The sequence below is a fragment of the Cohnella faecalis genome (genome assembly GCF_003570905.1).
Lineage (GTDB): Bacteria > Bacillota > Bacilli > Paenibacillales > Paenibacillaceae > Cohnella > Cohnella faecalis.
Window position 1 is genome coordinate 57,672 of record NZ_QXJM01000049.1, and the last position, 55,061, is coordinate 112,732.

At 53.5% G+C, this 55,061-nt stretch carries 33 protein-coding genes and 4 pseudogenes; 32 read left to right on the plus strand and 5 right to left on the minus strand.

Annotated features, from left to right (window positions below):
• Nucleotides 1-33: 33 nt before the first annotated feature.
• The 3 genes from D3H35_RS27265 (at nucleotide 34) to D3H35_RS27275 (ending at nucleotide 5,093) form a co-directional block, all read left to right on the plus strand.
• Nucleotides 34-1,836, plus strand: coding sequence for an ATP-binding protein (locus tag D3H35_RS27265; protein WP_199728625.1), 1,803 nt, complete (start codon nucleotides 34-36; stop codon nucleotides 1,834-1,836).
• Nucleotides 1,809-2,174, plus strand: a complete 366-nt coding sequence (locus tag D3H35_RS27270; protein ID WP_119152274.1) for an ATP-binding protein — start codon at nucleotides 1,809-1,811, stop codon at nucleotides 2,172-2,174. The genes D3H35_RS27265 and D3H35_RS27270 overlap by 28 nt, the downstream gene beginning before the upstream one ends.
• Before the next feature lie 165 nt (nucleotides 2,175-2,339).
• Nucleotides 2,340-5,093, plus strand: a complete 2,754-nt coding sequence (locus tag D3H35_RS27275; RefSeq protein WP_119152275.1) for an AAA domain-containing protein — start codon at nucleotides 2,340-2,342, stop codon at nucleotides 5,091-5,093.
• A 17-nt stretch (nucleotides 5,094-5,110) separates the two neighbouring features.
• Here D3H35_RS27275 and D3H35_RS27280 read toward each other — a convergent pair whose 3' ends face one another.
• Together D3H35_RS27280 and D3H35_RS27285 are read right to left on the minus strand one after the other, a co-directional pair.
• The gene (locus tag D3H35_RS27280) at nucleotides 5,111-6,367 is read right to left on the minus strand and encodes an MFS transporter (protein ID WP_119152276.1); all 1,257 of its coding nucleotides are present in this window, start codon (nucleotides 6,365-6,367) and stop codon (nucleotides 5,111-5,113) included.
• A gap of 49 nt (nucleotides 6,368-6,416) precedes the next feature.
• On the minus strand, nucleotides 6,417-6,803 hold the full coding sequence (locus D3H35_RS27285) for a MarR family winged helix-turn-helix transcriptional regulator (RefSeq protein ID WP_199728626.1): 387 nt from the start codon (nucleotides 6,801-6,803) through the stop codon (nucleotides 6,417-6,419).
• A 366-nt stretch (nucleotides 6,804-7,169) separates the two neighbouring features.
• Between D3H35_RS27285 and D3H35_RS33075 the strand changes: the two genes are divergently transcribed.
• From D3H35_RS33075 to D3H35_RS27350, 13 genes and pseudogenes are all read left to right on the plus strand, one after another.
• On the plus strand, nucleotides 7,170-10,577 hold the full coding sequence (locus D3H35_RS33075; protein WP_119152278.1) for a PD40 domain-containing protein: 3,408 nt from the start codon (nucleotides 7,170-7,172) through the stop codon (nucleotides 10,575-10,577).
• Nucleotides 10,578-10,609: 32 nt separating this feature from the next.
• Nucleotides 10,610-10,708 (plus strand): annotated as a pseudogene (locus D3H35_RS35155) (hypothetical protein); the annotation flags it as partial.
• A 114-nt stretch (nucleotides 10,709-10,822) separates the two neighbouring features.
• Nucleotides 10,823-12,619: a carboxypeptidase-like regulatory domain-containing protein gene (locus tag D3H35_RS27300; protein WP_119152279.1), complete on the plus strand. Its 1,797-nt coding sequence runs from the start codon at nucleotides 10,823-10,825 to the stop codon at nucleotides 12,617-12,619.
• A gap of 2 nt (nucleotides 12,620-12,621) precedes the next feature.
• Nucleotides 12,622-16,824, plus strand: coding sequence for an S-layer homology domain-containing protein (locus D3H35_RS27305; protein ID WP_233568193.1), 4,203 nt, complete (start codon nucleotides 12,622-12,624; stop codon nucleotides 16,822-16,824).
• A 347-nt stretch (nucleotides 16,825-17,171) separates the two neighbouring features.
• Entirely contained in the window at nucleotides 17,172-17,687 is a 516-nt protein-coding gene (locus D3H35_RS27310) for a GNAT family N-acetyltransferase (protein ID WP_119152281.1), read from the plus strand.
• Between the two features lie 53 nt (nucleotides 17,688-17,740).
• The gene (locus D3H35_RS27315; protein ID WP_119152282.1) at nucleotides 17,741-18,244 is read left to right on the plus strand and encodes a phage tail protein; all 504 of its coding nucleotides are present in this window, start codon (nucleotides 17,741-17,743) and stop codon (nucleotides 18,242-18,244) included.
• A gap of 13 nt (nucleotides 18,245-18,257) precedes the next feature.
• Nucleotides 18,258-18,767, plus strand: coding sequence for a phage tail protein (locus tag D3H35_RS27320; RefSeq protein WP_119152283.1), 510 nt, complete (start codon nucleotides 18,258-18,260; stop codon nucleotides 18,765-18,767).
• 22 nt (nucleotides 18,768-18,789) lie between these two features.
• The gene (locus tag D3H35_RS27325) at nucleotides 18,790-19,314 is read left to right on the plus strand and encodes a phage tail protein (protein ID WP_119152284.1); all 525 of its coding nucleotides are present in this window, start codon (nucleotides 18,790-18,792) and stop codon (nucleotides 19,312-19,314) included.
• Between the two features lie 151 nt (nucleotides 19,315-19,465).
• Complete coding sequence (locus D3H35_RS27330; RefSeq protein ID WP_119152285.1) at nucleotides 19,466-20,437, plus strand: hypothetical protein; 972 nt, start codon at nucleotides 19,466-19,468, stop codon at nucleotides 20,435-20,437.
• A complete protein-coding gene (locus D3H35_RS33080) occupies nucleotides 20,377-26,505 on the plus strand; it encodes an S-layer homology domain-containing protein (protein ID WP_233568190.1) in 6,129 nt (2,042 codons plus the stop codon). Before D3H35_RS27330 ends, D3H35_RS33080 begins: the two co-directional genes overlap by 61 nt.
• Before the next feature lie 180 nt (nucleotides 26,506-26,685).
• Nucleotides 26,686-27,342, plus strand: coding sequence for a TetR/AcrR family transcriptional regulator (locus D3H35_RS27340; RefSeq protein ID WP_119152286.1), 657 nt, complete (start codon nucleotides 26,686-26,688; stop codon nucleotides 27,340-27,342).
• A 25-nt stretch (nucleotides 27,343-27,367) separates the two neighbouring features.
• Nucleotides 27,368-27,736: a DUF4180 domain-containing protein gene (locus D3H35_RS27345; RefSeq protein ID WP_119152287.1), complete on the plus strand. Its 369-nt coding sequence runs from the start codon at nucleotides 27,368-27,370 to the stop codon at nucleotides 27,734-27,736.
• 59 nt (nucleotides 27,737-27,795) lie between these two features.
• The gene (locus tag D3H35_RS27350) at nucleotides 27,796-28,440 is read left to right on the plus strand and encodes a formylglycine-generating enzyme family protein (protein WP_119152305.1); all 645 of its coding nucleotides are present in this window, start codon (nucleotides 27,796-27,798) and stop codon (nucleotides 28,438-28,440) included.
• A gap of 144 nt (nucleotides 28,441-28,584) precedes the next feature.
• Here the strand turns inward: D3H35_RS27350 and D3H35_RS27355 are convergent, their stop codons facing one another.
• From D3H35_RS27355 to D3H35_RS33090, 3 genes and pseudogenes are all read right to left on the minus strand, one after another.
• Nucleotides 28,585-29,316, minus strand: a complete 732-nt coding sequence (locus D3H35_RS27355; protein WP_119152288.1) for a hypothetical protein — start codon at nucleotides 29,314-29,316, stop codon at nucleotides 28,585-28,587.
• Nucleotides 29,317-29,425: 109 nt separating this feature from the next.
• A complete protein-coding gene (locus tag D3H35_RS33085; protein WP_325050172.1) occupies nucleotides 29,426-30,844 on the minus strand; it encodes a HAMP domain-containing sensor histidine kinase in 1,419 nt (472 codons plus the stop codon).
• A 9-nt stretch (nucleotides 30,845-30,853) separates the two neighbouring features.
• Nucleotides 30,854-31,513 (minus strand): annotated as a pseudogene (locus D3H35_RS33090) (response regulator transcription factor); the annotation flags it as partial.
• A gap of 203 nt (nucleotides 31,514-31,716) precedes the next feature.
• On the opposite strand from D3H35_RS33090, the gene D3H35_RS27365 reads away from it, so the two are divergent.
• From D3H35_RS27365 to D3H35_RS33790, 16 genes and pseudogenes are all read left to right on the plus strand, one after another.
• Nucleotides 31,717-34,596, plus strand: a complete 2,880-nt coding sequence (locus tag D3H35_RS27365) for an ATP-binding protein (protein WP_119152290.1) — start codon at nucleotides 31,717-31,719, stop codon at nucleotides 34,594-34,596.
• Nucleotides 34,593-34,838, plus strand: a complete 246-nt coding sequence (locus tag D3H35_RS27370) for a sensor histidine kinase (protein WP_233568195.1) — start codon at nucleotides 34,593-34,595, stop codon at nucleotides 34,836-34,838. Before D3H35_RS27365 ends, D3H35_RS27370 begins: the two co-directional genes overlap by 4 nt.
• 3 nt (nucleotides 34,839-34,841) lie before the next feature.
• On the plus strand, nucleotides 34,842-35,948 hold the full coding sequence (locus D3H35_RS27375; RefSeq protein WP_119152292.1) for a response regulator: 1,107 nt from the start codon (nucleotides 34,842-34,844) through the stop codon (nucleotides 35,946-35,948).
• 131 nt (nucleotides 35,949-36,079) lie between these two features.
• The gene (gene rarD, locus D3H35_RS27380; protein ID WP_119152293.1) at nucleotides 36,080-36,970 is read left to right on the plus strand and encodes an EamA family transporter RarD; all 891 of its coding nucleotides are present in this window, start codon (nucleotides 36,080-36,082) and stop codon (nucleotides 36,968-36,970) included.
• Nucleotides 36,971-37,455: 485 nt separating this feature from the next.
• Nucleotides 37,456-39,141, plus strand: a complete 1,686-nt coding sequence (locus D3H35_RS27385) for a sensor histidine kinase (RefSeq protein WP_233568191.1) — start codon at nucleotides 37,456-37,458, stop codon at nucleotides 39,139-39,141.
• On the plus strand, nucleotides 39,134-40,666 hold the full coding sequence (locus D3H35_RS27390; RefSeq protein ID WP_119152294.1) for a response regulator transcription factor: 1,533 nt from the start codon (nucleotides 39,134-39,136) through the stop codon (nucleotides 40,664-40,666). The genes D3H35_RS27385 and D3H35_RS27390 overlap by 8 nt, the downstream gene beginning before the upstream one ends.
• A 236-nt stretch (nucleotides 40,667-40,902) precedes the next feature.
• Nucleotides 40,903-46,065: an endo-beta-N-acetylglucosaminidase gene (locus D3H35_RS27395; RefSeq protein WP_119152295.1), complete on the plus strand. Its 5,163-nt coding sequence runs from the start codon at nucleotides 40,903-40,905 to the stop codon at nucleotides 46,063-46,065.
• 117 nt (nucleotides 46,066-46,182) lie between these two features.
• On the plus strand, nucleotides 46,183-46,767 hold the full coding sequence (locus D3H35_RS27400) for an S-layer homology domain-containing protein (protein ID WP_119152296.1): 585 nt from the start codon (nucleotides 46,183-46,185) through the stop codon (nucleotides 46,765-46,767).
• 363 nt (nucleotides 46,768-47,130) lie between these two features.
• Nucleotides 47,131-47,559: a hypothetical protein gene (locus D3H35_RS33095; RefSeq protein ID WP_233568192.1), complete on the plus strand. Its 429-nt coding sequence runs from the start codon at nucleotides 47,131-47,133 to the stop codon at nucleotides 47,557-47,559.
• A pseudogene (locus D3H35_RS33100) lies at nucleotides 47,469-48,232 on the plus strand (endo-beta-N-acetylglucosaminidase). Before D3H35_RS33095 ends, D3H35_RS33100 begins: the two are co-directional and overlap by 91 nt.
• Nucleotides 48,156-50,561, plus strand: coding sequence for an endo-beta-N-acetylglucosaminidase (locus tag D3H35_RS33785; protein ID WP_267901461.1), 2,406 nt, complete (start codon nucleotides 48,156-48,158; stop codon nucleotides 50,559-50,561). The pseudogene D3H35_RS33100 and the gene D3H35_RS33785 overlap by 77 nt, the downstream one beginning before the upstream one ends.
• A 40-nt stretch (nucleotides 50,562-50,601) precedes the next feature.
• Nucleotides 50,602-51,201, plus strand: coding sequence for an InlB B-repeat-containing protein (locus D3H35_RS27410; protein WP_119152297.1), 600 nt, complete (start codon nucleotides 50,602-50,604; stop codon nucleotides 51,199-51,201).
• Entirely contained in the window at nucleotides 51,155-51,913 is a 759-nt protein-coding gene (locus tag D3H35_RS27415; RefSeq protein WP_147355960.1) for an S-layer homology domain-containing protein, read from the plus strand. Before D3H35_RS27410 ends, D3H35_RS27415 begins: the two co-directional genes overlap by 47 nt.
• A gap of 409 nt (nucleotides 51,914-52,322) precedes the next feature.
• A pseudogene (locus tag D3H35_RS27425) lies at nucleotides 52,323-53,773 on the plus strand (ABC transporter substrate-binding protein).
• 76 nt (nucleotides 53,774-53,849) lie between these two features.
• Nucleotides 53,850-54,524: an ABC transporter permease subunit gene (locus D3H35_RS27430; protein ID WP_267901462.1), complete on the plus strand. Its 675-nt coding sequence runs from the start codon at nucleotides 53,850-53,852 to the stop codon at nucleotides 54,522-54,524.
• Nucleotides 54,521-54,769: a hypothetical protein gene (locus tag D3H35_RS33790; RefSeq protein WP_267901463.1), complete on the plus strand. Its 249-nt coding sequence runs from the start codon at nucleotides 54,521-54,523 to the stop codon at nucleotides 54,767-54,769. The genes D3H35_RS27430 and D3H35_RS33790 overlap by 4 nt, the downstream gene beginning before the upstream one ends.
• The last annotated feature ends 292 nt before the right edge of the window (nucleotides 54,770-55,061 follow it).

Sequence of the window (55,061 nt, forward strand, 5' to 3'; positions counted from 1 at the left end):
TCGTATATGGGCCGATAGAGGGAGGGGAGAGGTATGGAACAAGTCATACCGAAGCGGAACCTGGCGTCGGCGAACGCCGAAGCTCCTTATGCCGACGGGATCGAATACGTGCAGGGCTGGCTTCAGTGGCTGGATGCCGGCATCGAATGGCGGATGAGCCCGGACGGCGACGCTAGGGCCCGGCTGGCCGAACGGCTGGAAAGCGCGTTTCGGAGGTCGGAGCTGCGAACGCGCTTAAGCGAAGAGGCGAACGTGTTTTTGCCGCTTCCTTATTTGGCGCGCATATTCGGACTGACGAAGCTGGAAGAAAGAATGATCTTCATCTGTCTTGCCATCGAAATCGACCGTAAATACGAAGGAGCTTTCGAACTGCTGCAAGAGGAGCGGGGAGCGGCCTACCCTCGCCGGGATTTGGTCGCTTCTCTGGCAGGAAGGGACGAGGAGGAGCGCTTTCAGGCGGTTCGAGCGCTGAGAGACGACGGCTTGCTTCGCCGTTTTTTTCTGCGCGAGCCTGCAGGCGTTCGCAAATACGAAACGACGATTAACCGGTATTGCCGCCTGGATGAAAGAATCGTCCGATTCATTCTGGATTCCGCCAGCTTGCCCCCTTCGATGGAACGATATATGAGCCTGCTTTCTCCTGGCGACCAGCCTCCGGCCCTTCTTGGCCATGAAGATATTCAGGCTAAGCTGCGCAAGTGGATCACACGGCGCGCTTCCGGTTCGGAGGTTTCGAATTCGGCCTTGATTATTTCGTTGTGGGGAACGGAAGGAGCAGGCAAAAAAACGCAGCTCGCTCATCTGGGGCATTACTTCAACGAGCCGATGTTGTTCGTGGATATGACGAAGGTTCCGGAGGAAGAGCGTGAAGGGCCGGATGCGCTCGACAACGTATTTCGCGAAGCGGCCATTCAACAAGCGCTGCCGGTTCTTTGCGGATTTCTTCTGCAGGAAGACTCGGAGGCGATGCGGAATCGGAAGCGGGAGCTGCTTGATCGGCTAAAGACGATGTCCGGCATTGTTTTTGTTCTCTCGGAACAGCCTTGCCAACCGATCGACCTGCGCAGCCGAATCGATCTGGAGCTGGAAATTCCTCCGCTGGAGGGCGAGAAACGGTCGGATGCCTGGAGGACGCTTGCCGCAGCTTACGAAGTCGACGAATCGGTGGACTGGGGTATTTTGGCTTCCCGCTTTGTTTTTAGCCCGGGGCAAATGTCGAATGCGATGCGGACGGCCCGCACGTTATCCGAATGGAGGCAGGAGGAAGGCAAGTCCGGCCCGATTCGTTGGAGCGATATGGTTGAAGCGTGTTATAAGCAGTTGAACCACCATCTAGACGCCAAGGCGAAGAGGCTGACGCCCAAAAAACGGTGGGAAGACCTCGTCCTCCCCGAAGCCCAAACGAAGAAGCTCCGACACGCCTGCAATCATATTCAGTACAAGCATACCGTATATGGGTTGTGGGGGTTCGACAAGAAGCTTTCTTACGGCACCGGCGTCAGTCTGCTGTTCTCCGGCCCTCCCGGCACGGGCAAGACGATGGCGGCCGAAGTTGTCGCAAAAGAGCTGGACATGGAAATCTATAAAATTGATCTGTCGCAGATTATAAGCAAATATATCGGCGAAACCGAGAAAAATTTGCGCGAAATATTCGACGAAGCGGAAAAGAGCTGCGCCATTCTGTTCTTCGACGAAGCCGACGCTTTGTTCGGCAAACGTTCGGAGGTCAAAGATTCGCACGACAAGAACGCCAATACGGAAGTCGCCTTTTTGCTGCAGAAGATTGAGGAGTACGGGGAATATCGATTATGGCGACGAACTATTTGCAAAACATAGACGAAGCCTTTTTGCGGAGAATCAACTATGTGATCCGCTTCTCCATACCCGACGAAGAGCAGCGAAAAGCGATCTGGCAAGGGATTTTCCCGGCGGAGACGCCGCTTGACCGGGAGCTCGACTACGATTTTCTCGCCCGCAAGCTGCCCGTGGCCGGAGGCAATATAAAAAATATGGCGATAACCGCCGCTTTCCTGGCAAGCGACAGCTCGGAAGCCGTCGGGATGAAGCATATTTTGAAGGCTTATCAATATGAATTGGACAAGACGAATCGCGCGATGACCAAAGACGAGCTGGCTGAGTACGCTTTTTACTTCGATGAAATTCATCTTTTGTAGCCGATTATTTTGTTATTTGGACCGCTAATGGCTCCAGTTCCGGGCTATTAGCGGTTTTGTGCTTCTATTCAAGGAAATAGTTGGTTGTTTTAGAGGGAAATCGACAAAAAATGGAGAATTACTCATGAAGCAGTCTATTAACTCTATTACCGAGGAACTAAGGATATGGATGAACGCACTGTTTTAATCGTTACAGATAAAGGCGATCAAACTAAGGATATTGCTAAGTACACCGTTTTGGAAAACGGAGTGGAAATTCAATTTAAGAGCAGGCTGGAACCATACACGTATTCCACATCTAAAGTTAGTATTAAACGTAATCCCATACCAATAGATATTCGCGATCATAGGGTGCTGTATAGGGGAATGCCTCTTCGAAATGTGCAGGAGATGGTTGATTTTGAAGGAGTTATTAAAGTTTTTTTCGGAGATAAACATACACAAATTTATGATTCTGCTTTAATTCGGCTGGAGCACGCAGACGGCGATAACAATAAAATAGGGGAGCTCATGGAGTACTGGGCGGAAATTGCGCAACATGTTAAGACCGATGACGAACCGGAAACGTTCTTAAAGAAACAATATTCCAAACTAAATGCTATTCATCCCGAAAGCGTATTGGCAGCTTATATGAACCAAACCCTTTCTACGCAATCTAACCGAAGCTCTATTCCCGCCATTTTTCCGTTTCGATTTAATTTGAGTCAAATGCAGGCGCTGGAACAAGCGCTTCTCAGCAAGATTTCAATAATTGAAGGTCCTCCTGGTACAGGCAAAACACAAACCATTTTAAATATTTTAGCGAATGCCGCGATTATGCAAAATAAATCGGTAGCCGTCGTTTCCGGCAATAATGCCGCCGTGCAAAATGTAAAAGATAAGCTGCAGAAGTACGGATACGACTTCATCGCGGCATCGCTCGGCAAAAAAGAAAATAAACAAGCGTTTTTTAGGAATTTGCCCGAATATCGCGTAACAGAATGGAAAAGCGAAATTCAAGTTGAACAACTGACAGAGACCGTTCGCGACTTGTCCGAACGGCTTAAGCGACTGTTGGGACTAGCTAATCGCAAGGCCAAACTTGATCAGGACATCGCAGCCTATCGTCTGGAGCAAAAGCACTTCCATATACATAATCGTTCGCAGGATTTGGATGGAATAAAGCGGCTGTTTCTTCGGCGCCAAACTCCCGATACTATAATCGCTTTTCTAGCGGACGAGTATTTTACGGGAAATCGTTCGTTGCGGTTTTTTCATAAAGCCAACTTGCTTTTCAAGTATGGATTTTTTGATTTTAAAAAGCTGAAAGAAAGCCGTCTTGAATGGATTACAAAACTGCAAATGAAGTATTACGAGTCAAAATTGGCCGAATTGGAGCAGGAGAGCAGCGATATACAGATGGAGCTGGATCGATACTCCTTTTCTGACTTGTTGGATCGGCATGAATCGTATTCCTCAGCTCTGTTTAAGCACAAGCTGCACCACAAATATGAAGGCAAAACGACTTATCAAGGAAGTATGGGAAGCTATATTAGAGACTTCGACGAGTTTATCGAAAGCTTTCCAATAATGCTTAGTACGACGCATTCCTTGCGTTCTTGCATTCCTGAAGACTTTCTTTTTGATTATGTAATTATCGATGAAGCTTCTCAAGTAGATCTTCTGACGGGTGTACTTGCCTTATCTTGCTGCAAGCAGGTCATCGTAGTAGGAGACACTAAGCAATTGCCGCAAATTGTAGATGAAAAGATCCAAAGTAAGCTAGTAAATAGGCCTTCCAATGAAACGTACAATTATTTTAAGCATAGCTTGCTCTCTTCCATGCTTGCGATCTATGGTGAGAATGTTCCCCGTGTGATGTTAAAGGAGCATTACAGATGTCATCCTACCATCATTGGGTTTTGCAACAGTCAGTATTACAAGGGAGATTTAATTCCGTTTACGCCTGAAAAGGAGGCGGATATCCCGATCAGATTGCATTACACAGCTATTGGCAACCATATGAGAAGAGTGACCGTGAAGGGCAAAGAAGGAAAGTTTAATCATAGAGAGATTGATGCGATTAAAGAAGAAATTCTGGAAGAGCTTAGACTGGTCGATGTCCCGATGGAACATATTGGCTTCACAACTCCTTATCGTTTGCAGGTGGAAGAGGCTTCCTTGATTTTAGACCATAAAATTGAAATCGATACCGTTCATAGATATCAAGGGCGTGAGAAACCTATCATGATTCTTTCTACTGTTCTGGACCGAACGAGAAATGGCCAGATCGGGAAAAAATTTGTTGAAAACTCATGTCTGGTCAATGTCGCCGTCTCTAGAGCCCAGAACCAATTTATTCTAGTAACTGACCATGCTCTGTTTCGAAATTCCCGCAAAGATATTGGCAATTTAATACGATATATTGAATACAACAGCCTGCATGAGCATATCACCAGCAGCGAATTAATTTCCGTGTTTGACTTGTTATATTCAGAATACTCGGCAAAGCTTAATCAGTTGCAAAGTCGATTAGTTTCAAAATCGAGATATAAGTCTGAAAATATTATGTGGCGCGTACTAACAGACTTGCTAAGCGAAGAAAAGTACAAGTCCGTCTTTTTTGGCACACAAGTGTATCTAAAAGATTTGTTTAACAATGAAATTCGTTTCCGCGAGTCTCTCAATGAACAAGAGGAATCGTATATACGAAATAGAGCGTCATTTGATTTCGTTATATATGATGCCATTAATAAGCAGCCTCTGCTTGCGATTGAGGTGGATGGCTTTGCTTCTCATAGGAATAACCCGGATCAACCTAAACGGGATTTAATGAAAGACAGCATTTGTACAAAATATCATTTACCCTTATTAAGACTTCCCACAACCGGTTCAGATGAAATTACAAAAATTAGGAATGCGCTGGAACAAGTTCTGTAAATCAGTGTCGATTAGGTTTACCCCGGTACGATCATAACTCCGAGTCCTAGCGCCGCGCCTAGAGCCATGCCCGCATTCCTGGTCAGCGCGATCATTCCTCCAATTGAGCCTGCGTGCTCTATCGGAGCCTTTTGCATCATGTAGCTGTTGTTCGGTGCGGCGATGAGACCCATTCCCATGCCGATTATTGCTAGAATACCGATAATGATCACGATAGGTAACGAATCGGGGAAAAAGGAAAAGACCGAGAGCCCTGCTCCCATGCATACGAACCCCGCAAACATAAAGGCTCTCGAACCGTAACGATCGGATAGGTGTCCGGCAAACGGTCCCGATAATGCTAAAGCCGCCGGATAAGCGATCATAATCTTTCCTGCGGTTATCGGAGAGATATCGGCAACGCCGGACAAATAAAAGGGCATGGCGACCAGCACGGCATTGGCAACGGCAAAAGAGGCGCAACTAATAATTAAGCCAAAGGACACTGCCGGAATACGGAACACCTTGAGCGGCAAGAAGGGGGCGGCCTGACGCGACTCTCGCAACAGAAGCAAGCGGAAAGCTGTGAAAGCTGCGACGAATAGAACGATCATTTCGACGGACAGCCATCCCCATGCCGCTGCGTTCGATAGGCCGAATAGGACAGAGCCGATTACAGCCGCAAACAATACCATTCCTGCAGCATCAAGGGGCACCGATTTTCTCTGTTGCCCGTGAGCCGGAACATAGCGCCATGCCAACCCTGTTGCCAAGAAGGCGATGGGAACATGAATCCAGAACAGCCAGTGCCAACTAAGCCGCTCCGCGATAAAGCCGCCTGCGACCGGCCCGGTCATTCCCCCGAGGGCGACCGCGGTGCTGACGATGCCGAGTGCCCGGCCTCGGTTTTCCTTCGGCATATGAAGGGCGATCAGCGCAATATTGGTAGCTTGGAACATGGCAGCGCCAACGGCCTGAACCATCCTGAAAATAAGCAGGACGAGCATATTGGGAGAGAATGCGATCAGCACGGAGCTGACGGCGAACAACGCGAATCCGGCATTGTGAACCGAACGATGACCATAGCGATCGCCCAATTTACCCATCACCGGAAGCAGGGAAACGATAACGAGCAAGTAGCCGGTAGTTAGCCATTGCATCGATTCCAGACTCGTTTCAAAAACCTTTGTCATATGAGGAAGCGAAACGTTAACGATGCCCGCTGTAAAATGGGATATAAAAGCGCCTAAGCAAATGGCAGTCATCATTAGAAAAGAATGCTTCTGCACGTTCATCACCAACTGACTTTCATATAGTATAGTTTCTAAACTAATGGACAAAAAATTATTTTTGCAAAAACTCGTTTAATTTTTCAATGCATGTCTCGAAAATCTCGATTTCCTGGCGGCTTAGCCGGGAACGAAGCTGGTCGTAAAACTGAAGATGAACTTCTTCGTGAGCCGTATAAGCCTCCTTCCCTTTTTCGGTAAGTGAAATCAATACTGCCCTCGAATCATGGGGGTATGAGGAACGAGTTACCAGCTGTTTGGTTTCCAGACGGACGACAAGCTGCGAGACCGCGCCTTTCGTCACTTCTAGGCGGGCGGCGAGCTCGCTCATAAGAATCTTTTCCTCGTAGCCGATTGCCACAATCGTATGAATCTCGCTTGGCGTTAACGATCCGGCTGCTCCGAACGTTTGAGGATGACGTTCGAGCCTCCGGAGCTGCATAATTAATCGGCCAAGGTTTCGGCTCCCCTTACTTGCAGGGGGAGAATGTGAAGGGGGTGTTGTATCCATGACATTAGTTTAGATTCTAAACATATTAGTTGTCAAGAAGCGGTAACGACCGTCCTGCGAATTAATGACCGAAATGACAAAAATGATGACAGAACCTCACTGGCAGGGGCTCGCTTTCTTCCTTACGCTAAAGGAAGCGAAGACAAAAGGAGTCTGTTCCGGCATGCCCGTGGCTTCATTCCGGCCTGTCGCCCGCCGCACGCGTTGGGTAACAGGCTGCTTTGTCGCTTAAGGCGCGGAAAACGGGCCGCTGTGATAATGCCCCCTATTGTAGGCGGGTAAAGGAGGTTTGCGTTGATGTTGAAAAGCAAGTTTGGATTCGGTACAAACAGCAAGCAAAGAATAGGAGCGGCGAGGAAGCCGAGGCGCGTCTGGAAGAGCGGGTTGGCCTCGCTTCTCGCGGCGGTAATTGTAACCGGAGGGCTGGAGCAGTTAGCCTATGCGGAACCTGTTCAGGCTAGAGGCGTTGACCCGTCGCTGCTCGAATTGTTGGATAAGCTTGGGATGGGAGAAGATCAACCGTCTGTCGGCGACGATGTGTATGGCGAAGAGAAGGGACGACTATCCTTCACCAATGCCGTCTACGGGCTGCCGACAAAGATAAGTTCGGCTCCGGAAGGAGCGCCTGGCACGGGAGACAGCAAGTCGGCGTCTATAAGCGGTGACGGGCGCTATGTCGCGTATGCATCGGTCTCTTCCAATCTGGTCGCCGGCGACACCAATGGCAAGCAAGATATATTCCTGCTCGACCGCACGAGCGGAACGACCAAACGGATTAGCCTCGCGGCCGGAGGCGTTCAGGCGGACGGCGACAGCTACGCGCCGTTCGTCAGCCTTGACGGCTCTATGGTCCTGTTCACGTCGAAGGCGACGAATTTGACAAGCGGAGATACAAACCGGAACGAGGACTTGTTCCTCTATGACGACAAGCTTGGCGCCGTTCAGCGGCTTGCCGAGTATGTCCCGGGGTCTGAGTTCGCCGGAGCGGGCAGCTCGTACCAGATCAGTGCAGACGGGCGATACGTCGCTTATGCGGGCAAGACCAGCAGCCAAGGCACGTGCGATATATGGCTTTTGGACCGCAGGCCGAATACGCTGACCGGCAAGCCGGACGCTGCGAAGCTGATCGTCAGGCAAAAATACATTTACGAGAATTTCCGGTCCAGACTGTCGATTAGCGCGGACGGCCGTTTCGTCGCTTTCGACTCCTTGTCCCCGGATGTTACGCCGGACGACATTGTGCCGAACAACTCGCCCAAGTACCGCGACGTGTACTTGTACGATGCGGCGAAAGACGAGATGACGAAGGTCAGCCGAGGACCGGACGGCAAAGGCGGCAACAACAACAGCTACTATCCGGCCATTAGCGCGGACGGGCAATATGTCGCTTACTTATCCAAGGCGAGCAACATTGTTGCGGCGGATACGAAGAGCTCTCAGGATCTCTATGTTTACAATCGTCTGAACCGTACGACGGAGCTGGCGAGCGTGGACAGCGGCGGTGTCCAGCCGGGCGTCGACGTATACGATCCGTCGATCAGCGCGGACGGGAGCTACGTCTCCTTCCACACGGACGGCGCTTTCGATCCGGCCGATGCCGGGCGGACCGACGTTTATATCCGCGACCGAAAGGCGGGCGAGACGCGCTGGATCAGCAAGACAGCCGGCGGCGCGAACGCCGATCAACCGGCAGACAGGGCGACGCTGAGCGCCGATGCAGGTACGATTGTGTTCGAGACGAAAGCGACGAATATGGGGTCTTCGTCCGATCCGGATTCTTTCATCGATATTTATGCCGCAGCGTTGCCGTCAGGCGCGTCTGCGCCGATTTGGCCTGAGGAGGCCGTCGTGACGGCAGCATCTGGTGCCGCCTATGTGTCGTTAAGCTGGCCCGAAGTCGACGGAGCCGCGTACTACAAGGTGATGCAGGACGATCGGGTCGTAGGCATCGTGACAGGCGCATCGTTCGCGGCGGAAGGACTGAAGCCGGGGACGGAGCACCGTTATCGAATCGCTGCGGGCAGCTCCGGATACGCTTGGTCGGGATGGTCGGCAGAAGCGACCGCAACGACATTGGCGGCGCCCGAGACGACGGCACCGGGGCGGACGACGGCGAATGCCGCGGGTGTTCTCGGAGGCGCCCAAGTTTCGTGGGTCTACCCGTCCGATCCGGATGTCGTCGGAGCGAAGGTGTTTTGGCGGAAGACGTTCGGAGCGGCTCAATTCGGGCCGACGCGCGAATCCGTTCTGTACCCGAAAAGCGTCGCAAGCGCACTGGTCCCGAATTTGGAAAACGGCCAATTTTATGAGTTCGCCGTTGCGATCGTGGACGGCGACGGCAACCGCAGCGTCAGCGAGTGGGTTAGGATCAAGCTGCCCGCCGGCCCGGCGATCGTGCGTTTGGACGTTCGCGCTTCGGACGGCAGGCCGGCCGGAAGCGATACTCCCCGTATCGCGGACATTAGCGGCGACGGGCGGTATACGTTGTTTCTGACGGAAGCTCAAGGGATTGTTCCAGGCGACGACAGCGTCAATCCCGGCGATTCGTACACTCCCACGACGGATCTGTACCTATTCGATGCCGAGCTTGGCGCAACGCAGCTAATCAGCCGGACTCCGGGGGGCAAATCTGCCAATAGCAATTCAAACGGCGGATCGATCAGCGATGACGGGAGATGGATCGTATTCGGGTCCCGCGCTTCGAATCTGACGGAGACGGCGGATACGAACGGGAAGTGGGACGTTTTCCTCTATAATCGGGACGTGAACGGCAACGGCGTCTACGACGAGGAAGACGATACTTCCTTGACGAAGATAAGCACTCCTCTGGCAAACAACGGCCAAGCGAACGGAGACAGCTCGGGGCCTGTTATTAGCGCCGACGGCAGCACTATCATTTTCAGCACGAATGCCGTCAATTTGGTGAATGAGCCGCCGGCGGGCAACGACTATTACAATATAATCCTCGGCACGGAGTCCAGAGAGCTGAAGCCTTTGCTGTTGCCGGACGGCAGATCGCCCGGAGCGAGCAGCGACTCCATCGACTTGAGCGCCGACGGAAAGACGATCGCATTCAACAGCCACAAGTCGTTCGTGCCCGAGGACACGGGGAGTTCCGACTTCGACGTCTATTGGTACGATTGGCACGATCCGAATGCGACGAAGCTCGTCTGGTTATCGGGCCTCATCGAAAATCGCAAATACTCCGGAACAGTGAAGGTTGACAGCTCCGGACGTTATGCCGTCTTTAATATTACTTTGCAAAACAATTCCTATATGTCCTACGTTTTCGACAGCGCCGCACCGGCCGGAACGGTGCCCGAGCCGCTCATGACCGTGCCTGCCAGCAGTCCGATGACGCTGGACTATATAACCTCGCACAGCATAAGCGGCGACGGCCGGTATGTTCTATTTTCCTCTCAAGGGAAAAACATCGTGCCGGGCGATACGGACAATGTGACGAACCTGTTCGTGCGGGATCGGTTGGAGCAAAAGACGGCGATGGTCAGCTTGCCCTACGATCCGTCGATAAAAATAATGGTTTATTCGTCGGACGGCATGCTCAGCCGCGACGGCACGCGCTTCGCCTTCAGATCGTCGATGATGAATATGGTCAGCGGCAGCGAGCGGTCCAAAATGGGGCTGTATGTCCAGCGGATCGCCGTGACCGAGCCTTCCGCAAGCTGGCGGCGGGCAGCTCGCTGACCGCCTCCGATATCGGCAAAACCAGCGTCAAGCTGACATGGACTCCGGCCGAACGCGCCGCTGGAGGCTACAAAATTTTCGGCGGACCTGCCGTCATCGATGTTCCGGCGGGCGCAACGGAGGCTGTCGTAACCGGACTTGCGTCGGACACCGCCTACACGTTCACCGTACAGGCGGCATCCGCAAGCGGCGTCTGGACGACGGACGGACCCGGCGCCCCTGTTCATACGCAAGCGGGCGAAGGTTTGGCCGATCTGACGTTGACTGTTCAGGGCTCGCAGGTGAAGCTCGTCTGGGGCGATCCGCCAGCCGGATCGGGCACGGTCTCGGCGTTGCGTATTTTGCGAAAGCTGGGGACGGGGGACTGGCAGACGCTCGCGACTGTTGCGGACGCTGCGGCGCGCAGCTACACCGATCTGTCCGCAGCGCCGGGCAAAACGTATTCATATGTCATTCGAGGAGTGGACGGCAACGGGCAGCCATTTCCGTATTCCGTCGAGAAGACGGTCGATATCGGCGGCTTTGCCATCTCTTCCTTCAACTACACGATGCCGTTCTATTTCCGGCAGCATGCCGGTCAGGGCGACAAGGTGAAGCTGACGCTGCTGGCTTCCGCCGGGGCTGCGGCCAAGGCCGAACTCGCCTATCTGGATGTCAACGGCGTTAACCGGACGCTGCAGTCGGCTCTTGTCGAAGCTGCGGAGACCGGGGTATACAAAGGCGAGCTCGCTGTGCCCGAGGCTGCGGCCAAGCTGCTGTCGCTTAAGGGGTATATCGAAGAGGATGGACAGACGGCAGAGGCCGAAGCTTTGCGCGAGCCTATCCTTGTCGGCGGAACGGTCGACGTCGAGCTGACGGGCGCGCTGGATCTACCGAACGACAGCTTGCTGACTATTTATAGCAAATCTGTTCATGCGTATCAGAGCGCGACGCTAAAGGGAATGCGAAGCGTTACCCTGAAAGGGTTGCCCGCAGCGGACGATTATACGCTGACGCTTAGCGGAGCGGGCGGCATCGATCTGTTCGATGATGTGCCGGTTCCCCCGGTGCGGATCGTCGCAGGCGGCCATCAGCTCGTCAGCGCCGAGCCGCTGCTTCCGGCACGCGTAAACGTGGCGATCTATAATCCGTCGGGAACCGCGCCCGATGTGCATGTCATCGTCACCGATGAGGAAGGGCATCCGCTCGCATCGGGGATCACTGCCTTGAACGGCAATCTCAGTTTTCCGGCGTTCAAAAAGATGGTAGGCAAAAAGGCGATTATCCGTGCTGCGCCGAAGGATCCGAAATTTGCTTCGCTGGAGCAGACCGTAACGCTGGCCAGCGGGCTGAACCGGTTGGACCTTAGGCTGACGCTAAAGACGGACGCTACGCTGACCGGGACGGTTACGGATAAAGACGGCAAGCCGGTGAAGGACGCGACGGTTCAGGTTTGGTACCAAGGGAATTATTATAAGGCGCAGTCGGATACGACCGGTCGATACACGTTGGGCGTTCCGGCAGGGAACGTATACGCGCAAGCGATAGTAGCCGGCGCATTCGCTTCGTCGGCTATAACGGTCGCGACGGTCAGCGGCCAGACAAAGACGGTCGACATCCGCTATACCCGGCAAATACCTTCCATTTTCGAGGTTAAGCTTTATACCGAGACGGAAAACGGAAGCTGGATCGGACCGTACGAGCTGGATTGGCGCGAGATGGTGCACTTTCATATTACAAGCTCGGCCAGTTTGCTGGGCAGTTCGAATCCGCTGCTCGTTGACGCGGCGGCCGGACAATCGGTTAAAATTTGCGCGAACGGCATAGAAGGCGGTTACGGAAAAGCATGCACGGAAGTGACAATCGGAGACAAGCTCAAGTATGAAGCGGTGCTCCGGCTTTCGTATTTGAATACGAAAGCGGTCGGTCAATTGGCGGAGACGCCGGCAAGCGTATATTTGTATCGGCTGGACAATGGCGCGAACAAAACGTACGTAGAGAGCCGGACGGCTTATACCGGCAGCCTGGTGCTCAAGTTGCCGGGGCGGGAACGTATGAATTGAAGGTGAACGCGCCGGGCGGTAAAACGCTGACTCGTACATTTATCGCGCAAGAAGGCGAAACGGTCAATTTGGGCGGGCTGTCCGCCGGCGAGTCGGGCGCGTTTGCCGGCCGGCCGGGCAACAGCGTGCTGCTTGGCACGAGCAACCCGGCTCCCGGCACCATGCTTCGGGTAAGCGCATCCTATTCGAACTATCTCTCAACATCTCTGAGCGGCGGGGTTTTGGTTCTCGATGTTCCGGCCGATGCCGAGCTTGTGCCGGGCAGCGTAGTCTGGAACGGCCAGCCGGTTACGCCGGCGCTTGCGGACGGCCGTTATATCGTTTCGCTGGGGACAATCGGAAGCAGAGCAATCGGCTCACTGCAATATTTGGTTCGCGTGGCGGATGAACCGATCTCGGAGTCGCTTGATATATCCCCGCGCATCCGGTATCAATCGAGCGGCAAGCCGGTTGAGGAAGAGATCGGATTCGCGCGGGCGGCCGTTGCACGGTTGACGATGACGGCGCCGCGGCGAACGGCATACCGCAGGTTCCACGTGACGGGCACCGCGCCCGCGGGCAGCAAGGCAGCGGTATATGCCGGCGATCGGGTCGTCGGAACGGCAGAGACGGCTCCGAACGGCCGCTGGTCGACGTCCGTCGAGATCGATGGCGAAGGCCATACGGCTGTATGGCAGCTTCGCGCCGAGGCGAGTCTCGGGGAGCAGCGCTGGAGCAGCGCATGGTCCTCCGTCCAATATGACGAGAATACGGCAGAGCCGATCGAGTTCACGTTGAGGCAGCCGGATGGACGGACGATACGGCTGGATCCGAGAGAAGGCGAAATCCGGTTTCCGTATGTGTTCGCTCCCGGCTTGCCTTTTATCGCGACGTTGAAGTTTAACCGTCCGGAGCTGGCCCGCGATGTCGCCTTTTATATCGGAGAGACTCGCGTCCCGGCCAGTCTCAAGGACGGCGTCTTTCAAGCGGTGATTAACGCGGTGTCGCCGGGAGCGATCGGCATCGACTACAGTACCCGGGAATCCGGGGAGAGCATCGGAGGGACGCCGCCGCCAGCGGCGGAAATAAGGGAGCAGTTGCCTCCCGCATTCAGGGATGCGCGCCAGGAGGATCTCTACATCTCCCCTAGGGAAGGAGGGGATCGCAAGCAGTCGATGGCTTACACCGGATTGTTGACTGGCGCGAAGAGCGATGCCAGAGTCCGTGTCAGCGCTGCGCTTGAACGGACGACGTATGCCCCGAACGCCAACGATTTGGCATTGGAGAAGGAGACGGGCGTGCCGCTGTACGGATTCCGAATGAATCAATCGTTCTCGGACGGTGTGCTTCGTATCGAGCTGACGGGATATTTGCCGGCCGATCAGTTCTCTGCGGGATTGGATGCGCAGAAGGCGCTGGCGCTAATGTCAGCAGGAGCGCAGACGCATTCGTATGCGGAGCTGCTGTCCGGCGTGTCCGGAGCCGCGAAAAAGCCTGCGCCGGTCAAGGCGTTGAACGCAGCGATCGGCGTCGTAGCCGCCCGTGTCGGTTTGGCCTTCGAGTCCGCCGCCGGACAGAATACGTGGAAAGCGATCGACGCCGCCTACAGCATCTATGACGGCAGGGGAAGCGGCGATACGCTCACGGATTTGGAATACCTGATGGACAAAGTGTCGAGATATTGCGATCCTTATCTGGTTCCGGCTTACCTTGATCATATTAACTTTTTGAAAAACCATCTTATTGCTGTTGAATTAACGAAGGCCGGCATTATGGTGGCCGGGGCTGTCGCCGGTCCGGCCACATTCGGAATAGGCACCATTGCGCTGTTCATTGCCAGCAATGCGATCGGCAAAGTGCTGGACGCTCAGCTTGCGGGATGGATAACCAAATTGAACGACGATATTAATCAAACGTGCAAAGTGCCGAAGAAGCCGAACAAAAAAATAGCCGATCCCGAATGGATTTACGATCCTAGCGGCTACGTGTACGAGGTGACGGAGGACGATCGGATCGAAGGTGTCAAGGCGACTGCGCTGCGTTGGAATGCGGCGGCAAGCCAGTGGGAAGTCTGGGATTCGGACTGGTACGGGCAGGAGAACCCGCTCTATACGGATGCGGATGGCAGATATGCCTGGGACGTGCCGGAGGGCAAGTGGAAGGTGCTCTATGAGAAAGAGGGCTATCTCCCTGCCGAGAGCGAAGAGCTGACGGTGCTGCCGCCGCACTTCGACGTCAATATTCCTATGGTTTCGATACTGCCGGCGAAGCCGGTCAAAGTCGAGACTGCGCCGGGCGGAAGCTATATCGACATTCTGTTCGACCGGCCGATCAAGGGCGATACGGTATCGGGCACGCTGTTTGCGGTCGTCGACCCCGAGACGAATACCGACGCAGCCGGCGTATGGACGCTCGTCGATCCAGTGAGCGCGGGCGGCGGGGATGCCTCGAAGCGTGTCCGGTTCACCCCGTCGGCCGCACTGGCGAACGGCCATACGTATACGGTTATCGTGGATGGCGCCGTGCAGAGCTATGCGGGCGTTCCGATGGGTGAGGTCTATGAGACCGAGGTGAAAATAACGGAATCGGATACGATACCTCCCGCGCCTGCTGTCGAGATGACGACGGAGGCGGACAACAACGAGGCGTTGATCTCATGGAAGCTCCAGGGCGACCCTGATCTCGCTAAAGTTGTCGTCGTATACAAGGCGCAAGGGGCTGCGGGGGAAGGAACGGCGATAGAGGTTCCTGCGGATCGGAAGTTTGTCCTGCTGGAAGGGTTGAGCGGCAGTACGACCTACGAGATTGAAGTTCGTACGTATGACGCGGCTGGCAACTACAGCTCTGCGAAGGCGACGGCAGTAACGGGGGCGCAGCAGCAAGCGCAAGCCGATATTACGCCGCCGGGGCCGGTTGTCGCAGCAGGTGCTGTCACGACTGGCGATACGACTGTGAAAGTCGCCTGGCAAGACCCGGCAGACAGCGATCTGTCCGCCGTTAAGCTGCAGTGGGCGAAGAAAGGCGAGGCGTTCGCGCTTGAACCGGTTGCTGTGACCAAAGGCAAGGGCAATTATACGGTGAGCGGATTGTTGCCTTCTACGGCGTATGAGGTTCGGATTTGGACAGTCGATATCGCGGGCAACTCCTCTCCGCAGCAGTCGTTGTTCGTGACGACGAAGGCTCCGAGCAGCGGCAATCCCGGTTCCGGCAACACCGGAGGCGAACAGCAGCAGCCTGAACGCGACGACTCGACGGAAAACGCGGATTTGGGCGAAGCCGGAGGCGAGCTGAGCTTCTTCGAGGGCAAGCTGAAGCTGCGGCTGCCGGGAAGCGGAAGCACGGCGGGTACGGCGAAGAAGGTGACGGTCTCGAAGGCCGGGAAGGGGACAGCGCCAACCGATTCGCATTTGCGGGAGGTTTCCGAAGCTTATGGCTGGAAGCTCGATACGGGAGGCAAGCCGTCCTCGCCGATCAAGCTGACGATGACGTACGATGCCGCGCAATTGAAGGGCGCGGATGTTCGCAAGCTGGGACTGTACCGTCGGGATGCGGCGGATAAAGGAAAATGGATCTACGAGGGCGGCGTCGCAGACGGCTCGGCCGGAACGGTCTCGGCAGAGGTGACGGAGCCTGGCGTCTATGCCGTGCTGATCGCGGAATACGCATTCAGCGATCTGACCGGCCATTGGAGCCGCAGCGATGTCGAAGCGCTGGCGGCCCGGCATATCGTCTCTGGCCGTCCGGACGGCACATTCCGTCCGAACGGCAAAGTGACAAGGGCCGAATTCGTGAAGATGCTCTTGCCGCTGATCTCTGGCGGGGCAGAATCGGATTCCGCAGTTGTCGCGTTCTCGGATGTTCCGCAGGATGCCTGGTTTGCGGAAGCGGTCGCCCAGGCGGCAGCGGCCGGCATTGTGCAAGGCTCTGGCGGCAAATTCCGTCCGAACGATCCGGTCACGCGGGAGGAGATGGCGGTCATGCTCTTCCGCGTCCTGGGCGCAGACCCGGAGATCAAGCTGAATGCGGCAACGCTGCTTGGCGAATACCAGGATGGCGCGAATGTATCCGGTTGGGCAAGGCTGCAAGTCGCCTACGTCGTACAGAACGGGTTGCTGAAAGGCAGCGGAGGCAAGCTGAATCCGGGTGCGACCGCTACACGCGCCGAATCTGCGGCCGTCGTGCTCCGCACACTGGATGCGCTCGGTCTGGTGATCCAAAGAAAATAGAAGGACAGGAACATAAAACACCTCCGGCCAATATGCGGCCCGGAGGTGTTTTGCGGTTCTTCCTTGACGATTTTTTTGCGTTGCAATTTTTTTTTTTGCAAGCCGCAAGTCATTAATGGATAGGGCTGGGAGCGAACGTTCCATGCGACTGAGTCCAAATGTTTATTTTTTGTTTAGAGCGCTTTGGTATACTTTGGAACTACATCCATCGATTCGGGGTAGTTCGACAAAATCGGATTTTTCTTATTTATCCTTTTTCTCTATTTTATTCTATAATATGATATATTTAATAAACAAATAGACTTATTGATATTTAACAATTTAGTCTATTGGAACTATTAACCCATATGGTTCATATGGTTCATTTGAAAGGGGGTGTAATTATACTGACGCTTCTGCGGTCTCAAGATGCAGACGATGAATTCCTATTCGAGATTTATGCAAGCTCAAGGCTTGACGAATTTGCGAATTTGGGCTGGCCCGAGCAAGAATTGAACCGTTTTCTTCGCATGCAGTATGAGATGCAGAAAATTTCTTATCAAGCGCGCTATCCCGATGCTTGTTATGAGATCGTTGCCGATCAAGGCAGGCGTGTAGGGCGAATGCTTACGGCAAATACGGAGGAAGCCGTCGTATTGGTCGACGTGGCGCTGCTTCCCCTTGCTCGCGGCCAAGGCATAGGAAGCCTTCTAATAAGAGAATTGCAGCGGAAGGCGGCTTCTGCTAATAAACCCATTCGATTGAATGTCTTGGCGGATAATCCTGCGCGGCGTCTTTATGCGCGTCTTGGATTTCGTGAAACCGGACATCAATTTCCCTATATAGCAATGGAGTGGAATTCGAATGGAGTCGACACAGCTTAAGGGGGATCGTTTTACAACCAGACAGGTGATTTATTAATGAGAGGAGTCTATCAATGAGCGATCAATATGTTGGTGAAATTCGGATATTTTCCGGCAATTACGCGCCCCAAGGGTGGGCAATGTGCAATGGACAACTCCTTCCGGTAAGCGGAAATGAATTGTTGTTCGCAGTGATAGGGGCGAAGTACGGCGGAGACGGCAAAACAACCTTCGCTTTGCCGGATTTGCGCGGGCGGCTCCCTATACATATGAGCAGTGCTTATGCTTTTGCTTCCAAAGGAGGTACGGAAACGGTAACTTTGGATCTCGCGGCTCTTCCGGCTCATACGCACGTTGTAAACGCGAATTCGTTGCCGGGTACGAGCGACAGTCCTAGCAATGCTTTCTGGGCGGGAAGTACGTTGAATCAATATTCGACAGCAGGCTCGAACGGAACGATGGATTCGCTAACCGTCAGTTCGGCGGGCGGCAATCAAGCGCACAATAATGTTATGCCGTACTCCGTGTTAACGTTCATTATCGCGCTGCAGGGCATTTATCCCCAACATAGTAGCTAAGGAGGAGTTAACGATGGCAGAACCGTTTCTTGGAGAGGTTCGTTTGCTTGCATTTAATTATCCGCCCCAGGGCTGGGTTCAGTGCAATGGTCAACTTTTGAGTATTTCACAAAATCAGGCTCTTTTTACTTTGCTGGGTAATTCTTATGGGGGAGACGGCAAAACAACGTTTGCTGTTCCGAACTTGCAGGGCAGCGTGCCCGTCCAAACGAATAACGCGAGCGTTGTGGGGGCGGCAGGGGGAGAGGCGGCACATACGCTTACGATTAATGAAATGCCGGCTCACACCCACGAAGCAACGGGCGGTGCGGATGCCACTTCAGCTACCCCGTTAGGAAATGCGTGGGGAACGCAGTCCGCAGCTCCAGCGGTTACTTCTTATGAGCCAACTGCGAATACTACGATGAATTCGAATGCGCTTCAGTCCATGGGGGCGAGTCAGCCGCATTCCAATATGCAGCCTTATCTGGTTATAAATTATTGTATAGCGGTTGAGGGATATTACCCTCCAAAACCAAACTAACTACAGGGAGCGAGGACAAACAATGGACCCTTATGTAGGAGAAATTCGTATTTTCGCTGGAAAATATGCGCCGAACGGCTGGGCTTTGTGCGATGGATCATTGTTGCCCGTTCAAAGCAACCAAGCTCTTTTTTCCATTCTAGGCAAAACATATGGCGGAGACGGCAGAACAACTTTTGGAGTTCCGGACCTCCGCGGTACGGCTCCTATGCATCAAGGCACTGGCCCCGGCTTGACGCCGCGTCCATATGCCACGAGCGGCGGGCAGAACACGGTTACGCTGTTAGAATCGCAGATTCCTAATCATACTCATGTTCCTCTCATTCAAACTACAGCTAGCCAAAGCTCGGCAGCCCAGGCGATATGGGCAACCTCTCCGGGCAGCTCGAAGACGGCGAGAAAAATATATTCGAATAATGTCGATACTCCGATGAATCCGATGGCTATTTCACCGACCGGCGGCAATCAGGCTCATAATAACCTTCAGCCCTATTTGACAATGAACTTCATTATTTCGCTAGAGGGCGTATATCCACTTAAACCTTAATGATTGATCGGGGGCATTCGGATTTGTTATCGGATGCCCTTCTTTCCTATGAAAGCCGCTGCGAGTTGATACTTCGAGAATTCCGGTTTTCTTACATACCGTGGAGTCATACATAGGATGAATGAAAGATTAGACGTTTGGAGGAAAAGAGATGAGCAGATCAATAGGCAGGTCTATTTCGCTTCTATTGGCGGTTGTTCTCGTTTTGGGAGGCGCTTTTGCCGGACTTCCGGGCAAAGCGAGCGCAGCGGCAGTTAACACGGATTTCAGCGGCACGTTGACCAATTCGACAACGTTTGTCAGGCCGGTTATGCCTGGGGATGTTGCTAACGAACAAGGCAGTCCAAACACGGGGGATTATTTTAGCCGAACGTGGTTCTATGCTTCCAATCAATGGACAAGCGGAGCAGTGACTGTAACGCATTCAAACGGGACAGGCAATTATACACGCAATTATTTGCTTGCCAGCATCGTCCCATCCATAACGGGAAGCTACACGCTCAGCTCGATTTCAGCAGCGATTGCCGATTCCGATACGACGATGTATCTTTATCAGGGCGGTTTTGATCGTTTAAGCCCCTACCAAAATCTAGTAGTAGGCAATGATGATATTGATACTGATGGAGCAAACTATCTATCTTCAATTAATTCGGTAACTTTGACAGCGGGAACGACTTATTTCATAGTTGTAACGAGTTTTGATGTAGGCATTACAGGCAATGTTAATTTTCGAGTGTCGGGTCCGGGAAGCGTATCGGCATCCGCGATTGATCCGGGAGCCGTGACAGCGAATGCGGCCAACAACAGTGTCAATGCGAGTCCCGGCACAGTAACGGCCGGAGGTGCCGTGACGCTGACTGCCGTCGGCGACAGACAAGCCTCTGCAGGATCCAAGAACGGGGACGAGCGTTATATTCCGACAAGCTGGACGTCTACGGAGTCGGGAATGACAGGGACGTTCAGCTTAAGCGGCGGGAATTATACCTCCACCTATACGACAGGAACGGCAGGAAGCTACACGGTAACAGCTACTTTCACCAAGCAAACATGGAATGGCAGCTCGTGGGTGAACAGCAGTGCGACGAACACGAAGACGGCAAGCGTAACTGCTACGGGGGGCTGACAAATGCGGCAGCACCTGTGATCGGCACGCAGCCGACGAACAAAACCGTTAACGTAGGCGAGGCCGCAACGCTGACCGTTGCTGCGACCGCGAGCGACAGCGGAACGATCAGCTACCAGTGGTACAGCAATACGAGCGACAGCAACTCCGGCGGCACGCCGATCAGCAGTGCGGACAGCGCAACGTATGCTGCACCGACGGATACGGCGGGCACATTCTACTATTATGCGGTCGTCAAGAACACGAACAACGCCGCTACGGGCACGAAGACGGCGACGATTGCGAGCAATGCCGTTACCGTTACGGTCAACGCGCTGACGAACGCGGCTGCGCCAACTATCGGCACGCAACCGACGAACAAAACCGTTAACGTAGGCGAGGCCGCAACGCTGACCGTTGCTGCGACCGCGAGCGACAGCGGAACGATCAGCTACCAGTGGTACAGCAATACGAGCGACAGCAACTCCGGCGGCACGCCGATCAGCGGCGCGGACAGCGCAACGTATGCTGCACCGACGGATACGGCGGGTACATTCTACTATTATGCAGTCGTCAAGAACACGAACAACGCCGCTACGGGCACGAAGACGGCGACGATTGCGAGCAATGCCGTTACCGTTACGGTCAACGCGCTGACGAATGCGGCTGCGCCAACTATCGGCACGCAGCCGACGAACAAAACCGTTAACGTAGGCGAGGCCGCAACGCTGACCGTTGCTGCAACCGCGAGCGACAGCGGAACGATCAGCTACCAGTGGTACAGCAATACGAGCGACAGCAACTCCGGCGGCACGCCGATCAGCGGCGCGGACAGCGCAACGTATGCTGCACCGACGGATACGGCGGGCACATTCTACTATTATGCAGTCGTCAAGAACACGAACAACGCCGCTACGGGCACGAAGACGGCGACGATTGCGAGCAATGCCGTTACCGTTACGGTCAACGCGCTGACGAATGCGGCTGCGCCAACTATCGGCACGCAGCCGACGAACAAAACCGTTAACGTAGGCGAGGCCGCAACGCTGACCGTTGCTGCGACCGCGAGCGACAGCGGAACGATCAGCTACCAGTGGTACAGCAATACGAGCGACAGCAACTCCGGCGGCACGCCGATCAGCGGCGCGGACAGCGCAACGTATGCTGCACCGACGGATACGGCAGGCACATTCTACTATTATGCAGTCGTCAAGAACACGAACAACGCCGCTACGGGCACGAAGACGGCGACGATTGCGAGCAATGCCGTTACCGTTACGGTCAACGCGCTGACGAACGCGGCTGCGCCAACTATCGGCACGCAGCCGACGAACAAAACCGTTAACGTAGGCGAGGCCGCAACGCTGACCGTTGCTGCGACCGCGAGCGACAGCGGAGCGATCAGCTACCAGTGGTACAGCAATACGAGCGACAGCAACTCCGGCGGCACGCCGATCAGCGGCGCGGACAGCGCAACGTATGCTGCACCGACGGATACGGCGGGCACATTCTACTATTATGCAGTCGTCAAGAACACGAACAACGCCGCTACGGGCACGAAGACGGCGACGATTGCGAGCAATGCCGTTACCGTTACGGTCAACGCGCTGACGAATGCGGCTACGCCAACTATCGGCACGCAGCCGACGAACAAAACCGTTAACGTAGGCGAGGCCGCAACGCTGACCGTTGCTGCGACCGCGAGCGACAGCGGAGCGATCAGCTACCAGTGGTACAGCAATACGAGCGACAGCAACTCCGGCGGCACGCCGATCAGCGGCGCGGACAGCGCAACGTATGCTGCACCGACGGATACGGCGGGTACATTCTACTATTATGCAGTCGTCAAGAACACGAACAACGCCGCTACGGGCACGAAGACGGCGACGATTGCGAGCAATGCCGTTACCGTTACGGTCAACGCGCTGACGAATGCGGCTGCGCCAACTATCGGCACGCAACCGACGAACAAAACCGTTAACGTAGGCGAGGCTGCAACGCTGACCGTTGCTGCGACCGCGAGCGACAGCGGAACGATCAGCTACCAGTGGTACAGCAATACGAGCGACAGCAACTCCGGCGGCACGCCGATCAGCGGCGCGGACAGCGCAACGTATGCTGCACCGACGGATACGGCGGGCACATTCTACTATTATGCAGTCGTCAAGAACACGAACAACGCCGCTACGGGCACGAAGACGGCGACGATTGCGAGCAATGCCGTTACCGTTACGGTCAACGCGCTGACGAATGCGGCTGCGCCAACTATCGGCACGCAGCCGACGAGCAAAACCGTTAACGTAGGCGAGGCCGCAACGCTGACCGTTGCTGCGACCGCGAGCGACAGCGGAACGATCAGCTACCAGTGGTACAGCAATACGAGCGACAGCAACTCCGGCGGCACGCCGATCAGCGGCGCGGACAGCGCAACGTATGCTGCACCGACGGATACGGCGGGTACATTCTACTATTATGCAGTCGTCAAGAACACGAACAACGCCGCTACGGGCACGAAGACGGCGACGATTGCGAGCAATGCCGTTACCGTTACGGTCAACGCGCTGACGAATGCGGCTGCGCCAACTATCGGCACGCAGCCGACGAACAAAACCGTTAACGTAGGCGAGGCCGCAACGCTGACCGTTGCTGCGACCGCGAGCGACAGCGGAACGATCAGCTACCAGTGGTACAGCAATACGAGCGACAGCAACTCCGGCGGCACGCCGATCAGCGGCGCGGACAGCGCAACGTATGCTGCACCGACGGATACGGCGGGCACATTCTACTATTATGCAGTCGTCAAGAACACGAACAACGCCGCTACGGGCACGAAGACGGCGACGATTGCGAGCAATGCCGTTACCGTTACGGTCAACGCGCTGACGAATGCGGCTGCGCCAACTATCGGCACGCAGCCGACGAGCAAAACCGTTAACGTAGGCGAGGCTGCAACGCTGACCGTTGCTGCGACCGCGAGCGACAGCGGAACGATCAGCTACCAGTGGTACAGCAATACGAGCGACAGCAACTCCGGCGGCACGCTAATTGACGAAGCTGAAAGCGCGTCGTATAGTGCTCCGACCGGGACGGCGGGCACATTCTACTATTATGCGGTCGTCAAGAACACGAACAACGCCGCTACGGGCACGAAGACGGCGACGATTGCGAGCAATGCCGTTACCGTTACGGTCAACGCGCTGACGAATGCGGCTACGCCAACTATCGGCACGCAACCGACGAACAAAACCGTTAACGTAGGCGAGGCCGCAACGCTGACCGTTGCTGCGACCGCGAGCGACAGCGGAGCGATCAGCTACCAGTGGTACAGCAATACGAGCGACAGCAACTCCGGCGGCACGCCGATCAGCGGTGCGGACAGCGCAACGTATGCTGCACCGACGGATACGGCGGGCACATTCTACTATTATGCAGTCGTCAAGAACACGAACAACGCCGCTACGGGCACGAAGACGGCGACGATTGCGAGCAATGCCGTTACCGTTACGGTCAACGCGCTGACGAATGCGGCTACGCCAACTATCGGCACGCAACCGACGAACAAAACCGTTAACGTAGGCGAGGCCGCAACGCTGACCGTTGCTGCGACCGCGAGCGACAGCGGAGCGATCAGCTACCAGTGGTACAGCAATACGAGCGACAGCAACTCCGGCGGCACGCCGATCAGCGGCGCGGACAGCGCAACGTATGCTGCACCGACGGATACGGCGGGTACATTCTACTATTATGCAGTCGTCAAGAACACGAACAACGCCGCTACGGGCACGAAGACGGCGACGATTGCGAGCAATGCCGTTACCGTTACGGTCAACGCGCTGACGAATGCGGCTGCGCCAACTATCGGCACGCAGCCGACGAACAAAACCGTTAACGTAGGCGAGGCTGCAACGCTGACCGTTGCTGCGACTGCGAGCGACAGCGGAGCGATCAGCTACCAGTGGTACAGCAATACGAGCGACAGCAACTCCGGCGGCACGCCGATCAGCGGCGCGGACAGCGCAACGTATGCTGCACCGACGGATACGGCGGGCACATTCTACTATTATGCAGTCGTCAAGAACACGAACAACGCCGCTACGGGCACGAAGACGGCGACGATTGCGAGCAATGCCGTTACCGTTACGGTCAACGCGCTGACGAATGCGGCTGCGCCAACTATCGGCACGCAGCCGACGAGCAAAACCGTTAACGTAGGCGAGGCTGCAACGCTGACCGTTGCTGCGACCGCGAGCGACAGCGGAACGATCAGCTACCAGTGGTACAGCAATACGAGCGACAGCAACTCCGGCGGCACGCCGATCAGCGGCGCGGACAGCGCAACGTATGCTGCACCGACGGATACGGCGGGCACATTCTACTATTATGCGGTCGTCAAGAACACGAACAACGCCGCCACAGGGACGAAGACGGCGACGGTTACCAGCAACGCGGTTGCGGTCGCTGTAACGATCGCGCCTACGTACTCGATTGCCGCCATTGCAAACCAAACCGCAACCCCGTTGCAGCAAGGCTATGCAGCCGGTACGCAACAAACGAAAACGATCACAGTAACGAATACCGGAACAGGAAATCTCGGCCATATGTCGGCAGCGCTAAGCGGCGCTCATAGCAATGCTTTCGAATTGACACAGCCGTCTGCCACCGTGAATAGCCTTTCATCGTCCACTTTTACGATTAGAGCGAAAAACGGCTTGGCTCCGGGTACTTACACCGTAACTGTCACTATCTCGGCGGACTTCATGACGAATGTCACCTTTACGGTCACGCAAGTCGTCAGCAGGACTTACGTTCCGGAATCTCCGCAAAATCCGGAAGTATCCGCCAGCGTAGATGTGCTAGTTAATGGAAAAGCGGAAAACGCAGGCAAAGCGACGACGACTACGGTGAATAATCAACAGGTAACGACAATCGCAATCGACCCCCAGAAGCTGGATGAAAAGCTTGCGGCAGAAGGTCAGCACGCTGTCGTAACGATTCCTGTCGGCATCGATTCGGACGTCATCGTTGGTGAATTGAACGGACAAATGATTAAAAACATGGAAGGCAAGGAAGCTACCTTGGAGCTCAAGGTTGATCGTGCGACCTACACTTTGCCTGCACAACAAATCAATATCGACGCTTTATCCGCTCAATTGGGTGAATCCATCGCTCTACAAGATATTAAAGTGCGGATCGAAATTGCGAGTCCTACGGCAGGCACTGTGAAGACGGTCGAAGATGCGGCAAACAAAGGAAAATTTGCCCTTGTCGCGCCATCGGTCGATTTTACGGTCAAAGCCGCTTACGGCAATAAGTCAGTCGAAGTAACGAGCTTCAACCTCTATGTGGAACGTACGATTGCCATACCTGACGGCGTCGATCCGAACAAAATTACGACCGGAATCGTCGTTGATCCGGATGGAACCGTACGTCACGTGCCGACCAAAATAGTTATTATCGATGGCAAATACTATGCGAAAATTAGCAGCTTGACCAACAGCACTTACTCCATTGTTTGGCATCCGTTGGAATTCAAGGATGTCGCCAATCATTGGTCCAAAGCGGCAGTGAACGACATGGGCTCCCGCATGGTCATCAGCGGAGTCGGCAACGATCTCTTTAACCCGGATCAAGATATTACTCGCGCCGAGTTTGCTGCCATTATCGTTAGAGGATTGGGGCTGAAGCTGGAAAAGGGGAATTCGCCATTCGCAGATGTGAAAGCTGCAGACTGGTACAGCAGCGCGATTCAGACGGCTTATTCTTACGGCCTTATCAATGGCTTCGACGATGGAACCTTCCGTCCGCTGGATAAGGTTACGAGGGAGCAAGCGATGCTGATCATTGCCAAAGCTATGAAAATTACAGCTTTGACAGACAAGCTTCCTTCCCAAGATGCAACCGCGCTGTTAAATTTGTTTGCAGACGGATCAAGCGTATCGAAGTGGGCTGTCAGCGGCATTGCCGACAGCGTGCAAGCCGGAATTTTCAAAGGCAGAAGCGGAGCTCAGCTTGCGCCGAAAGCTAACATTACTAGAGCAGAGGTTGCCGTTGTCGTGCAGCAGCTGCTTCAAAAGTCGGATTTGATCTAAGCGATATGTATCCGGCACAAGGGCTATTCCGCAAGCGGTCGCAAATACCGCTTGACGAGAATAGCCCTTTGTTTTTAGGAAACCCGAGTGGACGTTCATAGATTGACAAAACGGTTAATACTTATGTACACTTTATTTATTCTGACCATTCAGTATAAATAAAAATAACAAGGTGAAATCATGCCCAAGCTAGGAATGGAACCAAAGCGCCGAGCAGATGTCATAAACGCCACGTTAACCTGCATTAGCGTTCACGGGATTGATGGCATGACTTTGGATAAGGTTGCTGAGTACGCGAACTGCTCAAAGGGAGTCGTCACTTACTATTATAAGAACAAGGATAATCTGACGATTGAAGCCTTCAAGTCCTTTTTGGCCTATTACGGTCTAAAGATAGATTCAGAAATTGAAAACACAATGACAGCCGGGAATATGATTGACGTTACATTAAAACATATATTACCGCCATACCGTGATGACACGGAGAAGAGGGTTAATGTTTCGCAGCTTGACGGAATTGAAAAGATGTTTATTCCGCATGAAGATCAAGCAAAGCTCTTTTTGCAGTTCTTTTCAAAAGCCGTATTGGATCGCAATTTGCAGGAAGTCGTATCCAAGAGCTATTTGGCTGATCTACAGGGCATAGCAAAAATTTTTGATTACGGTAACAGGACGGGGCAGATGTCTGTAGAGGATTCGCAAAGCGCTGCATATGGGCTGCTAGCGATGGTAGTCGGTCTAAGCTTCTTTAGAGTAGCGAACATTCCGCCAATAAATGGCGAAGATAATCGATACATATGCGAGGATTATGTGAGCAGGTTTCTCGGTAGACGATAAGTACAAGCAAACGAGGAGGAAGATTATGAATATAGCAAAGGTAGAAGCGGGCGGGAGATGTATAGCCGTTGTAAGCGGCAGCGAGATCCTAATAGGGGATGTCCAAGATGCATTGGATCTAATGGCAACCGTACGATACGAAGCAGACTGCGATCATATCGTAATTAACAAGTCCCTGCTAAGCGAAAGCTTTTTCGATTTGAAAACACGCCTTGCTGGCGAAATCCTTCAAAAGTTCATCAATTATCGCTTGAAGGTTGCAATTATTGGGGATTTTTCTACATATACAAGTCAAAGCCTTCGAGATTTCATCTATGAATGCAACAGCGGAAACGATATCTTTTTCTTGCCGACCGAACAACAAGGGATTGAAAAGTTAAGCATGGTGAAGTAGAAGAAGGAACGGGAGGAAGATAGGTGTCAAAGGCACGGCATAGTCATGCTGAGTATCCAATGGTGAAAATTCCTGCAGGTGAAATTGAATTAAGGGACGATCGAATAAAGACAACATGGACGGTTCAAGTGAATTCTTTTTTGCTTGCATCGGTTCCCGTTACACAAGCGTTATATTTCTCGATTTTGCAAAAGACAGTTGGACCTAATGACCGTCCTCAGGCTCCAGTTGCGGATGTCTCATGGAATGATGCTATTCGCTTTTGTAATTTGCTGTCTCAGCATTCAGGTCTAAAGGAATATTACTCGGTAAGCGATGATGGCGAGAGTGTCGTCTGCAACTGGGAGGCGGATGGTTATCGTCTTCCTACAGAAGCGGAATGGCAGCATGCGTGTAAAGCAGGAACAACGGGGTATCGGTACGGCGAGCTTAACGAAATAGCTTGGTATCATGAAAATTCTGAGGGTAGAGTACATGAGGCAGGTCAAAAGCTGCCAAATGCGTGGGGGCTCTACGATATGCTAGGAAATGTTTGGGAGTGGTGTTGGGATGTATACGATGTGAAAGTATACGGTTCCTACAGAGTTTTTCGCGGTGGAAGCTGGGCGGAAGAGGCCAGAGGCTGCGGGGCGACGTGCCGCCGCCGAAGTCACCCTACGTTTCGAATTGACGATCTCGGCTTTCGTGTTGCCAGGTCTCTGTAAGGTGGATAAAAAGGCAATAATGACGTAGATCATTAGCCGTGAAGCGATTCTGAGCGGATTAAGATAAGCGGTGCTTGCGCGGACCCCCGAATAGCTAAGTTAATTAGCGAAGCGATTCGGGGGTTTCATTTATGGAATTGCTTCTTATTTAATGGCGATCGAAGAGATGCTGCCGTTGGTTTTGAAATCCTTCGTGTAGGCAATGGTTGCCGTTGCTGTGTAAGTTCCGCTCGGCCCCGTAATCTTGACGGTTGGCGCCGAAGAATAGCCGGAGCCTGCATTGGTTATCGTTACTCCGGTTACGACGCCATCTTTAACCGTTGTGGACAGCGTTGCAGGCGTTCTTTTCCACGTCTCGCCTTTGACGCCGCTGTAACGGTAGTAGTTGGATACTTCATCCAGGCGCTCGTTGGTGATGCCGTAAGGCGACAGCACTTTCATCAAGGCCGCTTTGTTCGATTGAGCTTCTTCCGAGGTCGGGCCGGAGCTTCCGGCTCCCGCAGGCGTTACGCCGCTGAAGGCTTGTCTGAATACTGCGTCCGGAACGCCAAGCGCGGCAGCAATGAGCGCAATCGGTCTGCCATGATCCTGAGCATCCGTTTCGTAGCCGCCGGTAATAACGATCGAATAGCCGTTACGGTCGGTCATGCTGCTGCTTTCGGCTCCGGCTGCCGGGCCTGCGGACGGCTTTGGTGCGGCATGAGCCGGTGCAGGCTTTTTACCCGGCTTTTTTCTGGAATCGCTTTGAACGGCTGCCGCTTCCGCGCTGTTCTTGTTGTTCGACTGGGCACCGCATGCGATCGCCAGCGGAACGGCGACGGCGCTGACGGCAAGCAGTACGGTTAGGGTAACGACGGTTTTTTTCCATTTCTTCATGTTGGGGTTCTCCTCTCGAATTGGGAATGACTGTGCTAGACCAAGATTAAAGCATCAATGTGTCAGCCATATGTCCAATCCCTTTTCGTCCCCAAAAATGTTTTAAAGTCTAAAGCTGCTTGGGCAGCAACAGCTGAAAAGCGGTGCCTTTCGGAGAGCTGATTTTCAGATTAAGCTCGCCCTTCATCGCGATGGCAAGCATCCGGCTGTAGGTAAGGCCAAGTCCGAGGCCGCCGATAGAGAGCTTTTTGCTCTCGCCCCGGTAGTACCTCTCGAATATGTGCGCTTGCTCGGCTTCCGGAATGCCGGGGCCGTCGTCCCGGATGCTGATCTCGCAAAATTTTTCCGAATGCTCCGAGAGTGCAATGACAATGCTTCCCCGCCCTTGAAAAGCCTGTCTGCTATTGTTCAGCAGGTTCACCGCAATTTGTTGAATGCGACTGGCGTCCCCAACGGCCATACAAGCCCGTTCCGGAATATCGACTGCGACTTCCACCCCCTCTTCCTGATAAAGAAGCTCCCACTGATAGGCGATTTCGCTCAACAGCTTGCCCAGATCGATCGAATCCTGCCTGACGCTGATTGCGCCCGATGCGAAGGAATTGAAGTCCAGCAAGTCGGTGACCATATTTTGCAGCCTGCGCGTCTGCTCCAGGGAGATGTCGAGAAACTCCTCCGCTTCGCGGTCCGTAACGACCTGATCGCGAACCGCGCGAATCAAGCCATGAATGGAGGCGACAGGCGTCTTCAGCTCATGAGTCACTCCCGCGAGCAATTCCGTACGCAGCTCCTCCAACGTGCCGAGACGTGCAGCCATCGTCTGGAAGGAGACGAGGAGCTCGTGAATTTCCTTTTCCTTCACACGGTCGGGGACGGTCACCTTGTAATCTCCGGCTTCCATCTTGTTGAGCGCTTCGGACAGCTGGACGATCGGCTTTCGTAAATTCCACGAGAGAAAATAGATGATCGTCCAGCCGAGCAAACCCGCGCAAAGGAGCAAAGAAACGATCAGGACGTAGTTCTGGTTGACATTAGCGAGATCGCTGTAGCTGTAGGCGATGACGATCGAGCCGATCGGCGAATGATTGCTCATCACGGGAGCGATCAGGACGTAATGCCCTCCCGTTCTCGCCGTTTGGATACGATCGGTCAGCACCGGCTTCGAATCGATATTCGGAGTGGAGGAACCAGCGGCGATCAAAGGAGCTTTTTTAATAAAGACGGGAGCATCGCCTCGGTCGAACACGGTTAAGGAGAACTGTCCGGGAAGCTGATAAAGACGCTGCGTTCGATCGATCCATTCGTAGAAGTCTTTCGGAACGGCGATGCTCCCTTTACCGTCCGTCACATACTGGGACGCAACTTGGGAAAATTCCCGAAGCGATTGCTTCCGATCATGAACGGTCTCCTGCCGAATCCAGAGGATGGAAGCAAGCCCTATCGTAAGCAAGCCTATAAAAAGAGTGAGCACATAACGAAACGTCCAACGGCTCAGCAGCGTTCGGCGTCTAATGGGGGATGTTCGCATAGAGCTGATACCCGTCCCGCGCAGCGTTCGGATTTCCCCTTCTTCCGGTGGCCAGTGAAGCAGCTGCTTCCGCAGGCGCTTGATCGCCAGATCCACGGCCCGGTCGCTGCCATCGTAATCGATTCCCCATACTTTCTCGATTAACTGCTCCCGATTGAAAATTTGATTCGGATGCTCCGCAAGAAACATTAGAAGAGCCAGATCGCGGGGCGTAACCGACAGGCTGGCTCCGTTGAGGAAGACGGTGCGAGACTTAAGGTCGATTCGAAAGCTCCCGAATACGACCTGCTCCGAGCTGACAAGCGACCGGGGCGGGCGCCTGAGCACGGCATGAATTCGGGCGACGACTTCGTCCGGCTCGAACGGTTTCGGGATGTAATCGTCGGCTCCCTCGTTCAATCCTGCGATCCGATCGCCGACATCGCTCATGGCCGTCAGCATGATGACGGGACAAGCGCTTTTGCTGCGAATATGACGCAGCACTTCCCATCCGTTGCGGCCCGGGAGCAGCACGTCAAGAAGAACGAGAGAAGGCTGCGCCGCATCGAATGACTCCACGGCCTCGTTGCCGTCCCGGCATATTCGGCAATCAAAGCCGGCCTTGCGGACATACGCGGCGAGAACCCGGGAAAGGGCTTCCTCGTCTTCGACTATCATAATCGATTGCATTCGGCATCCTCCGATAGGGCCTCAATTTTCGCTTGTGTCTTTGAGAGGATTATACAATCCCGGTTTCGGCATGGCTACAGACGGTTTTTTCTTCTTGCAATCAGAGGCCGCCCTCTTTTAGAATTCGATTCCAAAGGAAGGGGATAGGAGAAATTTGTCGAATAAAGTAGGGGATTGCGGACAAGGGGCACACGGGGGTAACGATGCTTAAGAGAGTATTGGTCGTCTGTCTGGCGGCCATCCTTTATTCTTCCTTAATTCCTCTTTCTATCATGTGGGACAAAGACGGCAATCGCGGCGGTCTGCAAGTACGCAGCGGCGTGCTCGATCTCTCGCAGTGGAACAATAAAAAGCAGCGGATCGTCAAGCTGGACGGGCAATGGGAGTTTTACTGGAAGCGGCTGCTGACGCCGGAATCGTTCCAATCGACAACTGCGGACAAGCCAGAAGCCGATGCTTTTATGAAGGTGCCGTCCCAGTGGAACAACCGGTGGGTGAATGGCGAATACCTGGATGCATACGGCTACGCAACCTACCGGATGGTATTGAAAAATTTGCCTGTCGGCGGAGTTTTCGCGTTAAAAAAAGCTAACGTCCGATTTTCAAGCGCTATCTATGTTAACGGACACAAGCTCTTGGAGGACGGCAAGCCTTCCGCGAACGCATCCGATTACAAGTACGGGAACATGCCTCAGATCGGTTTTTTTCAAGCGGATCGGGGCGACGTCGAAATTATCGTGCAGGCCGCCAACTACGATTATGTGAATGCGGGCATTCCGCTGTCGCTCTTGTTCGGGGAGCAGTCCGCCATGCTCGACATGCAGCAGAAGACGGTTGCGCGGGAGTTCGCGGTGCTGGCGATTCTGGGCGGTCTTGCGCTGCTCTTTCTTATCTGCTTTGTCGCGGCTGCGTTATATTTCAAAAAGGATTATACGCTGCTCGTATTTTCGGGCATCTGCGTCTTGTATGCCTTGTATAACGGCTTGAACGGGGAAAGGGCGCTTACGCTGCTTTTGCCGGAGCTTTCCTTCGAGGTAATCTATAAAGCCAAAGATATTTTGTCTTTGGTCTGCATTGCCGTTTTGACCGTCTTTTTCTATCAATTGCAAAAAAGCATTATTTCGTTAAAGCTGATGCAGCTCATAAGCGCAGTGATGGGGATATCCATCTTATTTACGGCGATTCTCCCCATTCGGGATTATCTAAACTTGCAAACTTACGTAATTGCGATCTACGAAGTACTCATCGTTTGGCTGCTGATCAAGATTGCCCTTATGTATATCCGAAGCGACAAGGCCGAGCGGGCCAAATCGTTTATGCTGTTCATGATCATTCTCCCTATCAATTTGTATTCCTTGGACATCATTCTCTTTGCTCTTTCGTATCGGGAAAATCTTTGGCTAAGCCAATTTTATATTGTCGCCTTTACTATTATCGTGATCTTTTTGATCGTTCTTCGTTTTTTCGAGGCTTATCGCACGGTAGATGAAATGAAGAATCAGCTGCTCCGGATGGATAAAATCAAGGATGATTTCCTTTCCAATACGTCTCATGAACTGAAGACTCCGTTGAACGCCATCGTGAACATTACGGATACGCTGCTCCAAGGGGTGGCGGGGCCGATTACCGGCAAGCAGGCCCGCAATTTGGGGATCGTCTTGGGGAGCGGCAGAAAATTGTCCCTTCTGGTGAACGACTTGCTCGATTATTCCAAAATAAAGCATGGCGATATTGCACTGTTCAGGCAAAGCTTAGATTTGAGGGCTGCTGTGAATTCGATTATTCGCGTTCATTCCTTCCTGCTTGGCGGCAAAGAGATCAAGCTTGAAAATCGAGTTCCGGAAAGCTTTCCTTCCGTGTATGCGGATGGTAATCGTCTAAGTCAGATCTTGCATAATCTCATCGGAAATGCGATTAAATTCACCGATTTCGGCGAGGTGGCAGTAACCGCCGGCGTCATCGGGGACATGGCGGAAATCCGGGTATCGGATACGGGAATCGGGATCGCTTCGTCGATGCACGAGCGCATCTTCAAAGCCTACGATCAGGGCGATGAGTCCATAGCTTTGCAGCATGGCGGAACGGGGCTAGGGCTTAGCATTACCCGAACATTGGTTGAACTTCACGGCGGAAAGATCTCCGTGGAATCCAGCCCGGGGCTAGGTTCCGTATTTACAATCACGATTCCTTTATTCTCGGGTGCGGTAACGGATAGCGCGATCGGGGAGAGCTGGCTAATGGAAGATCGGGAGTTTTCCATGCCCGATGCCGGCAGCCTTCAGGTAGAATATCCGATCCGCATCCCCGGAAAGATCGATGAGCCGATTCTAGTGGTGGACGACGATTACGCCAATCTCCAGTCCATGATCAATCTGTTCGCGCTTGAAGGTTATACGATCGTTGTCGTCAATCGGGGGCAGCTTGCATGGGATGAGCTGGCCAGAAATCCGGATTACTTCCTGGTCATTCTGGATATTACGATGCCCGATATGTCAGGCTTCGAGCTGCTGCAGAAAATAAGAGAGAGATTCTCCCCGTCCGAGCTGCCGGTGCTGATGCTGACCGCCAAAAACCGGGTAGCCGAGATGAAGCTGTCGATGGAGAACGGCGCCAACGATTTTGTCGGCAAGCCGTTCGAGGCGGAGGAGCTTATGGCTCGCGTCCGAAGCCTTACCCGGCTTAAGGCTTCCGTTAAGAACGCCAAAGCTGCGGAGATCGCCTTCCTGCGCTCCCAGATCAAGCCGCATTTTCTGTACAATGCATTGAATTCCATTGCCGAATTGTGCGTGGACGAGCCCGAGCAAGCGGAGCAATTGACGCTGCAGCTCTCTCAGTATTTGAGAAGCAGCTTCGACTTCAAGCAGTTGGATTCGTTGACCACGCTGGACAATGAGCTGAAGCTGGTTGAAGCTTACGTCCGTATTGAAAAAGCGCGCTTCGGAGACAGGCTGCGAGTAATCTACGATATCGATGCCAATCCAGCGATTCGGATTCCTCCGCTTATTCTTCAGCCTCTGGTGGAAAATGCAATCAGACATGGGCTGATGTCCAACCAGCGGGGGGAGAGGTGCGCTTGGCAGTGAGGGAGGAGCAGCCTTCCGTCATTCGCATCGCCGTAGAGGACAACGGGTGCGGAATGAGCCGGACGAAGGCGGAACAATTGCTGAAGCCGGAAGCGAATCATAAGGGCGTTGGGCTGTTTAATATCAATCAGCGCATCAAGCTGATTTACGGCGGAAGCCTTCGCATCGACAGCGAGGAAAGTATGGGCACGAAGGTGACCTTTGACATTCCTGTAGAGCCGACGAAAATTACTGGAGGATAACGAATGCTGCGAGCCATTATCGTCGATGATGAAGAACTGTCCGTCAAACGGTTGAATAGAATGCTGTCCGGCAGCGGAGTGGTCGAAATATGCCGTACCTTTCAAAACCCGTTGGATGCATATGAATTTGTAAAGAGCCATGCGGATTCGGTTGATATCGCTTTTCTGGATATTTCGATGCCGGAGATCGACGGAATGAGCCTGTCCGCCCGCTTGCGGGCTCTTGACCGTTCGATGGATATTGTGTTTGTAACCGGCTATGACGAGTATGCGGTGAAAGCTTTCGATATGGATGCGCTGGACTATTTGCTTAAGCCTGTAACCGCGGAGAGAGTAGCGCAAACCTTGAGCAAGCTTGGCCGCATGCAGAGAGTCGCTGCCGCAGAGCCGGCGCTGGAAGTGCAGCTGTTCAACGGACTGAGAATCTATCGGCGAGCCGGAAGCAAGGAGCTCTTGAAGCTGAGGAGTCCCAAGACCGAGGAGCTGTTCGCTTTTCTTGTGTGCAAGGGCACGGTTAGCCGCGAAGAAGTGATAGAGACTTTGTGGCACGGCTTGGAGCCGGAGAAAGCCTGGAAAAATTTGAATTCAACTCTTTATTATATTCGCAAAGCCATTAGCGGGATCAAAATGGAAAATGGCATAATAGCGGACAGGAATGAAATTTGGATTGATGAGAGTCTGATTCATAGCGATCTTCGCCAATTCGAGCATTTGCTGAAGCGGATTCAAGCGGCTCCTGAGACGAGCGGAGAATGGCTGCCGCAGGCGGAGGCATTGTACGCCGGTCCGTTTTTGAAGGGCAAGGCGTACGAGTGGGCAACCGACAAGGCCCGCAAGCTTGAGAGGGATTATATTGGGCTGCTGGAGCTGTCGGCAATGGAACATCGCAGGCACGATAGGCTCCAGCAGTCGCTGCACTATTTTAACGAAGCTCTGAAATTGGATCCGCTGCGGGAAGATCTTCATTACGAGGTTATCGCGTTATATGCAGCGCTAGGGAGAATGAACGAGGCCGTTAAGCAATATAACGCGCTGGAGGAGTGGCTGCATCGGGAGCTTGGCATGAAGCCGGAATCCCGATTGGAAGAAATTATGAAGAAGCGGCGATAGCCGATTCTATCGATTTGTACGAGCTGTTCGGCTTCATCAAAGAAACATCCAGCTGTTCCCGTGTTTTCTCCGCCTATTGAATGGTATAATTCTATTCAGGGTTTAGCAATAGGAGAAACGGGGTTTGGAAGATGAAGCAAGGTCTGATTTACGCCATATTGGCCTACACGGCCTGGGGGCTGCTGCCCTTATATTGGAAGTGGTTCGAGGAAGTGCCCGCCGGAGAAATTTTGTCCCATCGGGTTGTATGGTCCTTCGTGCTTATGGCAGTCGTTCTGTTGATTCAGAGAAAATGGAAGGCGTTTCGCGAGATTCTGGCGGATGGCAGGAAGATGCTGACGCTCGGAATAAGCGGCATACTCATAAGCGCGAATTGGCTCATTTTCATTTGGGCGGTCAACAACGGGCATGTCATCGAGACAAGCCTCGGCTACTACTTGAATCCGCTTATGAACGTCGTGATGGCAGTGTTGTTTTTGCGCGAAAAGCCGAACCGCTGGCAGTGGGCTGCCGTTGCGCTGGCCGGACTCGGGGTGTTGACGGTCGCTATCGATTACGGCCGCATACCGTGGATTTCGTTGTCGCTCGCGCTAAGCTTCAGCTTATACGGTCTCGTCAAGAAGAAGGCGAGCTTTGACGCTTCGATCGGATTGCTGGGTGAGACGGCATTCGTCTTTCCGATCGCGCTTGTTTACTTGATCGGGCTGCAGGCGAATGGACAGGAAGCCGCATGGTCGCTTCCGCCGGAGATGCTGGCTCTTCTGCTCTTGTCGGGCCTGGCGACGGCGATGCCTTTGATTTGGTTCGCCAAGGCTGCGGCACGGCTGCCTTTCTCCATGCTTGGTTTTATCCAATATATCGGACCGTCGATCTCGCTGCTGCTTAGCGTCTGGGTATTCCGGGAGCCGTTCTCGCCTGTGCTGCTCGCCAGCTTTTCCCTCATCTGGGCTGCGCTCGTCGTCTTTATGGCCGCGTCGGCGAGAGGGTCGGGCAAGATGGCGGCGAAGCCCGCCAATTCATAAGCTCGTCGTCAGCCCGCAAAGCGCCCCAAGCGTCTCGAAGACGCTTGGGGCGCTTTGACTTTACCCGGCTAATTCCGACGGTACGATGCAATAGGTTGCTTATGTGCGCGAGCTTTTTCTAACTGCGCCGTTCCAAACCGCCTCTCGAATTGGGGCAACCGCACTGTGCGTTCCAAAGCGACTATATGCCATCGTTTTATCAATTTGTGCGCCTTTTGTTTGATTTGTCCCCTTTTGTAAACGCTCCGCATTCGATATTGTGAATATATTCCTGATGCTTTCGGCTATTGTTTCCATGTAAAATAAGCGCACGACACAGAAATCTCTGGTTCGACAGGGGGGACGACACCATTAGAACGGGACTCTATGCTCGCGGTTTTTTCAGGCACAACCTCTTCGTCCGGATTTTAGCCGTTTTTTCCCTCATTGCTATCGTTACGATCGTCACGCTGTCCTATTTTGCCTATTTATTTATCACGGATTCCATGCTCGACAACGAACGGGACAAGCAGAAGAGCGCCATGGACAGAGTGAGCCGGTACGTGGAGAAGAAGAACGAGTCCATCCAGATGAAGGTGCAGAGCATTTATCGGGACCAGCAGCTTTCGGAGAATTTGACGTTCCTGCTCAAAACCTCTTATCAGGAATATGTGGAGCATCGGCTAGATCGCTTCAATGAGGGAAGCGGGATGTACAAAGGGCTGGATTACCTAAAAAGCATGATCGAGGACGATCCGGACATCGAGAATATTTTGCTGTTCAGCACGGAAAAGCAATTTCTGTACGTGAACAGCCAGAGAAATCTGTCCAAGCTGTTCGAAACGAACGAAGCCCATTCCTACGTGCCGGACGCGATGGCTTTGCAAAGCGGCATCGTTTCGGTGCCTAACAACTGGGTCCGGAAAACGATTGATCAATGGAATGAGAAGCTTTACTCCATGAGGAGCAACATTAACGACGTCGGCACATTGAAAACGGTAGGCCAGCTGCTCGTTTTTTTTCGTTCCGAGGCCATTGAAAGCGTTTTATCCGAATCCGGCAGCCGCATCAAAGGCTCTATCCTCGTCCTTTCACCCGAAGGCTACGTTATATTCGATTCGTCCGACCGTTATTACGGTCGAGTTTATCCGTTCAAGGACAAGCTGAATTCGATCAAGGGAGCGGACATGCTGGACGAGAGCAGCTACATATCGACCTTGTCCGCCAACAATCTCGGCTATTCCGTCGTCGGCATTCTGCCGAAGGAGGAGATCGCCGCATCTTACCAGCCGGCCAAGAGGCTGATCATTCTGATCAGCGGCGCTTGCATTCTGACCGCAATCGTCGTTCCGTCGTTGTTCGTGCTCAATTTCGCCAAACGGACGAATCGGCTTATCCGCACGATGCGCAGGGTGGAAACCGGCGATATGACGGTGCGCATTCACGACACGAAGGAGGATGAAATCGGGCAAATTTCCAGAGGCTTCAACCAGATGCTCGCGGAGCTGACCCGTCATATCGATCGGGTGTACAAGGCGGAAATCAAGCAGAAGCATACGGAATTGACCGCTTTGCAGGCTCGGATCAATCCGCACTTCCTGTACAATACGCTCGAAGTTATCCGGATGCGGGCAATCTCTCAGGGCGTTACCGACGTCAGCGAGATGATTTACAGCCTGGCGGTGCTGTTCAAAAGCTTCGTCCATCAGCAGACGGTCGTCAGTCTCAGAGAGGAAATGGACAATTGCGCCCGGTATTTGGAGCTGTTCCGAATCCGCTACAAGGACAAGTTCTCATATCGGATCGACTATGACCCCGAATTGTCCGACTGGAAGATGATCAAGATGTCGCTGCAGCCGATTGTCGAAAATTACATTGTGCACGGTATGCGTACCGACGGACAAGACAATGAGATTGCGATTCGGGCGGTCGGGGAAGAGAACATCATCCGAGTTACGATCCAGGACAACGGGATCGGCGTTACTTCCGAGAAGCTGGAACGAATCCGGCGAAATCTGGAGCGGCCCGAGAACGCGTCGGAGGAGAGCTCTCTCGGCCTATATAGTGTGAACGAACGATTAAAGCTTATGTACGGAAAGGAATACGGGGTCGAAATTTGGAGCGAGCCAGCCGTCGGAACGACGGTCATCCTGTGGTTCCCCTATTCGCAAGGGAGTGACAGCCATGTATAAAGTGTTTCTCGTTGACGACGAGCCGTTCATTTCGGAAGGTCTGTGCGACGCCATCGATTGGTCTTCCTACGGGCTCGAAATTACCGGTCGCGCGGAGAACGGCCTTCAAGCGCTCGAACGATTGAAGGAAGTGCCCGCCGATATTTTGATTACCGATATTTCGATGCCGGTCATGAACGGGCTGGAATTGATCCGCGCCGTCCGCGAAACCCGTCCGGATATGAAGATCATCATTCTGAGCGGCTACAACGACTTTCATTATTTGAAGGAAGGCATGGCGCGTGGAATCGAAAATTATTTGCTCAAGCCGATCAACATAGAAGAGCTGACCGAAACGCTGCGAAATACGGTAGAACGGCTTAATACCGCCGTTGAACCGGCCTTCGGGTACACCGAGGACGAAATCGGACTGTTGAAGGACAATATCCTCTACCGCTGGATGACGGGAACGATAGCGCCGGCGGAGTTGGAGGAAAGGACGCGCTTCCTGAATATCAGACTGGAAGGAGCTTATGTTCAGGCGGCGCTCCTGAGGACGGATAAGGAGCAATGCGAAAGCGCGAACCGGGCGATTAAGCGATTCGTTCGTCGTATGTCCGATGCGGTAGCCTTTGCCGACATGTCGAACGATCTCGTCGTGGCCGTTATGGCGGAAAGTTCTGAGGCGTGCAAGCGAAAAGCGATCGAATTGCTGACGAGCTTGCGGCAAGAGTTGCCGGAGATCGCTTTTAGCCGCATTTCTCTCGGCACGAGCGAGCGAATGGACGGAGGCGAGCAGCTGAGCTATGAGCGGGCGCGGAGGGCGCAGGAGTACTTTTTGCTGCTGGACCGTTCGGAAATCGCCGAATACGAAACTCTGCTGTTGAAGCCGGAGGAGGAGTCGGCACAGCTTCAAGTGGATTGGGCGGAATTCGGCAAGTTGATTTTGGCGAAGGACGCGGAAGGTTTGTGCGCACGCATCGACGAGGAGTTCGACCGGGCGCAGACGCGGGAAAGGACGACGCCCGAGTTGCTTCGCGGCTTGGCGATCGAAATGACGATCCGTCTGAAAATGGAGCTGGATGCGATCAAGCCGTCGGAGTCGTCAGCCGGAGGCGTATTCAAAGCGGTATTCGGCAAGGTTGCGGGAGCAACCGATCGGGAGAAGCTCGTTGCGGCTGTCAAGGAAACGGCCGTTATGATTACCGATGCGCTCACTCGGGACGATAAGAGCCCGGTCGTCAAGCAGATTTTGAACCATATTCATGAATGTTACCAAGAGGACATGTCTCTCAAGTCGCTGGGATTTCAGTACAAGATTCATCCAGGCTATTTGGGCAAATTGTTTCACAAAGAAACGAACGACACCTTTACCGAGTATATCAACAAATTCCGGATCGAGAAGGCGAAAGAGCTGCTGAAAGAGACGCCGCTGAAAGTGCATGAAATCGCCAAGCAGGTCGGGTATTGGGAGACGGGCTATTTTCATAAGCAATTCAAAAAGTACGTCGGTATATCGCCTAACGATTATAGAGGCCTCCTGTAGCTTAATTGGCAGGGGCTTTCTTTTTTCAATATCTGTTCTACGCGGATTATGTTTAGTTTGTCCCCCTAAATCTCTATTTTGTTCACTAGTTGAAAGTGCTTTCATTGATTACCTTTAGATCAGCCGGAGGAATACGGACGAGAGGGGGCAGCGAACAAGGACGCTGACTGACTGCGATGCCGGGGGTACAGGAGCGCAAGAACAAGCATCTAACCATACAACAAGGAGACTCACACATGAAAATGAAGAAAAAAGCGATGTCCAAAATCACTGCGGCGCTATTGAGCGCAACATTGGTGGCTACCGGGATGCCTCTTCACGTATATGCTGGCGATACTTGGCCCTTCCAGGGCGAAAGCGCCCATGGGACGAACCAACCGAGCGTTCACGGTTACACGAGCGGCCATATTCTGGACTGGAGTCCGGAGACGGACCGCGATGCGGAGATGCTGCGATCTTTCGTTCCTTTGCAGAAGAGGATTGCTCCGCTTGCCGCTACGCAAGCTAAGCCTGCCCTGAACCCGAACGTAAAGATGACCAACGTAAGCGGCGATTACGGCAATGCGTTCATCGAGAATGCAGCTTACACGAACAAATTCGCCCAGTACCACTTCGGATTTTGGCAATATGTAGACTATTGGTCCCCTTGGCACGGAACGGCTACGGCCTATACGCCGCCTGAATATTACGATGATTTGGCGCAATCGGACTGGAAGCAAAAATGGTTCGAATTCGGCATGCTGAACCTCCCGAACCCTACTTATACGGATGCCGCTCACAAGAACGGCGTGCTGTCGTTGGCCGGCGTCTTCTTCTCGAATAACGACCGTGGACAGCAAACATACAAGCAAATGATCGTCAAGGATGCGAACGGCGAGTTTCCGGTCGCGAAGAAAATGATTGAAATGGCCGAGTATTTCGGTTACGACGGCTATTTCATCAATCAGGAGGAACAAAGCCCCAACGTTCAAACGAGCGATATTCCGGACTATATCGAATTTATTAAGACGCTGAAAAAAGGCGGACTGTACGTACAATGGTATGACTCCTTGAATACGTCGTCCGGCGCCAATACGTTCGCAAGAACTTTCAACAACAACAATATTTCGCTTTTGTATGACAAGAACAAGAACGAGGCGGTTTCCGACTCCTATTTCTTCGATTACGGCGTCGGTTCGACCCAGATTAATAGCGCCAATACGTATCTGAATCAGTTGAATTCCACTTACGGAACCAACTATTCCATCTACGATGTCGGCTTCGCCGGCCTGGAGGCGGGCCGCGACAGATTTACCTCGACCAACGTCACCGCCCTCAAAAACAAGCTGGATGCCAACGGCGTGCCGCTTCTGAGCATCGCCACGCTCGGAGCCGACTTTGTTCATGCCGGCTACAATGACGATAAGCCTTGGCCATCGAATGACCGGGCGAATAACGACTATCAGTGGGAAACGAAAAAGAGAGAGCAGCAATGGTGGTCGAGCCCGAACGCCAATCCGCGCGAAACGGCCGCTTCCAACGTCTGGCCGGGAATTTCGTCCGTCATTACGGAGCGTTCCGTCATCGGCAGCTCTAACTTCTATACGAACTTCAACACCGGACAAGGCTTGTCTTACTACAAAGCCGGCGCGGTTTCGAACGATGACGAATGGTCCAACATGAGCTTGCAGGATGTACCCGTCACCTGGCAGTGGTGGCAGGATACGACCGGCAGCAGGCTGACGGTCGATTACGATTACGGCTCCAAATATAAGAAGGATTCTTCCTTCAACTACGAGCAAATCGGAGGCTACGACGGAGGAAGCTCGCTTGCCGTAAGCGGCAATCTCGACGCCGAGAACTTCCTGCGTTTGTATAAAACCGAGCTGAACGTCAAGGCGGCTTCCAAGCTGTCGATTTCGTACAATAAGCCTTCGGCTGCCGACGCTTCTTCGCTATCGATCGGTCTTATCTTCACGGACGATACGAATACGGTTGTTAAAGTGGCTGCCGCCGACGGCAGCAACACAGCCGGCTGGACGACGAAAGAGCTGAATCTCGGCGCGTATGCCGGCAAGACGATCGCGGCTTTCGGTCTTGTTTTTGCTCCGAACGGCGGCGTGATTGCGAACTATCAGATGAATGTAGGGCAAATCCGAATTTACGACGGCGCTGCGGCTCTTCCGGGCGCTCCGACGGGTCTTGCCTTGACCCATGCGTTCACCGATACGAACGAAATGGTCATTCATTGGAACATGAATACGGATTATTCCAAGGTCAAAAATTATAATGTCTACGTCAATAACGTATTCGTCGGCGGAAAGTATGACAAAACGTTCTATATTAAAAAGCTGCCTGCCGAATCTGGAGTTGTCAAAGTCGTTCCGGTAGGCGCGGATGGCCGCGAAGGCGCCGCTGCATCGCTGCCGTTCGACTTGAACGCCGCCGTGTCCGATATCCAGGTCGATTCCAAGGCTGACGGGGAGCTTGCCGTATCTTGGACGAATCCGGCGACGGCCTCCGACCCGATCACGGTAAGCGTGAAATCGTTGAACTGGATTACGACGGACGCGCCGGTATCCGTGACCAAAACGGTCCCGGCCGGATCGACTTCCGCCGTGTTTGCGGACATGCCTGTCAATGGGGACGACTATGTTGTCAGCATAGCGGTAGGCAATAAACAGCCTGTTGCAAAAAGCGGCAATTTTATCGACAAGACGATTGAGCCGTATGCGGAAGCTTGGTCCTGGAACGGGAACACGCTAAGCTTACCGATGCCGAACACAAGAGACTGGCGCTATTTGTACGTCTACGAGAACGGGACGGCTATGCAGTTCGACACCACCTATTCGTCCGGCAAAAAGCCGTACATTGTGCGCGGACGTTCGGTCAAAGGCTCCCTGTTCGTAACGCCGACATCCTCTTCAAGCATCGTTACGCTTGTTATGGAGGACTACGCGGGCAACAAGTCCGAGCCATTATTCGTGCGAGATCCGGCTCTCAACTCCAGTATGTTTCCCGATACGGCGTTGCTGAACGGCTTGATCGAGCAAGGATACACCGTGGCCAGCGACCTGACGAAAATAACCGGGACGCTCGATCTGTCCAACCGGGATATTAAGGACTTGACGGGATTAAAGCTAATTGCCAATATGACCGGCGTCAATCTGTCCAACACGAAGTTGGAGACGATAACCGCATCAAGCTTCCCTTCCAAGGTTGCAGGTGTCGATCTGTCGAACAACAAAGCGTTGCTGCAAATTACTAGCGAAGCCTTCAGCGGCATTACCGACTTGCAGCAGCTGAATATTACCGGAAGCGACAAGCTGCAATTGCTTGACGTTTCGAATTCGACCTTGAAAAATCTGGTGTACGGGGATAAGACGGCATTCCCCGAGCTGATCGCGCTGAATTTGTCCGGAACCCCGATTGATATGACGGCGGGACAACCGGCACGGATTTTCGCTGATCAGATCAAGAAGCAGGTCGATCCAGACAAGTCGGTTTCGGTTATCCGGTACGAGAATGCGGCCCGCCAAAGCACGTTAACCGGCGCGAGCTTCGACCAACTGTCCAATCTGACGGACGGAATAACTACTACAGGTACGGCGTACTCGCTGACCAGCACTTTGCCGGGTCACGTCATCATGGATTTTGGCAAAGCGGTTGATATGAAAACGTTCAACATGTATGCGTACTCTAGCATATATAGAGCAGTAGATTTTACGATAGAGTCTTCCTTGGACGGCACAACGTATACGCCGATCGGCGGCAGCCCTTATGTCGGCAACGCGCTGACGCCTTTCAGCGAAACGTTCGCTTCGCCGGTTAAGGGCAGATACTTCAAGCTAACAGTTACAAAAGGAAATACCACCCCGACTGTTTTGATGGAGCTGGAAATGTGGGCCAACGTGCCTTATCCGTTTCCAAGCAGCGTCAAATACGACGGCTACAACGGATTGCACACGATAACTTTTGATACGGACGGAGGCTCCAATCCGCCTGCGCAAATTACCGACGCGGCATACGGCTCCAAAATCAGCGAGCCTGTCGGCGTTGAGAAATCAGGCTATTTGCTGGACGGCTGGTACGCGGGCGATCAGAAATGGAATTTCGCGACCGATACAGTAACGGACAACTTGACGCTGAAAGCGCACTGGAGCAAAGATCCGGACAAATCGATCTGGTTTGCGACGGATTTGGACGCCACCAAAACGGTTAACGAAGGCGACGATGTCAGCTTGCAAGCTGCTGCTGCGGGCGCAGTGGATTCCATGGTTTGGGAAGTGAAGGCTGCCGGAGAGGACGCGTGGAACCGTACGACCGTAACTTCGGCTGTTTACAGCTTCACGGCCCAAGAACAGGATAACGGCAAAATGTTCCGTGTCGTACTGACCGGAAAAGATGGAGTCGTACCGGCTACGCTTACGAGCAGCGAATTGACCTTAACGGTAGCTCCGGTCGGAGTCGTCGTTGAACAGCCGACAATCGGGCGTTTCGATGTAACCAAGAACCCGGCCATCATCGGAGATGCCGTGAGCTTCACGGTCGAAGCGACGGGATCGGGCTCGCTGAGCTATCAGTGGTATAAAGACAACGCCCTTATCGAAGGGGCTGCAGGCGCAAGCTTGAGCCTCGCGAACGTAACGGCAGGCGACGCAGGGCGCTACAAAGTTACGGTAACCAATACGGTTACTGCGCATGGTAAAGCCTATACGGCGTCTGCAACGAGCGAGGAGATTGCGCTTGCGGCGGTCAAAGGAAATGCGGCGGAATGGACTCAATTGCAGACGCTTCTGACGGACATCGACGCTCTTGCGGGCAACGCCAAGTATACGGCGAGTTCGATTGCGTCCTTGAAATCAAGCGTCGCATACAAGGAAGCCAAGAAGCTGACGATTGCGGCCGAGGCTGAATTGCTCAGTCAGGCTTATACCGACTTGGCTAAAGCGAAGAGCGATATTCTTGTCGTCTATGTACCGGTAGTGACGCCTCCGGTCGATTCGGGCACAGGCTCGGGGACGGTGACGCCTCCGACCGATCCGACCAAAACGGTTGTTTCCGCGAGCGAGCTGACCAAACCTGCGGAAAATGGAAAAATCGTCGTAACGGTCGATCCGGCGGCGAAGGACATCGAGCTGCCGATTAGTGCGGATGACCTGCTCGGCGCAAATACGCTGCAGCTTCGCTCGGACAAATGGACCATCGACATTGCGCCGGAAGCTCTGAAAAAATGGAAAGACTCTTTGGACGGCGGGCTGCTCACAGGCAGCAAAATTCAAAATGCGGTCAATCCGCAAACATTGAGCGAGTCGGGCGCGAATCCGGGAGCCTACGTCTCCCTGCGGGCAGCGCCGTTGCGATCGATCTCAGCATCGTTACCGGCGAAGGCCAATCTTACCCGCTTTCCGGACGGATAATTCCGTGAAGGTGAAGCTGCCGATCGACTCTGCCGTGAACGCCGACTTGCTCGTATTTACAAGGTCGAGGAGAACGGATCGTTAACCTATCTGGGCGGAACGCGCTCCGGGGAATACATGGAAGCCGATCTCCAGCAAGGTGGAGTGTACGCTCTGCTTGAATACTCGGTGAATTTTGCCGACGTTCAACAAACTCACTGGGCGGCGAATACGATTCGCGTATTGGCAGCCAAGCATCTGGTTAACGGCGTATCGGAAAGCGAGTATCAGCCTAACCGCATGATGACCAGAGCGGAATTCGTGCAGCTCGCGGCCGCCGCCTTGAACTTGAAGGACAAAGGAGAATTAAGCTTTAATGACGTAACGGTCGGCGCGTGGTATGAAGATGCGCTGTCCAAAATGGTCAAAGCGGGGCTTGTCTCCGGACGTTCGGCGGACCGTTTCGAGCCGAACGCGATGATCAGCCGTCAGGAGCTCGTTATCATTCTGATGCGCGCTTATAAGCTGCAGAACGGAACTGAGCCTTCGACAGGCGGCGTTTCCTTCAACGACGAAGCGTCAATCGCTCCGTGGGCGCGGGAAAGCGTGCAAGCTGCATCGGCATTGGGACTTGTGAACGGTCGCTCCGGCGGACGATTTGCTCCTAACGATTCGGCTACCAGAGCCGAGACGGCCCAATTCATTCTGAACTATTTGAAATAAGCGGATTTTGCATTCCTAATAGCGCTCCGTCCATGCCCTTTTATGGACGGAGCGCTTTTTGTAGGCGGGATTAGCGACGGTTGCGGCAGGCTTGGATAAACCCAAAGCCGACAGGTTTTTCTTCTTTCAGCAGCTGTTTCAGGCGGATTATGTTTAGTTTGTCCCCCTAAATCTCTAGTTTGTTCACTATTTGAAAGTGTTTTCATTGAGTACCTTTAGATCAGCCGGAGCAATTGCAGGCTAACCAGATAGAGGGGATGGGATCAACATCATGAATGGAACGAAGAGAAAGCCGGCCATGCACAAGAGGCTTGGCTCCAAGGCCATCGCATTGACGATGGCTTCCGCGCTCATCGCCAGAGCTTGGCGGGAACCGTCTACGCGGGCGATACGCTTCCGTATACCGGAGACAGTGCCAAGGGAGCTCACCAGCCTTATCAGCACGGCTACCGGATTTACGACATTAAACAATGGACTCCGGAGAGCGACGTATTTGGGAACATGGTGAGAGCGCAAGTGCCTCTGCAAAATCGCAACGAAGCGTTTGCCGCCACGCAGGCGAAGACGGGGCTGAATCCAAAAACCGAAATGTTCGTTCTGGCGGGCGATTACGGCAACGCTTTTTTCGACAGTTATCCTTATACGAACGAATTCAGCCAATATTTGTTTAATTTTTGGCAGTACGCCGATTATTACGGATCATGGCACGGCATGCCTACGGCGGAAGTGCCGGAAAGCTTGTACGATCCAACGCAAGCTGGCAGTACAGATACTTCGAGTTCGGGCTGTTGAACCTTCCGAATTCAGGCTATACGAATGCGGCTCACAAGAACGGCGTACTGTCCCTGGGCACTATCTTTCTGCTGCGCGCGAAGGACAGACGCATTCGCCGATGCTGGAGAAGCTGGCGGACGGAACGTTCCCGGTCGCGGACAAGCTGGCGGAGATGAGCGAATATTACGGTTTTGACGGTTACTTTATTAACCAAGAGGCGCAGATTTCCGTTGCCGAAGTTACGCTGTATCAGGAATTCATGAAGTATTTGAGAGACAAAGGCGTCTATATCCAGTGGTATGATTCTGCCACCAAAGGCAGTGGCATGGTCTTGTATCAGAACGAGTTCAATGCGGCCAACAGCGTGTTTGTCAAAAACGACACTTACGGCCAAGTATCGGACTCGATCTTCCTCAACTACTGGTGGAACAAGAGCAAGCTGACGAAATCGAAAGACCTCGCGATCAGCCTCGGTCTCGATCCGTTGTCAACCGTATTCGCCGGTATCGAAGCGGGCGGAGAACGGTTCAACCAGAATTACGATCTGCAAAACAACATCGGAACGGACGGTCAGCCGATGAACGGCATCGCCCAAATTGGCACCGAGTTCGTACATGACGGCCTGGATGAGGATCTGGGCGGAACCGACACTGTCCGCAGCCAACGACGACTATCAATGGATGACCTTTGAGCGCGAGCGGATGTGGTGGTCGGGCGTCAAGGAGGATCCGAGCCGCACTGGCAGAGATGCGACAGTGACTCGCAGCGACATCGGCGTTGCATCCGGCGACAAGTGGGATGGAGTAGCCCAGTACATTGCGGAACGCTCGGTTGTCAACGGAGGAAATTTCGTTACGAATTTCAATACCGGCCACGGGCTGAGCTATTATTTGGACGGTCAAGTGTCCAACGCGAAAGAATGGTCCAATATCAACTTGCAGGATATTCTTCCTACCTGGCAATGGTGGATGGAATCGACGAGCGCGAGCAAGCTGAAGGCGGACTTCGATTACGGCCCCGGCTATACGAAATCGACGGGGCAAAGCTACGAGCAGTTGGGAGCGTATAAGGGAGGTAGCTCTCTCGTCGTAAGCGGCAATCTGGACGCCGACAACTTCCTGCATCTATACAAAACCGATCTGCAGGTAAAAGCGAGCTCCAAGCTGTCCGTAACGTTCAACAAACCGAAGGACAGCGTCGGCGCCAAGATGAAAGTCGGCGTCGTGCTGAAAAGCGATCCTTCCAATACGGTATATTTCGACGTACCCGATTCGGATACGCTCACGAACGGTTGGGCGACGAAGGAAATCAGCCTTGCCGATCTGGATGGACAGTCGATTGCGGCCGTGGGACTGTCCTTTGCGAAGGGCGCCGATAATGTGGCGGACTATCAAATCAACGTCGGCGAAATCAAGCTGACGGACGGCTCTGCGGCAAAGCCGGCCCAACCAACCGATTTCAAGGTAGATAAAGCGATGGCGGATACGGGCGAGCTGTACGTATCCTGGGATATGAACAGCGATTACAGCAAAGTCAAGGAATACCATCTCTATGCGAACGATAAGTTTGTCGGCGGTATATACGATTCGGTATACTACTTGAAATCGCTCAAGGAACTGGGCGATCAAGTGAATTTGAAGCTGACCGCCGTTGGAGCGGACGGCACGGAAAGCGATCCGGCCGCGCTGAGCTTCGACTTCGGCGACAAAGTGAAGAATGTCGCCGTCACCGAATCCGAAGGCAGCGTAACCGCAACATGGACCAATCCTTCCGGCGCGACCGGACCGATTGAGCTGAAGCTGAGCCTGCCTTACAATAGCCAGTCTGCCGGCTACACGAAGACGGCTGCCGCGGGAGCGGAAAGCGCCGCGATCAACGTCGCCGAGCATGACGGGGAACGCTACGAATTGGCGATTTCCGTCGGCGGAGCGGCTCCCGTCATTTACACGGGCCAACTGCACGACAATGTGTCCAAAGCTTATGACGGAACGATTACTTACGTTAACAAGCAGATCAAACTGGACGCTCCGACCTCCAAAGATTGGTGGCATATGTACATCCGCCAAAACGGGGTGCTCCAAACATTCACGGTTAACGGCACTTCGTACGATTACGTGATTCGCGGCAAGGTTAACTTCCCAGACATTACGGCTACCGGCAAGGGCACGATCGAGATTGTGCTGGAAGATTACGCGGGCAACATGTCCGAGCCGATCGCCTATCAGTACGACGAGCCGTTCACGTCGACCGATTTTCCCGATCCGTTGCTGTTCAATGCCGTGCAAGAGCAAATAGGCACGACGAAATCGCAGCTCGCCGCTTTCAACGGAACGCTTAACTTGTCTGGTCTCGCTATCGCGAATTATAAAGGGATGGAACTGCTGACCAGCTTGAAAAGCGTCGATTTGAGCCATTCCAAGCTGACAGGCCTGTATAAAAATATTTTTAGTCCCGCAATCGAGAAGATCGATCTGAGTCATTCCGAAGCTTTGACTTTTATTGATGCCAAAGCGTTCGCCGGTCTGGCGAATCTGAAGGAAATAGACGTTACGGGCGATGCCAATTTGCAGGCGATTAACATCAGCAATACGACTGTCGAGCGCCTGATCTACGGGGATAAGCTAGGCTTCGGCCAATTGAAGTCGCTTGATTTGCGAGGCTCGCAACTCGATTTGTCCGAGGAAACTTCCGAAAGAGCCTTTGTCGATCAAATTAAAACACAGGTCGCTGAAGGAGACGTTGTTAAGGTAGACGGGGATTATGGCGACTTGGCGCCTGAATATGCTACTGTCGTAGCCGAGAAAACAAACATTCCTAGTCCGCGCAGCATTACGGACGGTACCAATCGGCCGTCATATTCACTGATTACCACTCTGCCTGCAACGGCCGTATTAGATTTAGGGTGGGCGCAAAAAATAACCGGATTCAACTTTGATTTCCACCGGGGTATGCGGCTACCGCTCTCAACGTTTCTTATTCCAATGACGGAGAAAACTTCTTGCCGCTTGGTAATGAAGTAACAGGCAATACTCTCGATATTTCGGGCAAAGTTTTGATGCTGTGAGCGCGAGATATTTCAAATTTGTAATTACACAAGGTAAACAAGCTCAAACTGTACTATATGAGCTCAAAATACTAGGTAATCCTGTTTTCACCTACGAGCAAGCCGTAAAATATGATGAGCCGGTTGCCAAGCTTACGGTAACCTTTGATTCGAACGGAGGCACTTCGGTTGCTCCGATCAAGGTGAAGCCTGGCACTGCGGCAGCTGCACCGACTCCGCCTGCGAAAGTAGGCTATACGTTTGTAGAATGGCAATTGAACGGAGCGGCATTCGATTTTGCAACGCCGATAACGACGGATTTGCAGTTGAAAGCGGTATGGAAGCTGAACGCTACGCCTACTACGCCTACACCGACGCCAACGCCGACTCCAGAGCCGGAGACGGACACCAAGGCGGTCGTCACGGCGGATCAGTTTAAGCCGCAAGGGGAGAACGGCAACGTATCGGTTACGGTTAAAGCCGGTGTTACCGATATCGAGCTGCCGGTCAATTCCGGCGAACTGCTTCAAGGGAAGCTTTTGGAGCTTCATACCGGAGACGTTACGCTGTTTGCTGACGCCTGCGCTTCTGGAGCAGTTGAAGAACGGCTTGTCTGATTCGCAGCAACAAGAAGGCAAGCTGCAAGTGAAGGTCGAGCTGCAGGCTCTGTCCGGCGCGGGCGTGAAGCCGGGCGCAGGCGTTGCTCTGCAAGGCGCAGTCATCGATTTCGACATTCAAGCTATTGCGAAAGACGGGCAGACAAGCTCTTCGTCCGGTTTTGAGCAGCCTGTTAAGGTACGTTGGCCTGTAAGCTCGGCCTACGATTCCGATCTGCTTGGCATTTACAAGATTTCCGATAGCGGCGAGCCGATCTATGTCGGTGGAACCGTTGTTAACGGCGCCATCGAAGCCGAGCTGAACGAAGCCGGCAAGTACGCGCTGCTCGAATACCGCAAGACGTTCTCCGACGTTCCCGCCACTCACTGGGCGGCGAATACGCTGACCCGCATTGCGGCGAAGCATCTTATTGCCGGCACGTCGGAAACGACGTTCGAGCCGAACCGTTCGATTACGCGGGCGGAGTTCGTCAAGCTGATCGTGAACACCCTGCCGCTGACGGACAAGGCGGATCTTGCGTTCGGCGACGTTCCGGAGAACGCGTGGTATGCGGATTCGCTTGCCAAAGCCGTTGAAGCGGGACTCGTGAGCGGGAAATCCGCCGATCGTTTCGAACCGAACGCCGTTATTACTCGTCAAGAAATTTTTGACGATTCTGATGCGCGCTTACGGCATCGGGCATCCGACGGTATCTCCGTCCGCAACGAATAAGAATTTCGCGGACGAAGCCGATATCGCTTCCTGGGCGCTGGAAGGGGTCAAAGCGGCTGCCGCGCTTGGATTCGTTCAGGGCGCGGAGAGAATCGCATCGCTCCGAACGGGCTTGCAACGCGCGCCGAAGCCGCGCAATTCATTCTGAATTACTTGAAATAACAGGATTTCGAGGCTGTCGGAATCGGAGCTCTTTGTGAACCGCGCTCCGATCCGGCAGCCTCACTTTCTTTATTTTGAACATCATATCGCTAGTTTGTTCACTACATGAAAGTGTTTTCATGAGATAAATTGAAATCAGGCCACACGGGCTGCAGTGAAAGTTCTACCACAACCAGGGAGGGTTCTAGAATGACACGAACGAGAAAAAAGCTTCGCCTTTGTACTCACGTTGCTCATCGCACTGACGATGGTGCTAGCGGCGTGCGGCAATGACAAAAAGAACGCCGGAGCAAGCGAGTCGCCTTCGGGCAGCGCGGAATCCACAACGACGCCAAAGGCGGAAGAGCCTGTCGAGCTGATCTGGTACACAATCGGAACTCCGCAAAAAGACGTAGACAAAGTGATGGCAGAAGTGAGCAAGTACACCAAAGAGAAAATCGGCGTAACGGTCAAAATGACGCAAATCGACTGGGGCGACTACAGCCAGAAAATGCAAGTGCTGACCGCTTCCGGCACGCCGATGGACATTCTGTTCACCTCTTCCTGGGCGTTCGACTACGTTCAGAACGCTCGCAAAGGCGCATTCCTTGCCATCGACGATCTGTTGAAAAACGAAGGCAAAGGCATCGTAGAAGCGCTTGACCCGCTTTCCTGGAAGGCTCGAAGGTCGATGGACACAACTACGGCATTCCGGCCAACAAAGAGCTTCCTGCGCTTGAAGTATGGCGCTTCAACAAGACGCTCGTCGACAAATACGGTCTGGACATTAAAGGTGTGCAATCCCTTGACAGCCTGGAGCCGCTGCTGAAGACGATCAAGGAAAAAGAGCCGGGCGTCGTACCGTTCGCGATGAACAAGGACTACTTGCCGGTTCTGCCTTACGATTACCTGATCTCGAACTTGCCGATGGCGGTCAGCCTGACTTCCGGCGACTACAAAGTCATCGACGTGCTCGAAACGCCTGAAATGAAACAAGCGCTCGAAACGATGCACAAGTACTACAAAGCCGGATACGTGTCGGCTGAAGCGGCAACGACGACTTCGCTCGACGACGTGCAAAAATCGGGCAAATGGCTGCTCGACCGCGCAGCGACGACGCCGTTCGCGGACAACCTCTGGTCGACGGCTTACGGATACCCGGTTGTCTCGACTCCGGCCAGCGAATCGATCGTCTACAACTGGTCGGTTATGGGCTCCATGCAAGCGATCTCGGCCAACTCCAAGCATCCGGAAAAAGCGATGGAGTTCCTGAACCTGCTTACACCGACGCTACTCTGCGCAACATGGTTGATTCCGGTATCGAGAACGTGCACTACAAGAAAACCGAAGACAACCGTATGGAAAACCTGGACGAGTCCAAAAAACTACGACATGCCGACCTTCTCGCTGGGCAACATCATGTTGACGTACTTGAACCCGGGCGACCCTGCGAACAAGTGGGACGAGTACAAAGCGTTCAACGCGGCAGGCAAGCCGGCTCCGACTCTCGGCTTCAACTTCGATACGTCGAAAGTAACGACCGAGCTCGCTTCGATCCAGAACGTAAAAGACGAATTCTGGGCCGCACTCATGACGGGAACCGTCGATCCGAATACTTATCTGCCTAAAGCCATCGACAAATTCAAGGCTGCCGGACTGGACAAAGTGATTGCGGAAGCGCAAAGCCAGCTGGACGAGTGGAGAAAAACGAACAAATAGATCATTCCAATAAAGGAGCGGATGCGCGCGTTCGCTCCTTTATTACGGCTAAAAGGCCGGGAGGAGGCTGACAATCGTGCTCAAAAGATGGATCAGGGATTTGAACCGCAACCGGGCCATGCTCCTGATGGTGCTTCCCGGTGCGATATGGTTTCTGCTTTTCGCGTATTTGCCCATGCTGGGAACGATCATCGCGTTCAAGCAGTACCGATACGACTCGGGCGGCTTCTGGGCGAGCATCGTCAACAGCAAATGGGTAGGGTTCGACAACTTCAAGTTTTTGTTCAGCACTTCGGACGCTTACGTCATTACCCGCAACACGGTTATGTACAATGCGGCTTTTATCGTCCTTGGGCTGGTCTTATCGGTAGCGATGGCCATCGTTCTCGTCGAAATCGCAGGGAAAAGGCTTTCCAAGCTGTATCAGACGGCGATGTTCATGCCTTATTTTCTATCGTGGGTTATCGTCGGGTACTTCGTGTTCAGCTTTCTGAGTTTGGACAAAGGTCTTATCAATCGCACGTTGGAATGGCTTGGCATGGAAAGAATCAATTGGTATTCCGAGCCGGGATATTGGTTCGTCATTCTCGTAGTCATCTTCTTGTGGAAAATGGTTGGCTACAACAGCGTCGTCTACTTGGCCGCTATCATGGGCATCGACCGCTCGCTCTACGAAGCCGCGATGATCGACGGCGCGGCAAGTGGAGCCAGGTTCGCAACATTACGCTGCCGATGCTCGCTCCCGTCATGACGATCATGACGCTGCTGGCGGTAGGCAAAATCTTTTACGCCGATTTCGGCCTGTTCTATCAAGTGCCGCGCAATTCCGGCATGCTGTACTCGATGACCAACGTTATCGATACTTACGTTTACCGGGGATTGAAAACGACGGGCGAGATCGGGATGGCACGGCGCGGCCGGATTATATCAATCCTCGTCGGCTTAAACGCTAGTGATCGTGTCCAATTATATAGTCAGACGCATCAACAAGGATAATGCGTTGTTCTAAAGGAAAGGAGAGCCGGCTATGTCCCATACAAGAGTCAAAACGCTAATTTTCAACAGGTGACTCCCGCGTGGAACGCGCGCTGAACGTTGTCGCCGCCTTGTTCGCATTCGTGTGCGTGTTCCGTTCCTGTTCGTCCTCATTATTTCCTTTACGGACGAAAACTCGCTCGCCACCCGGATACCGCATTATTCCGAAGCAATGGAGCGTGGATGGCTTACCGCTATTTGTTCGAGACGGGAGGGCTCCCTCCTTCGCTCTTACGGAGTCACGATATTCGTT

Coding starts and splice junctions, on each gene's coding strand:
- D3H35_RS27320 (WP_119152283.1), top strand. CDS start 18,258: ATGGCAGAACCGTTTCTTGGAGAGGTTCGTTTGCTTGCATTTAATTAT.
- D3H35_RS33075 (WP_119152278.1), top strand. CDS start 7,170: ATGTTGAAAAGCAAGTTTGGATTCGGTACAAACAGCAAGCAAAGAATA.
- D3H35_RS27385 (WP_233568191.1), top strand. CDS start 37,456: ATGCTCGACAACGAACGGGACAAGCAGAAGAGCGCCATGGACAGAGTG.
- D3H35_RS27310 (WP_119152281.1), top strand. CDS start 17,172: ATGGTTCATATGGTTCATTTGAAAGGGGGTGTAATTATACTGACGCTT.
- D3H35_RS27275 (WP_119152275.1), top strand. CDS start 2,340: ATGGATGAACGCACTGTTTTAATCGTTACAGATAAAGGCGATCAAACT.
- rarD (WP_119152293.1), top strand. CDS start 36,080: ATGAAGCAAGGTCTGATTTACGCCATATTGGCCTACACGGCCTGGGGG.
- D3H35_RS27355 (WP_119152288.1), bottom strand. CDS start 29,316: ATGAAGAAATGGAAAAAAACCGTCGTTACCCTAACCGTACTGCTTGCC.
- D3H35_RS27315 (WP_119152282.1), top strand. CDS start 17,741: ATGAGCGATCAATATGTTGGTGAAATTCGGATATTTTCCGGCAATTAC.
- D3H35_RS27395 (WP_119152295.1), top strand. CDS start 40,903: ATGAAAATGAAGAAAAAAGCGATGTCCAAAATCACTGCGGCGCTATTG.
- D3H35_RS27340 (WP_119152286.1), top strand. CDS start 26,686: ATGCCCAAGCTAGGAATGGAACCAAAGCGCCGAGCAGATGTCATAAAC.
- D3H35_RS27350 (WP_119152305.1), top strand. CDS start 27,796: ATGGTGAAAATTCCTGCAGGTGAAATTGAATTAAGGGACGATCGAATA.
- D3H35_RS33790 (WP_267901463.1), top strand. CDS start 54,521: ATGACGATCATGACGCTGCTGGCGGTAGGCAAAATCTTTTACGCCGAT.
- D3H35_RS27270 (WP_119152274.1), top strand. CDS start 1,809: ATGGCGACGAACTATTTGCAAAACATAGACGAAGCCTTTTTGCGGAGA.
- D3H35_RS33085 (WP_325050172.1), bottom strand. CDS start 30,844: ATGCGAACATCCCCCATTAGACGCCGAACGCTGCTGAGCCGTTGGACG.
- D3H35_RS27265 (WP_199728625.1), top strand. CDS start 34: ATGGAACAAGTCATACCGAAGCGGAACCTGGCGTCGGCGAACGCCGAA.
- D3H35_RS27345 (WP_119152287.1), top strand. CDS start 27,368: ATGAATATAGCAAAGGTAGAAGCGGGCGGGAGATGTATAGCCGTTGTA.
- D3H35_RS27365 (WP_119152290.1), top strand. CDS start 31,717: ATGCTTAAGAGAGTATTGGTCGTCTGTCTGGCGGCCATCCTTTATTCT.
- D3H35_RS27375 (WP_119152292.1), top strand. CDS start 34,842: ATGCTGCGAGCCATTATCGTCGATGATGAAGAACTGTCCGTCAAACGG.
- D3H35_RS27325 (WP_119152284.1), top strand. CDS start 18,790: ATGGACCCTTATGTAGGAGAAATTCGTATTTTCGCTGGAAAATATGCG.
- D3H35_RS27330 (WP_119152285.1), top strand. CDS start 19,466: ATGAGCAGATCAATAGGCAGGTCTATTTCGCTTCTATTGGCGGTTGTT.
- D3H35_RS33785 (WP_267901461.1), top strand. CDS start 48,156: ATGACGGCCTGGATGAGGATCTGGGCGGAACCGACACTGTCCGCAGCC.
- D3H35_RS27280 (WP_119152276.1), bottom strand. CDS start 6,367: ATGAACGTGCAGAAGCATTCTTTTCTAATGATGACTGCCATTTGCTTA.
- D3H35_RS27400 (WP_119152296.1), top strand. CDS start 46,183: ATGGAAGCCGATCTCCAGCAAGGTGGAGTGTACGCTCTGCTTGAATAC.
- D3H35_RS27285 (WP_199728626.1), bottom strand. CDS start 6,803: ATGCAGCTCCGGAGGCTCGAACGTCATCCTCAAACGTTCGGAGCAGCC.
- D3H35_RS27390 (WP_119152294.1), top strand. CDS start 39,134: ATGTATAAAGTGTTTCTCGTTGACGACGAGCCGTTCATTTCGGAAGGT.